The organism is Laspinema sp. D2d, assembly GCF_025370755.1.
In the GTDB taxonomy this organism is placed as follows: Bacteria; Cyanobacteriota; Cyanobacteriia; order Cyanobacteriales; family Laspinemataceae; genus Laspinema.
This window is the reverse complement of sequence record NZ_JAMXFC010000009.1, coordinates 1-48740: the sequence shown is the minus strand read 5'-3', so window position 1 is coordinate 48740 and position 48740 is coordinate 1. Positions and strand designations below refer to the sequence as shown.

Genomic DNA, 48740 nt, shown 5'->3' with positions numbered 1-48740 from the left:
TTTAAAAAGGGGGACTTTGAGTTAGATTTCCGGGAAACACTGTGATTTTGATGCTACATTGGATCAGGTGACTTCTCCTAATTTGGCGGAGTCTGGATTGAGTTGGTTTGTAAGCTTCCCTGACTCTCTAATAATGTGACGATCGCATCAGCAATCCGTTGGGCGGAACCGATAAAAAAAGCCCGATCAATCTGAAGGGGAGTATCACTGGATTGATGGTAGTGCGGCGATCGCAAATTTCCTGTATCCGTCACTAAAACGGCCCCAATTCCATGATACCAAAAGGGAGCATGGTCACTTCGCAAAGTATCAGGAATCAATAACCCTTTAAAGGGAACCGGCAAGGTATAAACCGGCGGTAAATTAGCCGCAATTTCCATCTGGAACACTTCCAACAGGGGTAAATGTTCTGTATCCCCAATGACGGCTACAAAGTCACCGCGATCGCTCGGCGGTTGTATAGGAAGTTGACTCGGATAATCCTGACATCCCGCTTGATAACAAGCAAATCCCACCATATCCACTACAATTGCACCGCGCAAGTCCGCCACTAAGTTGGGATCGCTGGCAAAGGCAAAACTGCCATGTAATCCGATTTCCTCTAAATCAAAAAAGGCTAACTCTAGCGATCGCTCAGTTTGCCGGTCCTGCAACAGTCGCGCCACTTCCAACAACACCGCTACCCCACTGCCATTATCACTCGCACCGGCAGAACCGGGAACGGTATCATAATGTGCGCCGAGGAGGATACTTCCCGATTCGGGATTCTTACCCGGTTTTTTGGCAAGCAGGTTGATTCCGTCTGCAAAAGGTTGAGATTGCGGCGTCCATCCCGCTGCTAGGAGGCGACTGCGGATATACTCTCGGGACTGCGATCGGCTATCGGGGGTTGAGCGATCAAAGGCTAATGCTTCTAAATCTGCCATCAGGCGATCGGGGACGACTGCCGGAGCCCGCCTGAGCTTCATGCTGAGGGGACTCGGTTTGGGAAGGGTGGGGACTGGATCTGCGGGTTGCTGTGAGAGAGGTACATCCGGTGGATTATCAAATGATACCGGGGATTGATGGCGAGCAAGACTCACTAAGATAATGGCGATCGCACTCACCAAGCAAAGCAGAATCCAGATTTTTTGTCTCATGGTTACGGGTTAATCCTATCAAATCAGGCAGGCACCGGCACCGCCGGTTGTGGTATAAATCTTATTATGAATGATAGGAGTACGAGCTTATAAAAGGAGTGGGAGCCTCTTGCGGGCTACTGAATGTTAGTGAGCAAGATTCTCCCACTCCTTGAACGCTGAAATGGGCTAATTGTAGGGCGATCGGAACCGATTTTAGGGGTTATTACAAACTGTTACCTTTGTTTATCCCAGCTTGTTTTCCATTACTACGAACTGTTGCCTTTCTCTATAGAGTTTTAACGTAGGAAAGCCAACTTTGGACGGGACGGAAGCCCATTGCGTCATACAATCGCGGTGCACCTGTGGCACTATCGGCATCGACCCCAAGCTTGATGCTGGTTGCACCGGCGCGGTAGAGTCGTTGCATGGCAGCGATGAGGATGGAACGCCCTAAACCCATCCGGCGGAAGCCCCGACGAGTTCCTAACCAGCTAATCCAGCCGGTTTTGCTGGAGTGGGGTAAAGCGGTTTGGAGGGAACTTTGGCAAAGGGCGGCAAAGGTGCCATCGGGGGCGACTGCCACTAAATCAAATTCCGGTTGATAGTTTGGATCCTGTTGCCAATCCTGATAACTACTGAGGGTTAAATCGTGGTGATCCCAGTGGTCAATAAAAGATTCGTTATATAAGTCTACCCAGGCTTGATCATCTCTTGGGGCCTCTACCGATCGCAGGGTAAATCCTGGGGGAAACTCTGGGGGGGGTAGGGTTTCCAGGTCAGATTTAACCAGGGTCAAAAAGGTTCGTTCTAGGCTAAAATTATGCCGTTCTAGGCTGGAAATTCTAATTAAGGCTTCGGCGCGAGTTTTGGTGTGTAAGTGGATACTCAGTCCACTCTTGTTACCGATCTCGCGTAGGCGATTTTCTGCCCAATCTAAAATCTCAGTTTCTAAAGGAATAATCCCCTCGGTAAAGCTGTTTTGGAGGGCATCTTTGGGGTCAACATAAAACCACAAATATCCATCCAGTCGTTCCTCGGGTTCAGGGATCCAAAGTTGTCCAAACCCGCGTAGGTGACCATTTGAGTCTTTCCATAAACGCCGGGACCTGACCGATGAGGTGGTGACGATCCATTTGAGATCGGCGATTGATTTATCTTCGTCTAGTAACCCATCGACTTCACAGGTTTTAACTAGATCAGCAATCTGTTGTAAGTCTGTTTCGCCCGCTACGGGGCATCTACTGATGATACTCATAAAAAAAATCAAAAAATGGGAAAAAAGGACAGGACAAACGCCACTGCGTTTGTCTATAAGTTGTAAGGCAAACTGGAGATCCATGCGGTATAGTTCTGAGTCCGTCGGGACAGAGTTGCGAAACTAAGTTTTAAAGACCCAAGCTCTGCAACGTCATCGCCCTCTGGAGGGAATAAAAGTCAGTATGCATCAAGAAAACAGTCGGACTGTAGATCCGGTAATCGGACCTTTTGAGCCTATTCCCTCAATTTTTTGTATAAAAATCAAGCTAGAACAGCGATCGCTAGTCCGCCACAGGTCATCACAACCGCCCGATCCCCCAGGGCGATCGCTTCAGCGATTTGTTTCAGTGATGCTTTTTTAAGACTCAAACGCTAAGTATGAGGCAGTCTCATACAAGTTCCATCCTTTATATGACTGGGTTATATTGCGCCAGCAAGCTCGATCCAAGTCGAACCTTTCTGTTCGCTTGCATCCGTAGAGTGACCGAGTTTCCTGTTTTTGACTTATCGATTTGTTATGGTTTGGTTATATCCAATTTAAAGTTATTCACCCCCAGCTTTAGGTTCGTAAGTCTATTTTGATTATACACCACAACCCAGGCAATCTGGGGAGAAATTTATAAAAGTGGGGGGAATAGAAAGGCTGAAACTGGCTTCGGAAATAGATAAAACCGCCTTTTGAAAATTGCCAACGTTCAAACTTGAATCCCTAAAAATTTCTGAGTTATTAATTCTTTATTCTTTATTTTATATCCGTTATAGGGAAGAGAATACAGCGGGATACCCCCATCTATCCCCCTCCCGAGCATAGAGATTGCCAGCTAAATAAGATAAGATAACGAAGCTAAAGGAAGGGCGAGGGGAAACTCCGGTGAAAATCCGAGGCTGTGCGGCAACTGTCAGCGATTGGGGGTCTGGAGTCCCCTATTCTCAGCCCGGGGACTCAGACGCGATCGCAAGCCAGAACGCCCTCGCCCGTTATTTGCTCAATCGATTTCCTGCCTCGCACGGGACAAGGAGCCTGAAAATTAATGCCTAACGTCAAAACATCCGATCTCATCGAAATTACATCCGAAACTTCCGAGTTAGAGTCTGTAGAATTGCCTCCATTACCGATCCAACGTCCTTTATTATTGGTTGGGCATGGCACCCGAGACGAACGGGGACGGCAAAGCTTTCTGGATTTTGCAGCCGCCTATACAGCCTTAGACTCGTCGCGTTTGGTTGTGCCTTGTTTCCTAGAACTGACGGGCCCGACGATTCAGGAGGGGGTAGATCGGTGTGTGGACCTGGGATATTCTGAATTTTCCGTGTTGCCCGTCCTACTGTTTGCCGCGCGCCACAATAAGTTTGATATTACCAATGAATTAGACCGCGCCAGGGAAAGGCATCCCCATCTCAAGTTTTATTACGGACGGCATTTCGGGATTGCGCCGGGAATTGTGGAGTTATGGCGATCGCGACTGGCACAACTAGACCAACCGGAACATAACCCCCATCAAATTGAGCGATCGGACACGGTATTACTCTTCGTCGGACGCGGTTCTAGTGATCCGGATGCCAATAGCGATGTCTACAAAATTGCCCGAATTTTGTGGGAAGGTAGCGGTTATAAAACCGTGGAAGTTTGTTTTATTGGCATTACCCATCCGCGCTTAGAAGAAGGATTTGACCGTGCCCGACTCTTCCAACCGAAACGGATTATAGTGGTTCCTTATTTTCTGTTTACCGGCGTTTTAGTACAGAAAATTTTCGATATCACTGCCGCGCAACAAGAACAATGGACAGACCTTTCCATTACCGCACTGCCGGAAATGGGAATTACTCGGGAATTGCTCACCCTCCTGCGCGATCGCGAGATTGAAACCCATCTAGGGCAGGTGCAAATGAACTGTGAAATGTGCAAGTTCCGTTTAATGGCAAAGTCAGAAGGTCACGGTCATAACCCCGATCACGGCCATGCTCACGGCCATGCTCACGGCCATGCTCACGGTCATGATCACGACCACGGCCACGCCCACGGTCACAGTCACGATAATCCCGACCCCTATGCTAATGTGGATGCCTACCATCAACGGATTTGGCAAACACCCTAATCTTAATTCTTAAAAGCCCCCCAGTAAGTAAACAGTTATTCCTCTGGCCTCCCCCTTTTTAAGGGGGACGGGAGGGGGATCTCAGGGGGGTTGGGGGGATCAATCCCTTTCTGTTTAAGATTTCACCGCTTTAACTAACAACTTGGTCAAGACCGTAAGCTGTTTTTTATCAAAGGTTTCGATCAGTTTCTGCGCGGCTGCTTGTGGCTCTGCTTTAATGATAAACTCCTTATCTTTGAGCTTGATACCTGCGGGCGGGGGTGACTGACCGGCTAATTCCAATAATAATGAACTGGGGGGCATCGTATCCGGTTTGCCCACGGCGATAAAATCGCTGGCATATTTGAGTTCTTTAATCGTCACAGGGGCGATTAGGTCATAGCTGTTTTGGGGATTGGCGATCGCCCCCGCAGCAGTTTTAACCAAACTTTGCCAATTCTGCATCTGAGGACTCATTTCAGCCAGTTGATTGCACAAGGTCCCGATCCGTTTGCGGTTTTCTGCATCGGGCTTTTGCTTGAATAGCATCAACATTTGTCTCAACAGATTGATCACTTCGTTAGCAATCTCTAAGCCCACGTCACGGCTGGTTTGCTGTGCCTCCGCTTCAGCCCCTCCTTGAACAAGGGCATCCAGATATTTTTTCAGTTCTTCAAACACCGGCTGGGACTCTTGGACAATGGCGGCCCCATCTTCTTCTCTTAAGCCAAAAGGTCCTTGGAGGCGTTCCAGTAATTTTTGCAGGGTATCATACCCTTTTAAAAATAAGGTTTCTAGTTTTTGGTCAACAGGAACTGGCTCCTCTTTGAGAATCTTAAAGCAATCCTCTAAGCTGTGGGCTGTCTTTTGAATACTCCCAAAGCCCAACATCGCTGCACCCCCTTTGACTGAGTGGGCAGCCCGAAACAGTTCGTTCAATTGTTCCTGATCGTTCATGGTGGACTGTAACTCTAACAGTCCTTTTTCGATGGTTTCGAGGTGTTCCCGAGCTTCCTCGATGAAATACCCCATGATCTGTTGTTGCTTCTCCGGATCCACAGCAGACTCCCTCTAACTAACGATTCTCTCCTTCTCAGTTTTAACTGAGATCTGGCACCCATTGCATGAACTGCCGACGGTTGATCACCGATAGTCACGCCAGACTGGTTTGAAACCCTCCTATCCACAGGTTTTAAGGGCGATCGCATCCCCAATCCCAGATAGGATTTATTGCCCAGGGGCCAATCTCCCCTCCCCACCTGACGAGAGTTGATATGTTTTCACCTCCGGTACTTCCTGGAGGACCACATCAATCGGGACAAGCCGTCCCACAGTGGTGTAACAACCGCCTCCTCTAATGGGAGTCGTGGTTGACTTGGACGGAAACCGTTCTAGGTGGTTCAGAAACCAATCCCGGGTCTGAGGCATCGGCAGCAAGTACAATAGGCCAATTTCTACAAAATAATAGCATAACCAATCTGCTTCGGTGTAGAGAAAGCAACCCGGGGTATTTTTCTCTTGATTGGTTTGGGTTTCAAAAAAGAAATTGCCAGTTTTATGATAGCGATCGCCTTTAATTTCTAGTTTAGATTCCCCCCGGTCCGTCGTTACCAGTAAATCTACATCAATGGCGCGATAGTGCGGGTCATTTTCAACGTTTTGAACAGAAATAGTCCGGGGAGAATTTTGCAACCACTGGGTAATATCCGCCGTTGCCCGATCTGTAACCTCGGTACTTTCTTGCATGGTGTAGGTCCGACGTGGGACCGGATTAGCCACCCTAGGCGTAGAGGGTTTTGGCATCGGTTTCGGTAAGGGGGCTTTGGGGGCGATGGTGTCCGATGGGGGAATTGTATAATTGGCAACAGCCTCGGCGATCGCCGCAACTTGTTGGGCTGTGAGGCAGGGTTCTGACCCCTTTAACAAGTCAAGTAAGGCATTGACGCGATGCAAAATCGGGACGCTACATTGAGTTGTTCCCACCCAATCGGCGATGGGAAAAACCACAGGTGCTGTGACAAAATTAGCCGGTAAATCAGAGAAAATGGTCCGAATCCAATCCTCGAACATTTGCTGATGATAGGCACTTTGGGAACTGGGACTTTGGTTTATGGGAACCCATCGCTTTCCTTCCCGGCGTTTCCATTGATCTTGGTAGGCTCTAAATGACCCTTTCCAGGTTTTGAGTTCGACCAGAAAAACCCCATTTTTACCAATAATTAAATGGTCAATTTCCGTTAGAATCCCCGGTTTTCTAGTGGGAATCAAGGCATTGTTGAACAAAACGTCAGAATCTGGTAACCATTGCAGGAGGAAGGACACGACGCTTTCTCCCAGACTGCCTTTGACTTGCTTACTAACGCGGTTAATTTCCCCATAAAAAAAGCGAAATTGACCGAATAAACTCGTTCCCAACAGGTCTTGCTGGGTCTCTCGTTGCCCTTGAATTTTGGATTCAATTTGATTTTTCCATGCGACTCTCAAGGTGGAAGACTGGGATAAAATCTTCATAGTCCTGCCTCGTTCGTGAGTAGTAGCGATCGCATCCTCAACCGGCTAAATTTTACACCCCAGCTTAAACACTCGCCCCGGATGCCCTCTCAATCCTGACTGCGATCGCTTCTACTTTACACCAAAAGGGGCGCTTAAAATTCCGTTGGGTTCTCAACATTTGCGCCCTAACTAAGGGATTTCCCTAAAAAATGGGGGATTTCCCCAATCCGATTTTATTTTTTGGAGTCCCCTAAAATAAAGAGAGGAGAAAAAGCGATCGCTTCTTCTCCTCTCTTTTGCACACCCATGCATCACCCAATCATTACATCAATAGACAGTGTTTTAACTGCTAAAAATCACCCAGAATTTTATCGGAACTTAACAAGCTGCTAGTTGTTGCCCTAGGAATTTTGAGACCGTTGTGAAAGATGAGCTGCTCTCTTGCATAACTTGCAAGCGATCGCATTTCACCCGAGCCGCTAACTGCAAACCAGAATTCTGCGCCTTGTAAATTTCTAAATGGGCTGTAGAAAGAGCTTCAAAAAAAAGCCGTTGTCCCGGAAATACAACACGCTCAAAATCCCAACTTTCTCGACATTCACTCTTGATTACCTGAATCTCACTGGTAGAATTCAAATAATAACAAAGAACTTCATCAGAGCAGGGGAAAGAGAGAGAATTCATCGATTGAGGCATAGCCGTCTCGTTTGTTTCACTGTTCTCTAGTATCTTTTTCCCATAACCCAACAGGCGATGACCTCTATCTAAAGGAATAGTTTAATTTTGCATAATTTATTTTTATCGCCCTAACCTTGACTTCCCCTGCCTCAAGGTCGAGGTCATAAGACCCCTAGCCTACTCCAAAAATCAGCAAGACAGGAATATTTCAAAGAATCCCAGGATTCATGCCCAGGATTAAACCCGAAATGCCCTCAATTCTAAATATAAATTTAACTTATAAAATACCTCATAGGGTTCAGGTCCCTCTCACAGATCGAAGACATTTTGACCCGTTTCCTTGTAGAGTAAAGGATGCAGACTCCATTTAGGGAACTCTATTGTGTCAAATCTTAGCACCCTTGCTCCCGTGGATACCTTGCACTTGTTGGGGCGAGTTGGGTTATCCTTGTTCGTCGGGGCCGTGATTGGATTCAATCGGGAAAGAGAACATAAACCAGCCGGTTTAAGAACCTATATGCTGGTTACTTTTGGAACAACTCTTTTAACTTTGTTGCCTGTGCAAGTCGGTGTCGCATTAGAAAGTACCGATGCCTTTAGTCGAATCATTCAAGGCATTGTGACGGGGATCAGTTTTTTGGGAGGGGGAACGATTTTGCGCGATCGCGATCGGGTTCGGGGATTGACCTCCGCAGCCGCAATTTGGGTCGCGGCTGCCCTCGGATTGTTAATTGGTTGCGGGTTGTGGCAACTGGGATTAGCCAGTGTCTTAATCTGTTGGGTGATTTTGCGAGTAGTCAAACAAATCGAACCGCTGTAATTTAGGTCTTGATTGTTGATAACATAACCTGAGTTTTTAAATCCATAAGATTCATTCAAATAACGCGGGTTCCTCATAGTTTTGATGCACGGGCAACTCAATCATTAACTCCGTCCCTTTTCCCACTTCCGAGGAACAAGTTAACTTGCCTTTATGTTGTTCCACAATAATTTGATAACTAATTGATAATCCCAATCCCGTACCCATTCCCACAGGTTTGGTCGTGAAAAATGGATCAAACATTCGTTGTTGAATCTCTGGGGTCATCCCCGGACCATTATCGATAATTCGGATGATAACCCAGTCAGGGCTGGGTTGTTCTGCGGAACTTTGCTCACGGATAACGGCTTCAGTCTGAATGATGATTTGGCGGGGAGGGTCTTCGGTTTTGAGAACATCGATCGCATTGGTGATGATATTCAAAAACACTTGATTGAGTTCGCTGGGGTAACAATCAACCTGGGGCAAATCGCCATACTCTTTAATCACCGTAATTCCGGTATTTGAGTTTGGATTCGGGCTTTCATCTTTGAGATGGTGTTGTAAAATTAACAGGGTGCTATCAATCCCTTCATGAATATTCACCTGTTTATTTTCCGCTTCGTCTAAGCGGGAAAAATTACGCAGCGATCGCACAATTTCCCGAATTCGTTCCGCCCCCACTTTCATGGATCGCAACAACCGAGGCAAATCTTCAAATAAAAACTCTAAATCAATTTCCTCAATCTCTTCTAAAATTTCTGGATCCGGTTCGGGATAATGCTGTTGGTAGAGGTTCACTAAATTAACCAAATCATCAATATAAGAAGTGGCATGAACAATATTTCCATAAATAAAACCCACGGGATTGTTCACTTCATGGGCAATTCCCGCTACCATCTGTCCCAACCCAGACATCCGTTCCGTTTGAATCAGTTGAGTTTGAGTGCGTTGCAGTTCATAGAGGGTTTCTTCTAACTCCTGTGCCCGTAATTCTAATTGAGCTTCCGACTTCATTAAAGCTTGCTGGGCTAAATGGCGATCGGTAATATCTAAAAGACTTCCCAACACCTTAACCACTTCCCCCGCTTCATTAAAAATCGGTTCTCCATTGGCCGAAATATAGCGGATTGAACCATCAGATTGAACAATCCGCTGTTCTACCTGATAGGATTCTCCCGCCTCAATGGCGCGTTCGATAAGTTGTGCAGCCGTTTCTCGGTCTTCCGGGTGAATTTTTTGCAAATATTCGGGATAGGTTGGGGAGGCTTCATGCAAATCTAAACCTAACATTCGATAAACTTCATCGGAACAAATAATTCGGTTTGTGGCAATTTCAAATTCCCAACATCCCACATGAGCCAATTTTTCGGCTTCCGACAACAAAGAAGCCATTGCCCGAGTTTTGGCTTCACTTTTTTGTAATGACGCAATTAACCGAGCATTTTCGGCTTCAGCTAGTTTGCATTCGGTCATATTTTGAGTCATAACCATGCCCCCTAAAACTTTTCCGGCTTCATTTTTGATGGGCAGAATTTGGGCTAAATAAATGCGACTGCCAAAGGTGAGTTCAGTTACTCGGGTTTCTCCGGCGAGTACCTCCCGATACAAGGGTTCTAGGGTTTGGCAAATGTCCGAAGGAAATGCCTCTTGAAGTGTCTTTCCTTCTACGGTTGTTTTAGTCAAATCAATCGCTTCTAAATCCCTGCCTTCTGCTAAGGTATGATGCAAGTCTCGGTCAAATAACAAAATTACGCCATTGGGAAAGTTTTTGACAAAGGTCCGATAGAGATTTTCCCGCTGACGTAAGGAATTTAAAACTTGTTTGCGGGAAGTAATATCACTTAAAAAGACTAATATCCCCGAGTCATACGGATGAGCGCGCACCTCTAACCAAGTCTCTTTATAGGGATAACAGGCTTCTACAGGTTGAGGATTTTGACCCGATAAAGCACTTTTCAAATCTGCAAAAAATTGGGCCAATTCGGGAGAGAGTTCGAGAGCTTCCTGGGGTTGACAAAGGGTCTGCTGGGTGGTGTGTAATAACTTTTCGGCTTGGGGGTTGATATAAATGACTTGACTTTGGGAATTTAAGTTTAAAAAGCCTTCATTAATTTGTTCTAAAATGGTCAATTTTGGGGCAATTTTGGGGTTGAATTCGAGGATATTTTCCTCAAGAGGGCGAGAGAAACTCTCACCCAAGGGAGAAATAGTTCCATCTAATCCACAAATATTTCCCTGGCGATCGCAGATGCCTTGACCGATTTCACGGACCCAAACCATCGTCCCATCGGCTTTGAGCAGTCGGTAGTCTAACGTATAAGGCTGTTGTGATAATAAAGCCGCTTCCACCCTCTGTTGAGCCATCCCCTGATCCTCGGGATGAACCAGAGTTTTAAATCTAAGAATGGAATGGTGGAGAAAATGGGAGATTGGATATCCAGAAATTTGTTCAATTCCTTTGCTGATAAAGGCAATTTTCCAGTTTCCTTGATAGGTGCATCGATAAATGGCACCGGGAATATTATTAATAATACTGTGCAACAGCGCTTCGTTCTCCGCTGGGGGATGATCCGAGGATGGGGACCCCTCAAACCCGGGAGTTTTAAACGGTTTCATCGGTAAATTGGATGAGGTAACGTGCATGGGTTAATAACGTCCTAAGTTTTCCACGGGTTCTATCGATTTAAAGACCTTCAATCCCTGAATCCCTACTGAATAGAGTAAGGCGATCGCCCTATTTTGCAACCTGAATTCCCCAATTCCCCTCCGTATAGCTAACATGAACAAGGAGGAAAAGTAGTATCTGTAACAGACATTACTGTAACAGACACTGCGGATCCCCTTTCTCAACGTAACCGTTTACCAGCTTACCTAATTCGATACCTATGCAGCGTCAATCGCAGCTTTTACCACAGCATCTCGTTCGGGGCATCTCCCCAACTCGGTCCTGTTTCAGCCTACTCGTGAGCTTAATCACCCTGGCATTAGCGACTTCTGTCGCCGATGCCACACCCCCTCGCGCCCCAGATCAAGAAGTCGCTTGTGAAATGTTAGTCGCCGGGGGTGGATTAGCAGGTGCTGCCAGCGCCTATGAGTCCCTATTGGCGGGTCGGACGGTTTGCATCACGGATATTACCGACTGGATAGGGGGTCAAATTTCCTCCCAAGGCACTTCCGCCCTGGATGAACGACCCACCCAACGACAACAGTTATTGTATCCCCGAGGATACTTGGAATTTCGCGAGAGTATCCAGCGCAAGTATGGACGCCTCAACCCGGGTCAATGTTGGGTGAGTGAATCCTGTTTTATGCCGTATGACGGCCATAAATTGCTATTTGAGCAATTGGAAAGAGCAGCCAAACGGGGGAAAGGAACTCTCAAATGGTATCCCAACACGGTGATCAAAGAGTTGGATATTTCCCCAGGGACCGAAGGGGGCGAACAAATTCAAAGTGCGATCGCCATCCAAATCAAACCGGCCCCAGGTCAGCCCCCAGTGAATGCGGAACCCCTCTCGCAAATCCTGGAAGATGCCTATCGCTACGAAAATTCCGCCCGGTTTAATAAAAACATTGTGCGGTTTGTGCCCATGACGCGCGATCGCAATTCCCGCAATGGGAACAATGTCGCACAACCGGCCCAATGGTATGTAATTGATGCGACAGAAACTGGCGAACTGATTGGGTTAGCGGATGTACCCTACCGCCTCGGGGTTGATCCGCGATCGCCCCTGGAACCCTCCGCTTCTAGCGCCGAGGGCAATCCCTACTGTACTCAAGGGTTTACTTATACGTTCGCCATGCAGGCCACGAAAGAACCCCAGCAGCACGTTAAACCGGCATTTTACGACCGTTACGCGCCTTATTACAGTTACGAACTGGAACGGTTGGCGAATTTTAATTTAGTTTATACCTACCGCCGGATCTGGAGCGAAAAATATCAGAAAACTCTCCCTTCCAACCCCCGAGAATATCCCATTAATCCCGGGGATATTTCCATGCAAAACTGGACTTGGGGGAATGATTATCGACCAGGAACGGCTCAAGATAATTTAATCTATACCCGTCAGCAGTTAGAATCCACCGGGCAACTGGAACCGGGGGGATGGATGGGAGGATTAAGAACCGAAACCCTGCAAGCAGGAGAAGAACACGCGACTGGCTTTTTCTATTGGTTAGTCCAGGGAACAACTGATTCTCAGTTAGGAGATGGGGTGAAACAGCCTAACCCGAATCATCGGTATCTTTCCGGACTCGATTCGCCAATGGGAACCGCCAATGGATTATCGAAATATCCTTATATGCGCGAGGGACGGCGGATTATTGGGCGGCCCGGTTGGGGTCATCCCGAGGGGTTTATGGTTTGGGAAATCGATATTTCTCGGGCGGATTATTCTAACGAGTTTTATCGGACAAATTTGCTACCCGAAGATTATCGCCGGTTGTGGGAATCCCTATCGGGATTAGGAACCTTAGAGGCGATCGGACAAAGGCCGAATTTGGAGGGACGACCCTCGCGATCGCGCTCTACAATTTTCCCTGATTCTGTGGGAATTGCCCACTATGCGATCGACTTTCATCCTTGCATGACCCTCTCGCCTCCGGAAGCCCCCGGAAACACCGAACTAGAGGGAGAACGTCGGGGGGCAGGCACTGCTTATCCCTTCCAAATTCCCCTCCGGGCCTTAATTCCCCAACGGATTGACAACCTATTAATTGCTGGGAAAAGTATCGCTACAAGCCATATTGCTGCCGCTGCCTATCGAGTACATTCCTTTGAATGGTCCTCTGGAGTTGCAGCCGGGAAAACTGCCAACTTTTCCCTAGAAAAAGGCATCCTCCCCTATCAATTAGTAGACAATCTCCCCCAACGAGAACCCCAGTTAGAAGAGTTACAAACTCGTCTAGTTGATAGCGGCAATCCCGTTGCCTTTCCCAATACCTCCATCTTTAATAATACCTGGGAAGATTGGAAATAGTTAGGCGGCTATTCTAGGATTAGTTTGAAAAAAAAAGAAACCGGGTTTCTTCCATGAATGGTTTGCTAATGTACAGACCGTTTAAAAAGAAACCCGGTTTCTAAATCCTTCTATATCTTAGCTGGAACGATGGGCTTGAATCATTAACATGACAGGGGCTTGCTCACTATTGGAGTGAAGAAACAACGGGTATTTAAGGCAAAATTCAGGAAATGCAAAAAATAAGAGTTTTGTCAAGAGGCGTATTTGATAAGAATTGTCACAAATTTAATTACTGAAATGAACAAACGATAACTTTGTTCTGGGGTAGCATGACAAGGCGTAAAAAGAGGGTTATAGTAAACGTAAGCATTAGGGTAGCCTTCTGCGAATTCTCTCCGATTTAACGGATTTAACTCTTTGTAAACCCCGACCAAAAAACATTATGAAGCGCGTAATCATTGTAACCGCCTCCATTGTAGCCACAGTCTTACTGAATTCCAGCATCGGGATTTCTCAACCCAGTGAAACGGGAGGACGAGAACCCGGATTTTGGCAACCGGAAACCGATGTAAATGTCAACCTTCCGATCAACATTACCCTGCTGAATAATGCAGGAATCTCTTTGGAATATAGCCTTCAAGATGGCGGATTTCGACAAATAGGGGCGGGAACCCGAGTCGGGTTAGGCAATTTCCTGCTCAATCCCACTTCCCAGACTGATTTGTATCGAAACTTGAATGTTTTTATCAATTCCCCAGTGGGTGCGAGTGAGGTTCCTTTACATTTTGATATTAATTCCGTCGGAAATGATGTCACCATCACGATTCGCCCTGCCATGACGGGAGAACGAATTGACCGAGGATTCTATACCGATGAAAAAGGCCGAATTTATGCCTTTTAATTGGAACCATTAATTCAGAGACCTGTTGTTAAGGTAAAAAGGGGAAAGCCGGGATGATTAGGCTTTTCCTTTTTTATTAAAATAATAAAAATTAATTTTTATTATTTAAAATAATAAGATTTTAGTAAAAAAATTAAAGAAAATCTAGGTCTTTTAATACCCAAAATCTGGCGTAGTTTTATCAAAAAAAGTTGCCTAATTCTTTAATATTTGCCGTTTCATTCTGCTAGAATCAGGTTCAAAAATTCAGATTACTAGCGCGAAGAATGACTCTAAGTTTTGATTAAGGGCCTACAAAAAAAACGGAAATGTGAAGGAAACTCGATAACCGTCCTAATGATTCAATCCTGGACTGACCCCCTGAGATTATAGTAAAGTTGCATGATTATGCTGGGTTGACAAGCCTTGATCAGTTCTGTCACAATTGAAGCAGTTTGCTAACAACGCAATTCCCCAGCCATTTTCCTCCTTTTCACTGCCCTAGAGATCTTTAGTTAGGGCAGCCCCCTCATTCAGTTGCTAGACTTGTTCTTCCAAAACCCGAGGAAGAACAGGTCCCTCCATATCCCGTCTTGGAATCATGAACCCCATGAATCAAACTGTGAGCACCCATTCTAAATCTGACTCTAATAAAACCTTTCCCGCCTCTGTTTTATCCGTCAGTCGAGATGAGTTTGGTTATCCAGAAGATAACCCCAATGCCCAATCTCCGCCGTTAACCCTCAAAGAAAAAGATGGGAAACCTCTACCCACTGATTTGCAGGGTCATGCCTTTATTATTGGGGCAACGGGTTCGATTAACTCTTACCGACCGGATGTTACCAGCAATACCGTTTGGCCTTCCCATGACGGAACTACCCCGTTGTACAATGGCGATGGCATGGTTTACCGCATTGATTTTGAACCCTTGACCGAAGGGGCGAAATTATCCGCTAGACAAATCAAAGCTCCGTGCTACTACGCTGATATTGCCACAAATCATTGCCAAAAATATCAGGGTTCTGAGGGAAATCCCAAATTAACAGATTTAAGATTTAAAAATCTGGGTATTACCCGAGTTTCTGGCCCTTTAGGAACCCGCAATCAACTCAATACAGCTTTTCTTCCCCTGAAATTTTCTGAGGCCGAACATGAACGGTTACTGGTGACTTGGGATGTGGGTCGTCCCTACGAAATCGACCCCAAAACCCTGGAAATTGTTACGCCAGTGGGGAAAAATTCTGAGTGGGAAGAAGTTAACGAAGTGGAAAAACTCTTTTTTAAACCGACCACTCCCTTTAAAACGATTCAAAGTTCAGCCCATCCCGTTTTCGACCCTTATACCCATGAAATGTTTACGGTGAATGTGGGGCGATCGCTCTCTAACGTCTTGTCTCAATTCATTCCCTTAGTCTATTTGGGTAAAGAGTTCCTAGACTGGATCAAAAAACAATTCCACAAATTATACTGTAAAAAAGTAGAAAAACCCGCAGAAGAATTATTGCAGGTTGGTTACTTCCCCCCCCCCCGAAAAAACACCTCAAAAATTTGTTTTAAATGTCTTAGAACCCTTTAAAATAACGGGTAAAAGTCTTTTACAATTTTTGAGAGCTTGCATTGGGATATTTACTGATAATTTTCTATATTTAGTCCGGTGGGATGGTTCAGGAGACCTGGAAAAATGGCAAGTTCTCTACCAGGGTTCTCCACTCAAAATTAAGCAAAGCACTCACCAGATGGGACTGACTAAAGATTATCTGGTGTTAATCGATACCGCTTTTAAAATTTCCGTTGAGGAAATTCTACCAACTAGGGCGAACAAAAGGTCTGACCAGCTTGAAAAATGGTTGAGAAACGTATTTGATCATCCACAATTAAACGACAATACAGTTTATATCATCGCGCGCAATAAACTGGACAAAGAGAATCAGTCAGTAGAGGCTAAAAAAGTTACAATTCCCCGAGAGGCAGCACATTTTCTCGTGGATTATCAGAATCCGGATGATCAGATTACCTTGCACTTAGCTCATGTTTGTGCATGGGATGCCGCAGAATGGGTGACCAAGTTTGATGATGCCGGTCCGGTGGACGGGTCAGGAACATCCCCTCTCTATGGGGCGATCGCCGGACCGATGGATATCAGCAAATTGGGATGTCACGTCATTAACGGCAAAACCGGACAATTCATCCGCAAAAATCAAGATATCTTGATGCATAAAGATTATACCTGGGGGGCGGCCATCTACGCCTACCGTGAGCGTCCTTTTCCAGACCGTTTAGAAAATATTTACTGGAGTTGTATGGGATGTTGGGCTGATCTAAAAACCCCCCATATTGAACATCTGTATAAACATTATCCCTATCGAGAAGTGGGATTGGAGGAATTAGATGAGATCACGACTCAAGGCAAACCTTCCACCTTATTCCGACTTCACATTGCACCCTTAGATCAGGTTGCTGACGATGAAAATCGGTTGAGCATTGCTGATGGATATCAATTTCCCGAGGGTCATTGGGTCGTTTCACCCCAATTTATTCCTCGACCTGGAACTGAAGGATCTACCGATGGTTACATCCTTTGTGTGGTTCATTATGACGAGAGTGCAGAACCCCAAAAAACTAACGGGAATGAACTGTGGATTTTTGATGCGGCTGATTTAAAAAGCGGTCCCCAATACAAACTGTGGCATGAGCAATTTAATGTCGGGTTTACGATTCATACAGCTTGGTTGCCCCAGATTAAAAAACGAAATGCCAGTTATTGTATCGAAATGCGCGATGATTACGCGGATATTTTAAACCAGCAGTCTCCGAAAAACAAAGCCTTGATCCAGGATTTATTTGAAAATTGGGTTTATCCGAAAAAAGAAGCCGCAATTGACCAGGAAAGTGAAATCAACTGAGATTTCCATTAGCCTTGATTATCACAGTTTTTTGTGAATTAGGGCTTTTCTATCCCCTTAGAATAACTAGGCCGAAAGCTAATCGCCTCATTTTCTGAAACCGGGCGATTAGCATTTTAGCTAGAAAGAATAGTCAAAAAATTAACCTATTTGGATCTTCCAATTTTACCCTTTATTTAGGCCATTCAAACTTATGTTAAAAATTCCCGGTTACTGCAATCTTTCGGCAATTTATGAAAGTGAAAATACCGTTGTTTACCGAGCAATACAAGAATCAGATAACCAATCAGTTATTTTGAAATTTCTTAAATCCGAGTATCCCAGTTTAGAGCAAATTGCCCGCTACAAGCTAGAATATGAAATTAATAAAAAATTGCTCCCGGTGGAAGGGGTAGTCCAATATTACAATTTGGAAAATTATCAAAATCATTGGCTGATTATTTCTGAAGACTTTGGGGGAGAAAGTTTAAAATCATGCAGTGAAGAAATTTCCAGAAATTTAAAGCTATTTCTATCCATTGCTCTTCAGGTTACCCAAACTTTAGGAGAAATTCATCACGCTAATATTATTCATAAAGACCTGAATCCTTTGAATATCGTTTATAATCGGCAAACTGAGCAAGCTAAAATTATTGATTTTGGCATTTCTACCCTGTTTTCCCGAGAAAATCCCACATTTAAAAATCCCAATGTTATCGAAGGGACCTTAGCCTATATGTCTCCCGAACAAACCGGGAGAATGAATCGTGCCCTCGATTATCGCACGGATTTTTATTCTCTAGGGGTAACGTTTTATGAATTACTGACTCAACAGCTTCCTTTTCCGACTCAGGATGCCTTGGAGTTAGTGTATTGTCATATTGCCAAGCAGTCAGTTTCTCCACGGGAGATTAATCCAAAAATTCCCGAAGCCGTCTCTGCTTTGGTAATGAAACTTTTAGCTAAAACCGCAGAGGACCGATATCAAAGTGCCTGGGGACTTGCATCTGATTTGCAAAATTGTTTGAATCAACTGGAAGAAACGGGAAGCATTCAACCCTTTACCCTGGGGGAAAATGATAGTTCTAGCCGGTTTCAAATTCCCCAAAAACTTTATGGCAGAGAGGCAGAAATTACGGTACTGCTAGAAGCCAGCGATCGACTGAATGACCCGGAGTTGAATGGGGGAAAGGAAATGATGCTAATTTCCGGTTATTCGGGAATTGGCAAATCGGCTTTAGTGCGGGAAATTTATAAACCCTTAACTCAAAAGCGCGGATACTTTATTTCAGGTAAATTTGACCAACTCCAACGAAATATCCCTTATGGGGCGATCGCCCAGGCTTTTGCAACTTTAATTCGACAGTTATTAACGGAAACTCCTGAACAGATCGAACAGTGGCGATCGCAATTAATCGAGGCGTTAGGGGTTAACGCGCAGATTATGGTAGATTTGATTGGGGAATTAGAACTGATTATCGGCCCACAGCCCCCAGTTAGCCCCTTGCCTCCAGGAGAATCTCAAAATCGATTTAACCTCGTTTTTCAAAACTTCATCAAGGTTTTTACCCAAAAAGAACATCCCCTCATCATTTTTTTAGATGATTTACAATGGGCAGATGCCGCTTCGTTAAAAATCATTCACCAACTGATGACGCGAGCAGATAGCCAACATTTTCTATTGATTGGCTGCTACCGCGATAATGAAGTTAGCACCACGGATCCTCTGATGTTAACTTTATCAGAAATTCGGGATAGTGGAGCATCGATAAATCATATTTCTCTGAGTCCTTTGGGGTTACCCGATATTAGTCAGTTAATTGCCGATGCGATAAAAACTGAAGCCCCAGAAATTTTATCTTTAGCGGAGTTGGTATTACAAAAAACTAATGGCAACCCATTTTTTATCAATGCGTTTCTGGAAAAACTTTATACTGAGCATCTCCTGAGCTTTGAAGTAAACGCTCGCCGCTGGCAATGGGACCTCAACGAAATTAAATCGGCCCAAATCACCGATAATGTAGTGGAATTGATGGTGCTTAAAATTCAATCTCTGCCGGAAGCGGCTCAGAAATTTGTTAAATTAGCGGCTTGTATTGGTAATCAATTTGATTTGTTAACCCTCTCCCTCCTGGATGAAAGTACCCCTCCAACTATTGCCCGTCACTTATTTGATGCCGTAGAATTAGGGCTTATTTTTACCCGAAGCGATGATTCAAAATGGATTAACTCCGGGACAGAGGTGAACCCTTTATCCAATTCCTATAGCTTTGTTCACGATCGCATCCAGCAAGCCGCTTATACTTTATTAGAATCCGAAGCCCAACGGGCTATCCATGTCAAAATAGGCCGAGTTTTACTTCAAAATACTCCGGAAGCTGAACGGGGAGCAAATCTGTTTGAAATCATTGATCATTTGAATCTGGGTGAAGGCTTGATCACAGAACCGGAGGAACGGATTAAGTTAGCTGAGTTAAATTTATCAGCCGGAAGAAAAGCCAAAGAATCAACAGCTTATGCAGCCGCTTGGGAATATTTGCAATTTGGCATCAGCTATTTACCAGAAACCTGTTGGACGGAACACTATGATTTATCCTTGGCCCTGCATAAGCAATGGGCAGAGGTGGAGTATCTCAAGGGAAATTTTGAGGCGGCTGAGGAATTAATTACCCTGGTCCTGGCGCGATCGCATACGGATTTGGAAAAAGCTAAAATCTACAACCTGGCGATCGTCCAGTACACCCTCCAGTTCAAATATGCTGAAGGAATTGCAGCGGGGCGAAAGGCATTGCAACTATTGGGAATTGACTTACCCCAGAGCGACTTTCAATCTGCCTTAATGCTGGAAATTGGAAGTATTGAAAAGGAATTGGGCGATCGGGAAATTTCCTCTTTGATTGCCCACCCCCAAATGATTGATCCAGAGCAAATCATTGCCATACAATTACTGGTTAATCTTTTAGCAGTCAGTTATATTATCAATTTAGAGCTATATTCGATTATTGTTGCTAAAATTGTTCAAACCTCCTTGAAATATGGTCATTCCCGAGAGTCAGCTCAGGGATACTCTACCTATGGATTTTTGATGTGCTGCTTTGGTAATTATCGCTTGGGCAATGAGTTTGGAACTCTAGCTGCGGAACTTTCTGAACAGTTTAATGACCCGGCATTAAAATGCAAGAATTACACCGTGGTGGGCGGCTTAATTTATCCCTGGGTTAAACCCTTAAAAGCCTCAGATTCTTTGTTAAGTGAGGGATATAAAGCTGGATGGCTATCGGGAGAGTTTCAATACATTGGCTATATTCTTCAGTTCCAAGCGATTCGGTTATATTGTCGAGGGACTCATCTCCCCGATGCTTGGACGGAACTCAGTAATTTTTTGGCAGTGACTCAAGAAACCCAAAACCAATGGGCGACGGATAATATTTTAGGGTTCAAAATCGGTGTCGCTAACCTCTTGGGACATACAACCAATGAATTGACTTTTGAGGGGGATGAAATTTCCGAATCAGCCTACTTATCAAGTTCTCAAGCCCATCAAAGCTGGCAGGGAATTTGTTATTATAAAATTTTTAAGTTTGCTATTTTGTATTTATATGGCTCATTTGCTGAAGCTTTAAATTTAGCCCCGGATATTGTCCTACTCATTCCAACAATTACCGGGAATATCATTGTAGCCGACTATAATTTTTATCACTCCCTCACCTTAGCGGCCCTCTATCCTACCGCATCCAGTTCAGACTCAGCCCTCTATTTGCAGCAACTGGAAGCTAACCAAACCCAGATGAAAATCTGGGCTGAAAATTGTCCCGAAACTTTCCAGCATAAGTTCCTTTTAGTCGCAGCAGAAATCGCTCGAATTTTGGGACAAGATTTAGAGGCAATGGACCTCTACGATCGCGCGATCGCCCAGGCGAGTGAACAGGAATTTATTCACCATGAAGCGATTGCTCATGAACTTGCAGGTAAATTTTGGTGGAACAAAGGAAAAGAAGACTTTGCCGCTGTTTACCTTAAGAAGTCTCACTATAAATATCAGCTTTGGGGGGCCAAGCGGAAAGTGGAACAGTTGGTGCAACAGTATCCGGCTATTTTGGCGCAGCGATCGCGCAAGGCATCAGGGGAACTGCAAACCACAGTCACTCTAAGCACCACCGATAACCAAACGGGGGAAGTCCTAGATTTTGCTACCATCATGAAAGCTTCTCAGGCGATCGCCAGCGAAATTCATCTCGATAAACTCCTGACTCAATTAATTCAAATTACCCTAGAAAATGCCGGAGCGCAACAAGGATTTTTGATTTTATCTGATCATCAGCAACTCAGGATAGAAGGGTCAGGGACGATGGATAGCGAAATTCAAGTCTTGCAATCCATCCCTGTACATCAAAGCCAACAACTCCCCCAGTCTATCATTCAGTATGTAGCCCGCACTCAAAAATCTGTGGTTTTAAGTGATGCCACAACCTCCGAAATGTTTGCTACCGATGCCTATATTATAGAACAGCAACCCAAATCCGTTTTATGTAGCCCGATTGTGAATCGTGGTACCTTAGTCGGCATTCTTTACCTAGAAAATAATCTCACGCCTGAAGCCTTTACCCCCGATCGCTTAGAACTTTTAAACGTTGTTTCTGCACAAGCTGCCATCTCGATTGAAAATGCTCAACTCTATCAAAACTTAGAAACTAAAGTTAAGGAACGCACCGCCCAACTCGCCGAAGCCAATCAGGAAATTACCCTACTAAACGAACGGCTGAAAGCAGAAAATCTTCGCATGAGTGCGGAACTGGATGTGACCCGTAAGCTGCAAAAAATGGTCTTACCCAAAGAGCGGGAATTGCAGCAAATTCCCGATTTAGAAATTGCCGGTTTTATGGAACCTGCGGATGAAGTTGGGGGGGATTATTATGATGTACTCCCTCACGAAGGCGGCGTAAAATTTGCCATTGGCGATGTTACGGGACATGGATTAGAAAGTGGGATGTTGATGATTATGGCACAGATGGCGGTCCGCACCTTATTGGAAAGTGAAGAAAATGACCCAATTCGGTTTTTAGAAATTATTAACCGTGCCATTTACAAGAATATAGAGCGGATGAATATTGATAAAAACATGACCTTAGCCATTCTGGATTACCACCAGGGAGACTTGAAAATTAGTGGGCAACATGAAGAGGCGATCATTGTTAGAAATGGGGGCAAAATTGAACGAATTGATACTCTTGATTTAGGCTTATATGTGGGGCTTGAACCGGATATTGCAGAGTTTTTGAATTATACTGATATTCGGTTGAATCCTGGAGATGGGGTTGTACTTTATACCGATGGGATTACGGAAGCAGAAGATATCAATGGGGTTCAGTATGGATTAGAACGCCTGTGTGAAGTGGTGAGCACTTCCTGGAATTTCAGTGCTCATGAAATGCGAGAAAGAATTATTGATGATGTCATGAGCTATATTGGCAGTCAAAAAGTCTATGATGATATCACCCTATTAGTGATCAAACAGAAATAATGTTTTCGGTCTTTGATTCTACCTTAAACCGAATTCAGAACCAATAAAAACAGCAAGGAAACAGGCTTACTCCCTCTCGAAAAAGGCAAGGCTATTTCATTCCCAACAATTCCTTAATTAGTTTAAGGCCAAGTCCCGCCAAACGTTGGGTTTGCGCCATATTATCAAATCCATAATCACGGTATATGTTCCGTGCAAAATTTCGAGCGATCGCCCAAATTTGAACCAAGGGTTTTGTTCTTATACGAGAAGCCTCTTCACCTTGAGTTACATCCCGCACATAATGCATCTTGTTTTCAACGCCCCAATAACCTCGAATCCGCTTAGAAAATTCTTTAGCTATTTCACTCAAAGAAGAAACGTAAAAACGAATTTCAACACTGGGTTCAATAATATTTGTTCGATGGACTTCGCAGTATGACGCAACGCGAATCACGGTTTTAAGTCCAGGAAATTTCGGAATATTATCTAACTGATTACTAATACTGACCCTGCGTTTTTCAACGCAACCGTGACCAACATTGTGAGATTCATGAGTCTGAATAGCTTTAAAATTGGCTTGGACTGCTTCAACTAGACCTGATTGGTTGCCTTTGAGCGCTCCAATATACTCATTCCCACTGTCTACGATGACTTGAGCAGTTTTTTTTGGGTACTGATTGCATCAAAAGCAAACACCAGGCAATTGAGGGCCATTTCTTTAATAAATGCGGGTAAGGCAGTGACTTCATTAGTTATTGAATCCACTTCGTAGGGGTCAAGAATTAGCCCTCGTTCTACGATGTAGGTACTTACTAATATAATGGCCCTCTAAGAATCTACATTAGCGTTATCATTAATGGCTTCATAAGACCCTCATAAAACTTTGCTGTCCACTGCAATAGTTTCGCTTTATCTAACGATTCTGGCAGCGGTTTGGGATGGGTAATTTCTGAAAGACTCCCTAGAGCAGTTTTATGGAAGTTGGAGACGCGACATTGAAATAAATTCAACAATGTCTCAATATCGAGAAAGAATATCGGGCGATCGCCTCTTGTTCTGTTAGGCGATCGCACCCTGATAATTTGTGCCAGGTGGGTCACCCCACCCAACCCTCCAATCTACGCGCCTACCGATTCTTTCGCGGCATACATCACTTCCAAAGAAATCTGACTGAACCCACGTTCCCGCGCAAATTTCTCCGTATTCCGCTTCACTTTACCCCGCACAAAACCAGGAACCTTGTTCAATTCTCCTTGTGCTTCCTTGGTCCAGTTCAAATCAGAATCTGCAGAAATCGTTTTCTGAATTACCTCTTTCGTATCATGTCCACCAAAGATTTCCAGCAGGTGGTCTTCCATTCCCAAAGTAAACGAATTATAAACCAAATCCGTGACTTGATTGGTTCCTTCATACCCCAGGAACGGTTTATATCCAATCGGGAAGTTTTGGATATGAATGGGTGCCGCAATCACACCACAAGGAATATTTAAACGCTTGCCAACGTGCCGTTCCATTTGCGTACCAAAGATGGCTGAGGGTTCAATGCGGGCGATCGCATCTCCAATTTCCCCATTATCTTCACTAATCAGCACCTCATCACAATATTCGCTCACCTGTTCCCGGAACCAGTCTGCATCATATTTGCAGTAAGTCCCCGCCAAAACTACATGAATTCCCATTTCCCGCGCCAGCACCTTTGTCATTGCTGCGGCATGGGTATTATCCCCAAACACCACCGCCTTTTTACCCGTCAAATTCTGGCAGTCAATGGAGCGAGAAAACCAGGCTGCTTGGGAAACAAACATGGTTTGATGATTGATATACTCTTCATAATCCACATTTGCCCCTTGCTCATTAATCACCTGCTGAATCTTGCGAATACAGCGGGCAGTTTCAACCACTCCCATCGGTGTGATATCCACATAAGGCATTCCAAATTCTTCGGCGAGATACTGGGCGCTCATCATCCCAATTTCCCGATAAGGAACCAGATTAAACCAAGCGCGAGGCAGGTTTTTTAAATCATTAACCGAGGCACCCTCCGGGATAATGGCATTAATTTCAATGCCCAAATCAGCCATTAATTTCTTCAGTTCAATGCAATCATGCTGATTGTGGAAACCGAGGGTCGTCGTGCCGATGATATTTACCGAAGGTTTTTCCGTTTTACCTTCTGCAATTTCCCCTTTTTTGCGACCTTTGGCGATATAGAATTGTAGAATTTGGAGAAGGGTTCTGTCTGCCGCTTGCAGTTCATTCACCCGGTAGTGATTGACATCTGCCAGCATGACATCGCCTTTTGACTCCATCTGGGCCCGATCTACAAAGTTTTGTAAATCTTCTTGGAGAATGCTAGAGGTACAGGTGGGGGTGAGTACAATCAAGTCGGGGGTTTCTTCTTGGTCCTTGCGAACGATATTATCGATGACTTTTTCTTGGGAACCCCGGGCGAGAACGTTGCGATCGACGATACTCGTTGTTACTGGGGTATAATTCCGCTCCCGCTCCAGCATAGACCGCATCACGTTAAAATAGTCATCCCCAAGGGGCGCGTGCATGATGGCATGGACATTTTTGAAAGAACTTGCAATGCGGAGGGTGCCAATATGGGCGGGACCTGCATACATCCAGTAAGCCAATTTCATTTGAGTGTTCTCCGTTGTTCGGTTTAAATACAGCGTTTTGAGCGACTGCGATAAGCTGTTGTTGATTATCTCAAAATTCCAGGGGTTCTGAGAGGTGACTTTTTCAGGTATAAATTCCTAGGAAACGTCGAAAGAACCTAGGCGACTGCGATCCAGGTTAATATTAAAACAATATTTTTGTTGTTTTTGTAAAAAATATTAATATTTTGATAACTTCCGTAATTTTGGGCGGGGTTGGGGATTTTGAGGAGGGGGGAGAAGAAAAACCACAGATTACACAGATTTTCACGGATTCAAGTCTGTGAAAATTTGTGTAATCTGTGGTTACCAGATTGACAAGCCATAGGAGTAGAGTTCTATCCCACATTCCGCAGGTAAAATTAGGAGAGTATGGAATAGAAATCTCCAAAAATTACAGGCTCTGCTATAAGAGGAGCAATTTTAATTTTTTGCATTGCTATGAGCCTAGTTCTAAAAACCTGAGTGCCTCATTTTTCGGACAGAAAAGGTCATGGGCAATTTGGGTCAAATTTTTATCAGTTTAGGGCTAAACTTTAGACTTTCTCACTAAATTTAATTATTTTTTAGTATTTTGGAAATTTAGGATATTCAATTTGGTAAAATTTAGAGTTAGGGATTTCCATAAAAAAACTTCTAATGCAGAATTAGAAAAGCCGATTGGCGTTCTTAAAAGGGGTTGGGGGGATCTCTGATAGAAGATTTTATTTTGTGGAGTTCCCTTAGAAGCCTAGATATATATAATCTTCAGCTTCCAATCTCGCGAATAAGTATAAAATAGATTAGAAAAAACTATTCCTAGAAAGTCTGAAGAATCGAGTCGATTGAGTTTGAAATCGCTATAAGCTATTGTTTATTCGCTCGGACAAAGAGCTGAATTAGAGTTTGCATAACAGGGATTCATATCCTGGGGGTATCTTACTCCTTTTCTTGCAGCAGTGCGTCATAGAAAATGCCAGCAAGACATGATGACTCTTATGGTAACCGGGAAATTCAGCTATACTGGGGAAGAGAATGCCTTGGGCGATCGGCCCTGTACTTTAACCCCAGATTACCCAAGCGCCAACCTTGGCAAGACCCTCAGAGGCATTTCCAAATCGTTCAGGAGAAAACCGTTATGACTCCCGCAATTCAATCACTGACTGAGATTACCCTAGAAGACTTCTTGCAGTTACCCGAAACCCAACCTGCCAGTGACTATATCAATGGAGTAATTTATCGAAAACTAATGCCACAAGGAGAACATAGCCGATTACAAGCTCGTCTTTTATCCTTAATTAATCAACTTGGTGAACCTCAGAACTTAGTTTCTGCTTTTCCCGAGTTACGCTGTACATTTGGTGGCTCTGCAATCGTGCCAGATATTTCTGTATTTGAATCCCACAGGATTCCCCGAAAACCGAATGGCAGAGTGGAAAATCGATTTACAATTGCACCGGATTGGACGATTGAAATTTTGTCTCCCGACCAATCCGCAACTCGGGTAATTCAGAAAATTATCCTATGCCTCAATCATGGAACAAAGTTGGGATGGTTAGTCGATCCAGAGGATGAATCGGTGTTAATTTTTAAACCCAATCAAAACCCAGAATTAAAAACTGGAGAGGATGCGTTACCCGGTTTAAGTGTATTAACCGATTGGCAATTATCAGCCCAAGATTTATTTGGATGGCTGTATTCTTAGTAAACATAGGAGGACCCAAGGATGATAATTTTATCACAATCTCCACCAATCCAGTCTCTGGATGATTTTTTAGACTTACCCGAAACTGAACCTGCCTGCGAATATATTGACGGCCAAATCTATCAGAAACCAATGCCCCAGGGAAAACATAGCAAACTGCAAGCTGAGTTAGTATCGGCGATTAATCATCAAGGGAAGCCCTCAAAGTTAGCCTATGCCTTTCCAGAATTAAGAGTAACATTTGGGGGGCGTTCTCTCGTGCCTGATATTTCGGTGTTTGAGTGGTCCCGCATTCCTTTGGATGAAAAGGGAGAAGTTGAGAATCAGATTAAAATTGCCCCGGATTGGGTGATTGAAATCTTATCTCCTGGACAAAATCAGACTCGGGTGATGGATAAAATTATTTTTTGCCTGAAGCAGGGGACGGAACTGGGTTGGTTTATAGATCCGCAAGACCGATTAATGATGGTGTTTAGTGGCGATCGCCTCCCCAGCGTTAAAGCAGAATCGGATATTCTGCCTGTTTTAAGCAGTTTTCCAGATTGGGAACTATCAGTGAATCAAGTTTTTGATTTATTAAGTTTTTAAAGCTATAAAATCATGTTCAAAAGAGGGAAGTTTGCCAAAAACTGACCCGCAAAACATCACACCGGGTCTCGAATTGGAATTAGCGACGGTTGAATCGCTGACGGATGAGACGATAGAGGATTAACAAAATAAACCCAATCAAAGCAAAGGGAAAGGCGACAATAAAAAGGGGAAAGGCGACAAAACCACCGATAAAACACACTACCAGATGAAAATTACCACGTTGCGCGAATTTAGCAATTCTTTTCATCCAATTGGGAATCGGGTAAGCGTCCAGAGATAAATTCAATTCTTGATAAATTAACATCCCCTGCTGTGAGGCTGCACAACCTTCTCGAATCCTGCCTATTTTTTGATACAAACCACCTAAACCGATTAAAGAATTGGCTTCCCCCCGTCTGTCGCCGATTTGCCGTTGGATTTCCAGAGATTGTTTGTAAACCGTGATCGCTTCGGTGTCGCGTCCTAGGGAATTGTAAGCGGCACCTAAACCCATTAAAGAAGCGGCTTTTCCCCGTTTGTGGCCGATTTCCCGAAAAATTTCCAGAGATTGTTTGTAAACCGTGATCGCTTCGGTGTAGCGTCCCAGAGAATTGTAAGAGGAACCTAAATTGTTCAAAGAAGCGGCTTCCCCCCCTCTGTGGCCGATTTCCCTTGCAATTTCCAGAGATTGTTTGTAAACCGTGATCGCTTCGGTGTAGCGTCCCAGAGAATTGTAAGGGGAACCTAAACCGTTTAAAGAATTCGCTTCCCCCTCTCTGTCCCCAATTTGCCGGTAAATTTCCAGAGATGGTTTGTAAACCGTGATCGCTTCGATGTAGCGTCCCAGAGAATTGTAAGGGGAACCTAAACAATTTAAAGAATTCGCTTCCCCCTGTCTGTCCCCAATTTGCAGATAAATTTTCAGAGATTGTTCGTGAAAGCTGATCGCTTCTGTGTAGCGTCCCAGGGAATGGTAAGTGGAACCTAAACCGTTTAAAGAAGTGGCTTCCCCCCGTCTATCGCCGATTTGCCGGTAAATTTTCAGAGATTGTTCGTAAAAGCCGAGCGTTTCTGTGTAGCGTCCCAGGGAATTGTAAGGAGTACCTAAACCGTTTAAAGAAGTGGCTTCCCCCCGTCTATCGCCGATTTGCCGGTAAATTTTCAGAGATTGTTCGTGAAAGCTGATCGCTTCTGTGTAGCGTCCCAGGGAATAGTCAGTGGAACCTAAGTTGTTTAAAGCAATAGCTTCCCCCCGTCTATCGCCGATTTGTCGGTAAATTTTCAGAGATTGTTCGTAAAAGCCGATCGCTTCTGTGTAGCGTCCCAGGGAATGGTAAACGGAACCTAAATTGTTTAAAGAACTGGCTTCTCCCTGTATATCACCGATTTGCCGGTCAATTTCCAGAGATTGTTCGTAAAAGCCGATCGCTTCTGTGTAGCCTCCGAGGGAATGGTAAGTGTTACCTAAATTGCCTAAAGAACTGGCTTCTCCCTGTATATCACCGATTTGCCGAAAAATTTCCAGAGATTGTTCGTAAAAGCTAATCGCTTCTGTGTAGCCTCCGAGGGAATGGTAAGTGTTACCTAAATTGCCTAAAGAACTGGCTTCCCCCTGTCTATCACCGATTTGCCGGTAAATTTTCAGAGATTGTTCGTGAAAGGTAATGGCTTCTGTGTAGAGTCCAAGAGAATGGTAAGCCGAACCCAAATTGTTTAAAGAAGTGGCTTCCCCTCCTCTATGGCCGATTTGCCGTTGAATTTCCAGAGATTGTTCGTGAAAGGTAATCGCTTTTGTGTAGCGTCGGAGGGAATGATAAGCATTACCTAAATTGTTTAAAGAAATAGCTTCCCCCCGTCTATCGCCGATTTGTCGAAAAATTTCCAGAGCTTGTTTGTTAGAGTAGATCGCTTCTGTGTAGCGTCCGAGGGCATGGTAAGCCGAACCTAACGATGTTAAAGAGGCAAGATATCGCAAATCTTGCCGATTGGGGAGATGGTTTCTTAATTGCTGGTAGAGTTCGGCAAGGAGTTGGTTATTACCGCGTAAAGCCAGAAACCTATCAACACAATTATCGCTATAACTTCCATCCCGAATGACATAAAACGCCGCCTCATACTCGCCCAACTCACACCGATGATAAAACACCTCCAAATATTCCCGCACATCCTCCACCGTCTGCCACTCGGGACGGGACTTGAACCGACTTTGATAAAACTCGATCGCCCGTAAATGCCCCTCCGGCAAATCTCCCACTCTAAACTTGAGATAGTCCAAAATCAAAGGTTGGAACGTATAACCCCCCGCCTCTGCAACCAAAAAACCCCGTTTTGCCAACCCCCGCAACTCCTTCTCCGCCACCGCTTCCCCAACCATCGCGCTGGCTACCTCAGCATTGAAGGCTTGACGGAACACCACCAGAGACAGCAACACCTTCCGCCAAGTCTCGGGCAACCGATTAAAACTGGCATCCAACACCGCCACCAACTGCACCAACTCCCGACGGTGGTAGCCTTGCAAACGCGACATCAACGCCCCGACATCAGCGCTTCCCAACTCCGTCAAGTCCGCAAGGGTCGCCCCGTCGCCGAACTCCCCATACAACAACCCCGCCACCAACCGCAGGGTCAGGGGATGTCCGTTCACCTGGTCAACAAAACCCTCCAGTTCTTCCGCAGTCCCCCCAAGGCCCAAATCCCGCAGCAGTCGTGCCCCTTCCTCTGCCGATAGTCCGGGTAGGGGCAATTCTGTCGGTTTATCCTGCACCAAATTCGGCGGAATTTGAGTCGTCACCAGAATTTCCGTGTGATGACAGTCCCCCACCCACCGCTGCAAAAAGTCTTTATATCCCTCATCCTGCAACACCGACTCCAAGTTATCCAACACCAGCAAAAACCGCCGCCGTTGCAGGCAATGAACCAACCCATCAGTCAGGCGAGTTTCTTCGATTTGTTCCAATTGCTGGGGTGAGAGTTTCCCCAACTGCTGCAATATCCCCCTCGCTACAATGGAATAAAGCGGACGCCGCCCCAAGTCCAGCCACAGTTTATCCTCAAAATCCGTCCGTTCCCAAAACACCTTCGCCGCTAGGGTGGATTTTCCCATTCCTCCTATCCCGACGATGACACCGAGTTTAGTATTCTCATCATCCAGCCAACGGTTAACGGTGGTCAATTCCGCCTCCCGTCCCTGCCAATTCGTCACCTTTGGGGGGTTGGTATCCAAGCTGAAGGAAATTGCTTGCAGGTCCGGTTTTTTCCCAGTGAAATAATCGCTAAGTCTTTTATGGGTTTCTCTGATGGCTTCTGCTAAACTCCATAATTCCTTCTGCAACTCACTTCGCATCTCGGCAATTTCCACCCGAGTGACTCCTAACTCCTGCAATACTGCCTCGAACCCAGATTTAATCTGTCTCCCCAACACTTGAAACCGTTGGGAATTTTCCTCTAACTCCTGTTGCAGTTGCGTCACCACCGCCAATTTTGCGGTTAAATCTTCTGCCTGCGCGTGGGAACTTTCCTCCCGCAACTTCTGCAAAATGCCGCGCATTTCCCCCAGTAGGGAGAGGGTTAACCCGGCGAAAGCTTTTCCCCCGTTTTCAAAGTCGGCTTTCAACACCTCCCGCAAGGCTAAGGCAAATTTATTCCGCAACTCGGTTGCCAGTTTTGGCACGACACCATCTGGTAATTTGACGTTAGCCCCCGGACATAGCCAACTGTTTAACAAGTCTTGCCAATCTTCCTTTTCCAACACCGTTTGACCGACATAATCCGTCGTTCCCCCTTGAAATAGCGCGGTAATGCTGGTTTCTTGGAGGGGGGCCAAATGGGGATCTTTTACCTGTTTTAGGTTGTCGGCGACCTGCTGCCACGCTTCGAGGGTATATTTGGCAAGAGTTTCTAATTTTTTAGTTGAGTTAGGATAGGTTCCGGCTTCCGCGAGGCTTTTGATAATTAAAGCAATGGCGAACCCTGTGGCTTCGGTTAAGTCATGATTTGCTAACTTTTCCCCACTGCCACGCAGGCGGACGGCAATATGGTTGAGGTGTTGGGGAACGATATCGTTGGCAACAATACCCGCAGCAACTGAGGCGGCAATGGTACCTAACGGACCCCCGCACACTGTCCCACCCACCACTAAAGCACCAGCGGTCAACAATCGTGTTTGACGCTCTGTGAGAAGATCCATCGCCGTCCCCTGGTCAATTGGAGTTTTTCAGCCTTATTCTAAATGATTAGAGCGCTCCTTGGGCAGAGTTAGCTTATCTAAATTCCCCTTGACGAAGGAACGCCTCAGCGAAACGATCCAACGCCTGTTCTCCCCAACCGCTAACTCCTCCCAACTGCCTCGGCAATATTTCCCAATCCATTCTCCTCTAACTTCTGCACTAATCCTGCTAAAATTCGCCGGACCATCCAGGGTCCTTCGTAAATTAAACCCGTGTAAATTTCTAACAAACAAGCACCTGCCTTTATCTTTTCCCAGGCATCTTCAGCAGTGAAAATTCCCCCGGTGCCGATGATTGGCATTTGTCCTTGGGTTTGTTGATGAATATAGCGGATAATTTCAGTCGATCGCCCTTTTAACGGTGCACCACTCAATCCTCCCGCTTCTTCCGTAACCGGGTTTCCCGTTAACTTAATCGTTTGAGTTTTTAATCCATCCCGGCGAATGGTCGTATTTGTGGCAATCATCCCCGCCAGTTGATAGGTTTGAGCCACCGTTATCGCCTCAGAAATCGCTTCCCATTCCAAATCTGGGGCAATTTTAACTAATATCGGTTTAACCCCTTGATTCTCCTGTTGCAAGGCGTCTAAAATCTCCGCCAGTTGTTTCCCTTCTTGCAGCGATCGCAATCCTGGGGTATTCGGTGAAGACACATTCACCACAAAATAATCTCCGAACTCTTTCAACAGCCGAAAACTGCCTAAATAATCCCCTGGTGCTTCTTCTAATGGCGTAATTTTGGACTTGCCTAAATTAATCCCAATAATCGGTTTTTCTGAAGTAACTTGTCCTTTATCTTTATCCGCACTCAGGCGTTGTGCTAAAGCTTCTGCACCATTATTATTAAACCCCATGCGATTGATAGCCGCTAAATCCTCCGGTAAGCGAAACATTCGGGGACGAGGATTACCCGGTTGAGCATGAAACGTCACCGTCCCGAGTTCAGCAAACCCAAACCCTAAATTAGACCAACTTCCCCCTACTGAACCATTCTTATCAAAACCCGCAGCTAATCCAATGGGATTGGGAAATTTGATGTTCCAGAGGGTTTGTTCTAATCGGTTATCAACAACCGTAGAACTGCGATTTAATTGGGACAAAATCGTGCTAATGGTGGCGCGATCGCGATTCCGATTCAACCACTCCATCGCCACCATCGTTTGATGATGCCACCACTCCGGATCCGGTTGCACTCCTGAAAAAATTAAAGGACGTAGTAGAGTTTTGTAGATATCCAAGGTTACAGATTTTAGGTAATTTTAAAAGAGTTTTAGGTGTGTTTCCGTCAACATTGGGACCCCCCCTAGCCCCCCCTTGCTAAGGGGGGGGACCGGAATTCCTCTTGTTCCCTCGCTTTAGCAAGGAGATGAACTGGAATTTTAGCTACCTCTTGTCCCCTCCCCTTGGCAAGGGGAGGGTTAGGGTGGGGTTCTTCTTACCAGGAGGGGACTAGAATACGGTTTCTTGATAAACCTTCCGCTTTACCGTTCCGCCACAGCAGCTTGCGCTTGTTGCATTTGCGGCTGGAATTGGAACAACGAATAGACCACATTCCGACGAATCGCCGTCATCATGTCCAGGAACAACTCATACCCTTCACTCTTATACTCCAACAACGGATCTTTTTGACCGTAACTCCGCAACCCAACAGATTCCCGTAAGGCATCCATTTGTTGCAAATGTTCCCGCCAAAGGGTATCAATTTGTTGCAGAATAAAGAACCGTTCCGCTTGCCGCATCAATCCGGGTTGAATGCGATCGACTTGCGCTTCTTTCAAATCGTAAGCAATCCGGATTTGTTCATGAAGGAAGGTTTTAATTTCATCAATGGATAAGTCTTCCAGTTGAGACGGTTCCAAATCTGCTAACAGATAGACAAACTCTTTAACTTTATCTACCATTTGATCCAGTTGCCATTCTTCCGAGGGTAAATCGGGGTTGACATACGCTTCCACGATATCATCCATCGTTTGTTCCGCGTACTTAATCACCTGTTCTTTCAGGTCTAATCCTTCCAAAACTCGGCGACGTTCGGCATAGATGGCGCGCCGTTGGTTGTTCATCACCTCGTCATACTCAAACACCTGTTTTCGGATGTCGTAGTAGTAGGTTTCCACCTTTTTTTGTGCGCCTTCTAGGGAACGAGTCAGCATTTTAGACTCGATCGGCATATCTTCTTCCACCCGGAACATATTCATCATGGATTCGACACGCTGACCGCCGAAAATCCGCAATAAGTTATCCTGTAAACTGAGGAAAAACTTCGTAGAACCGGGGTCACCTTGACGTCCAGCACGTCCGCGTAATTGGTTATCAATCCGGCGGGATTCGTGTCGTTCTGTGCCGATGACGTGCAATCCACCGAGTTGAATCACTTCTTGATGTTCACTGCTGGTAAACGCTTCGTATTCTTCGCGAATTCGGTTGTAGATATCCCGGAGTTTTTGAATCGCCGGGTCATCAGTGGGGGCTTTTTCCGAGGCGATCGCAACTTTATCTTCCGCTTCTAATTCCGCCAGCTTCCGTTCCCCATATTGTTGCACGGCAAATTCTACCGCTTCCTTGAGTTGCTGTTCCGTTTCCCGAGAAAGTTGGGTGGGGAAAATTTGCGGGGAGACTTTCCAAGTTTTGACTTTTTTATCAGAAGTTCCCGCAAACCCTTCAGGTTTATTATTGCGGGAATCTGTCCCCGCAACTTTCATCGGGTTCATTTCTCCTTCTTCCTCCGGTCGCACAATGCGAGGTAACAGGTATTCTCGCACTTTCAGACGGGCCATATATTCGGCATTACCCCCGAGAATGATATCAGTTCCGCGACCCGCCATGTTGGTGGCGATCGTCACAGCACCCTTGCGACCCGCTTGAGCGACAATTTCCGACTCCCGTTCCACGTTTTCCGGTTTAGCATTCAGCAGGTTGTGAGGAATCTCCAGTTGATTCAGCAGTCTGCTGAGAACCTCGGATTTTTCAACGCTGGTTGTACCCACCAACACGGGACGTCCCGCTTGGTGCATTTCCGCACATTCTTGGGCGATCGATTTCCATTTCCCTTCCTCACTTTTATATACAACGTCGGACATATCTCGACGCTGGAGGGAGCGATTCGTAGGAATCACGGTCACTTGAAGGTTATAAATCCGCTCAAATTCTGCCTCTTCCGTCTTGGCAGTTCCGGTCATCCCGGCTAACTTAGGATACAACAGGAAGAAGTTTTGATAGGTAATCGTCGCCAAGGTTTGAGTTTCCGGTTGAATTTCTACTCGTTCCTTTGCCTCGATCGCCTGGTGCAATCCATCACTCCAGCGCCGTCCGGGCATCACCCGTCCGGTAAACTCATCCACAATCACCACTTCATCCTGACGGACAATATAGTTCACATCCTTGATAAACAGTTCCTTGGCTTTAATCGCATTAAAAATATAATGCGCCCAAGGATCCGCCGGGTCATAAAGGTCCGTCACCCCCAACAATTCCTCAGCTTGGGCAAACCCTTCATCTGTCAGCAGGATATTTCGGGCTTTTTCATCTACTTCATAATGCTCTTCAGCATTCAACGCCATTGCAATCTCAGTGGCGCGGGTATATTTCTCAGTGGGGCGTTCAATCTGTCCAGAAATAATCAAGGGGGTCCGCGCTTCGTCAACCAGCACCGAATCCACTTCGTCGATGATGCAGTAGTTGAAGGGACGCTGCACCACCTCTGCCATCGAAGTTGCCATGTTATCCCGTAGATAATCAAACCCCAGTTCGGAGTTCGTGCAGTAGGTGATATCGCAGGCGTAGTTTTTCTTGCGTTCCGTCGGGGACATTCCCTGTTGAATCAGTCCCACCGATAACCCGAGGAACCGATGGACTTGTCCCATCCATTCCGCATCCCGTCGCGCGAGATAGTCGTTAACGGTAACAGCATGGACGCCTTTGCCATTTAATGCGTTTAAGTAGGCAGGTAAGGTGGAAACGAGAGTTTTTCCTTCCCCGGTTTTCATTTCGGCAATCTGTCCCTCGTGCAGGATGGTCCCCCCAAGCAACTGCACATCAAAATGTCTCATCCCCAAAACCCGTCTAGCGGCTTCTCGGACCACCGCAAAGGCTTCGGGGAGGATGTCATCCAGGATTTCTTTTTCTTGAGTGATGGTTTTGGCTTTAGAGAGCTTTTCTTTGAATTCTGCTGTCTTAGCCGTTAATTGTTCATCGTCGAGGGCCTGGATTTCTTCTTCAAGGAGGTTGATATCAACGACGATGGGTTGATATTTTTTTAACTTGCGTGCGTTGGGGTCGCCTAGCAGATTTTTAAGCATATCAGGACAGTAGCGCTACTTTTAAGAGGGTTTGATTCAGCCAGTTTTATGTCCCGTATTGTACAGAGGTTGGCTGACGGGAGTTTGAACTGATATGAATTTTATCATTTCTACCGAACGGATGAGTGGATTGGGGAGATGGGGAGGATGGGGGAGATGGGGGGGATGGGGGAGATGGGGAGGATGGGGAGGATGGGGGAGATTAGAGTGGCTCTGGTGTCATGGCTCTGCCGTGACATGGGCAGTTTGCGGCTCTGCCGCCTGATAAGGGACTGGAGGCAGAGCCTCCAAGGGGGCATGACTTGGCAGAACGAGCCAAGTCACGAGGAACCTCTCCCCAATCCTCCCCATCTCCCCCATCCTCCCCATCCCCCCCATCCTCCCCATCCTCCCCATCCTCCCCATCCCCCCCATCTCCCCCATCCTCCCCATCTCCCCCATCCTCCCCATCGCAACAATCACTCAGCATTCTCCCACTCAGGGGCTAGGGTGCGAAAATTGTATTGCTCACTCCCGGGATGGCATTGGATGCAAGTTTTTAGGGTGAGGGAATCGGGTAGTTCGACTCGCGGATGAAGGGCTTTGAAATAGTTGGAGTCGCGGATGCGATAAGGGATGGGGGTATCAGGAGTTTGGAGGCGGGAGAAGATTCTCAGGTAATTCCAGATGACGAGGCGTCCCGGATCGACAAGCGGGGGGATTTGGATGCCGTAGTGGTTGCTGTCTTGGATGATGTCTCGCCAGGTTTCTGTTGGGAAGATAGCTGGAGGGACGCCAATATGACAACTGGTGCAGGTATCGAGGTAGAGTTCTTGTCCGAGTTGCAAGGCTTCGGGGACGGGATCTACGGTGGGGATGGAGGGCGGCTCGATCGCCTCGGCGAGTTGCCAGGAGATGATAACACTCCAAAATAAAAGCAATAGAAACAGGACGAAGGGCGATCGCACCCCCTGCCGTCGGAAGATTTTTGTTCTTATAAACCTTAATATCATGTTCATCATGGAGCGTAAATTGATACCTCAAGCTAGAGGGAGGGATGTTGGAAGCTAACTCAATAGCTTCTGGTACTCAATACTCCATCCCTCCCCTTTACCCGTTAAGGAATGGAAACCGATCGCAAGAGTTGCTCCACAATGGTTTTAGCACGACGTCCCCCCGAAGGAATCAGGCGGTGGCAGAGGACATGAGGCGTTAAAAATTTGACATCATCAGGAACAGCATAATCGCGACCCTCCAGAAAAGCCAGCGCTTGGGTAGCGCGTTGCAAGGCGACTGCACCCCGGGGACTGACTCCGAGGGTAATATCCTCTGATTCTCGGGTAGCGCGGACTAGATTAACGATGTATTGCTGCAAGGAGCGATCGACCCGCACCTGAGAACAAAGGCGTTGCAGTTCGAGGATTTCTTCCAGTCCCAGACAGGGTTGCAAATCTCGGAAGTTGGAGCCTTTGTTTTCTAGGCGTTCCAACATTTGCAGTTCTTCGGCTTCACTAGGATACCCAATGGAAAAAGATAGGGTAAAGCGGTCCATTTGGGCTTCTGGTAAGGGAAAAGTGCCTTGATACTCAATGGGGTTCTGAGTGGCAATCACAAAAAAGGGATGGGAAACAGTCCTAGCAACGCCATCGACGGTGACTTGTTGTTCTTCCATCACCTCTAACAAGGCAGACTGGGTGCGGGGGGTCGCCCGGTTGATTTCATCCGCCAGCAGGATATTGGTAAAAACGGGACCGGGGAGAAATTGAAACTCGCCGCTATTGGGATTCCAGATATTGGTCCCGGTGATATCGGTAGGTAAGAGGTCGGGGGTACATTGGATCCGTTTAAAGTCTCCAGCAATGGAACGCGCCAGAGATTTAGCAATCAAGGTTTTGCCGACGCCGGGGACATCTTCGAGCAAGGCATGGCCCCCACTCAAGAGGGCCACGAGTACGAGGCGAATGGCATCGGTTTTGCCGACAATGGTTTGACTGAGGTTGTGGGTTAGTTTTTCTACACGGTCTCTCATAATTGGCTCAATATCACCCAGAGTTATCTTGGTAAGCGGGATTGATTTCGGACTCGCCGATCGCACCTGGAGAACAGATCCCTGTTACCAGCTTACGGTTAAACTGGGCGATAGGAAATTTCGTACTCATCGCTCTATAAAAACCCAATATGAATAGCCCGCGCAGGCGTGCTTTGTCTGTATAGCCCCACCTTTGAGGGTGTGGGTATTTCTGGATTACTCTATGGCGTTTAAAAGGGTTCGGGCGCTGTCGCAGTCGGTTTGGATTTGTGCTGTGAGTTGGTCTAGGGAGTCAAATTTTTGTTGGGGGCGCAAAAAGTGTTCTAGGTGCAATGTCAAGGTTTTCCCATATAAATCCCCGGACCAGTCTAATAGATGCACTTCGACGGTGGGGGTAGCGATCTCATCGACGGTGGGACGAGTCCCGATATTCAAGGCACCGATCGCCCCTTTCTGTTCACAGCGGCTGGATGCACCATAAACCCGCACGGCATAAACCCCGTGGCGGGGTAGAAATTTTTCTGGGGGAAGTTGCAGATTAGCGGTGGGAAATCCCAGGGTTCGGCCAATCTGCTTTCCTTGCACCACTTCTCCCATGAGGCTGTAGGGTCGTCCCAGAATGGAGTTAGCTTGAGGAAGGTTGCCTTCGAGGAGGGCTGCACGAATGGCCGAACTACTAATCCGATCGCCGTTGGTGGTTTGCAAGGGAACGAGGTGAACTTTGACCCCGTAACGAGCAGCGATCGCCTTAAGTTCGGTAACAGTGCCTGAACGTTGCCGCCCAAAACAAAAATCTTGCCCTACACTAATCTGTTGAGCGTTGAGCTGTCCTACCAGAATCTCTTCTACAAAAGCTTCCGGCGTCATATTGGCTAAATCCTGGTCAAAGGGCAGCAAAATAAGCTGTTGAACCCCGATCGCTTCTAAATATTTGACCTTTTCACTCAGGGGGGTTAACAGAGTCCGTCGTTGCCCAGAAAAAAATTCTTGAGGATGGGGATTAAAGGTAACGACAGTGGGGTAGGGTTCTAAACTTGTTTCCTCGGCATCATCCAGGGATGTCTTGGGGTTGGGGGGGGAATTTTCCCCATAGCTGTCTCCCGTCAGAGGAGGGACAGAAAGCGGCTGACGGCGCAAGGACGGACTTAAAATAGGCTGCATGACCTGTCTGTGTCCCTGATGAATGCCATCAAAATTTCCCAGGGCAACAGAGGCGGGAGTCAAAGCCGTTGTTAGAGAAGAGGTAATCCACACAGTTTACATTTTTACACATAAATGGGAACTCCCCAAACTCTAGCCAAAATTTTTTCAGTAAAATTGCGCTCACCCCAAAATCTCCGGGGGCGATCGCCCTTAAGCTAGGGTGATGCTTCAGCAGCAACTGGACAATTCAACCTCTACCTCAGTGGTGTTGAAGCCTCACCCGTTCTAGTTTTAGACCGACTGGTGTTGATTAGACGGAGGCTTTTGCCTGTTGCGGTTCGTGAACCGCTGGTTCTTCCCCGGGGGTGATTAACTGGACGGAGAGTCCCTCCCGTGCCATGAGTGAATTCGGAAATAGTTGAGCCGCTTGCTCTCCGATCCGATCTAAGAAATCATCATTATGCAGGGGGTCATGATGGAAAATGACTAATCGTTTCACATTGGCTGCCTTGGCAACTTTGACCGCTTCCTGCCAGGTGGAATGTCCCCATCCGACTTTGCTGGAGGTGGGGGAGTTGTACTCATCATCGGTATAGGTCGCATCGTAAATCATGACATCAGCATCGCGAGCTAACCATAGGACATTTTCATCGAGGCGATCGGGAAAATGTTCCGTATCCGTGATGTAAGCGGCGACATACCCGCGCCAGCTTACCCGATAGCCGACTGCCTCTCCGGGATGATTGAGCAGGGCATTTTCAACCTTGACCTCTCCAATTTGCACCACTTCGCCGATTTGGATATCGTGAAATTCCAGTTGAGCACCCATAATCTGCAACGGCACCGGAAAATTGGGGTGCAACATTTGATCATTGAGGCGTTGCTCGATCGTGGCTCCATTCGGTGCGATCGCCCCATGAATGTGGAAGCGATTGTTTTTAATAAAAGCCGGTACAAAAAAAGGAAACCCCTGGATATGATCCCAGTGGGAGTGCGTGAAGAACATCGAAGCTTTAACGGGCATCTGTGATAGCAGGGATAGTCCTAGAACCCTTAAGCCCGTCCCTCCATCAAAAATTAGGCGCTCACCACCCACTCGCATCTCAATGCAGGGTGTATTACCACCGTACCGAACGGTTTCGGACCCGGGACAGGCTATGCTCCCTCGCACGCCCCAGAAGTGAACTGTGAATTGGTTTTGCATCTCTTGCATGGGTGTATTTCGCTTGTAGTCGCAATGGGGTCTATCAGTCAGGTTGTACGTTTCGGCTCAATCTCTAAGAAGGAGAAAATAGAGATAACTATATTCAAAGTTAACCAGGTTTTAGAAACATAGGGCAGCATTCTCCTGTTATACCCGAAAAAGTGGAAATTCGGATGAATGTTACAAACTTCTTTAACAATTTCAAACTCCTTGGGTTTTAAGGATTGACAGGGGTGGGGTTCTTTTTCTTGGGCTTGTGGGATTCCGTTGTCAATCCGTGGAAACCCGGATTGCGGTAGCTCATGCGATCGCAATTTGCCTTCAGTTGAAGGGTCTTGCTGCGGCAATCCTGAATCGGTGGGTGATTGACTGCCGGGGTAATCAGTTCAATCCCGGATCACTCTTGGCGCATCACGCAGAACCGATGACGGCCCGTTTTGAGGTCCGATTTCCCACTTACCCTATTTACCCTGAATGCCTTGAATAGTCCCCCTTACTCAGGATTTTGGTCCGGAACCCTTGCGTTACGCTGATGCTGCCCTCCCTATTCCTTGAAGGGTCCAAAGAGGCCAAAACTCTGCTCTAGCTGGGGTCAAACTGGGCCAATTTCAGGAACCCCCGATCCCCTGGGAGAGATGACTTCCGGTGGGAATGGGTCAGTTGTCCCCTTTTCATGATGAGAATTAAGGGCGAGGGTGTACCTGATGCCCAAGGGCGTCTAAGGCGATCCCTGTATTTTGCTTTTCCCTACTTCTACTCTTATTCTACTCTAACAAGATTGATAGACCCAGGCTGAGATTCATTGTAAATATTTTAGGGTTTGAATGGGTGTACCCTTGGGTTGATTGCCTTAAACCCCTAGGGCGGTTTCAGCTTTTTTAGGTCAGGAAGTGGCAGCACTTGTTAATAAAAATTGGTGAGTCTGCTTTGACTCCATCCTGGGTTGCCTTTTTCAGTTAGGCTTTTCCAGAACAACAGCCTCAGTTTACCCCCACTGATCATCCCATCTTGCCCCCGCATTCAATTGATCCCATGACCGGGCTGAGTCAGCTTTCCTGGCGAAACCCTTGAGTTCCCTAGTCTTGAACGGGATTACACCTCTTGCCAAGTTCCGGACCGCTCCCCCTCCCGTCGCCTTTTTTAAGGGGGAAGCCAGAGGAATAAATGTTGGATTCACAGGGGGCTTAAGATAATTCTGCAATAGGTCTATTATATAGCAGGCTGAGTTCAGACTGGGGTCGAGGGTAATGTTTAATTACCGGGGGAGTACCCACTAAATTAAAGGAAGATTGTCCGGATTTTTATAAAATTTTGCGATTAAATTAGCTTGAAAATAAGATATTATAAAAATAGCCAGCCTGATTTCTACGGTTCTACGTTTCTACCTTCGGTGATTGGCGATGAACGAGATTGCAGAATCGGTTAAGGCTCAAACCTGAGAACCAACTGCGATCGCCTCGAAGGACGGGTTAATCAGTTTGAATCTGTAGAATCGGCTCAGAATCCCAGAGAGCTAGAACGGTCAGCCCGGAGTCCGGCGAAGCCCTGGCAATTTGACCTCATCTGGCTCAATTCAGCCTAAACTCTCCCCTTAATCTTCAGACAACTTTTAACTTAAAAGTCAACTGAATCATTTCCCTGGGATAGGGCTGCCCTTTGTGCAGTTTACCGAACCCGTACTCATAGGGAATCCGGTAATGATAGGTCTATAGAACCCCACACCCGTCAAGGGTGGGGAGGAAAGCGGACGAAGCCCGCGCAGGTGGGGTCTTAGAGAAACCCTACTTTTTCCAACGGGATTGGGTATCATCCCCCATTTTAACAAGGCAGGGATAAAGATATTGCCGGTTAATCCCAACTTCTAGCTAGTTGGGCATGATTCCCTCGATCCAGAGAGTTATCGGACTCAATGATGAGCGCGATCGCTCTAGGGGCATCCCTGGAAATTGCCCTACCTTGAAGGTTGACTCGCAAAATCGGTCTAAGTCCTGCCCTTGTTCCAAAAAACCACACTCAAGAGCGCTACAGGGTCTTGGGAAAATGAGAAAATAGCAACAAAAGTTAAAACTTCGGACATTTTCACTGCATCGTGATTCCATGACAGCCCTCCCTCCCTCCGATCTGTTACGTCCTGGGCAAGCCCCTCCTGCCCCTTCTAAGTCCTCCCTCACGAGTTTTCTGAACCGATTGCAACCCACCCCAGAAACGGTTGTGCTTCTGCTGGCGGTCTTCATTGGCAGTAGTACCGGGATGGGAATCGTCACCTTTCATTACCTGATTCACCTGATCCATACCCTGATGCTGGAGGATGTCATGGGCATCATTTCCCCCGCAGGCCCTTGGACCTTGGCTTGTATTCCGGCCCTGGGGGGCGCAGTGGTGGGATTGATGCGCTGGCATCGGCCCGATTTTGGTCCAGGCATCTCGGCTTTAATTGCGGCAACCCAGGGCCTGCGGGAACTCCTGCCCCTGAGACCTGTGACGAAAATGGTGGCGGCGTCAGTTTCCTTGGGGACTGGGGCCTCTTTAGGCCCGGAAGGTCCCAGCGTGGAAATTGGGGCGAATTTTGGAATGCTGTTGGGGGAAGTGCTGCAAGTGTCGCGAGAACGCCAACGCTTACTCTTGGGTGCTGGTGCAGCCGCCGGGTTAGCGGCGGGATTTAATGCCCCGATCGCAGGGGTGTTTTTTGCCCTGGAGGTGGTCCTGGGGACTACCTTTGCCACATCAGCAGTCAGTGTAGTCTTACTCGCAGCGGTGGTGGCGGCGTTAATTGCTCAAATTGGCTTGGGTTCTCAACCTGCTTTTACCTTGCCGATGTATGACGTCCGTTCTCCCTTGGAACTCCCCCTGTATTTGGGTTTGGGTTTATTGGCAGCCGGAGTCTCGATCGCCTTTACGGAAACCATTCAATTCGCCCGTCGCTGCTTTCGGGGAGAGGTAGCACTCGTGAGATGCTTGGGTAAAATTCCCCGCCCCATTCATCCGGCGATCGGCGGAATCTGCGTGGGATTAGTGGCGCTGCAATGGCCCCAAATCTTGGGAATTGGCTATGAAACCGTAGAGGCGATGCTTCAGGATGTGGAGTTTTCCCTGCCGTTGTTAGTAGCCCTGCTGGTGGTTAAGTTGGGGATAACGGCGTTCTGTCAAGGGAGTGGTTTGGTGGGAGGGGTATTTGCTCCTGCCATGTTCCTGGGGGCTTCCTTGGGTTCAGCCTATGGAAAAGTTTTAGCCGCTACTTTACCGGCGATCGCCCATCATATTGCTGCCCCTCCTGCCTATGCAATGGTGGGCATGGCTGCCGTACTGGCGGGAACGGCTAAAGCGCCTCTCACGGCTATTTTATTGCTGTTTGAACTCACAAGGGATTATCGGATTGTCTTACCTTTGATGGCAGCCGTGGGTTTGGCTGCTTGGTTAGTGGAAGGGTCTAAGGTTCGCAATGATTCGGAGTTGAATCCAGAACAGATGGGGTTTAATGTGGCTCCCGATCGCAATGTAGAGATTTTACAACAAATGTCCGTGGCGGCGGCGATGCATAAGTCTTTTCTGATCTTGAAGGATACTCAGTCGGTGTTGGAGGCCGGGTTAGCGTTGACTCAGGGAAGGTATTACAGTGCTTTGGTCTTTGATCGCAGCGATCGCCTGATTGGAATTATCAGTTTACAGGATATTGAGCGGGCGATCGCCCTGGGAAAACGACCGGGAAGTACCTTGACCGAACCGGACTTAGGGGAAGTCTGTTGGAGTGAACAGGCGATCGCCGAGATTTGTACCCTAGAAGTGTTGTATGCCTATCCCGATGAGTTACTCAGTGAGGCATTAGACCGTATGGCGGCCCGAGGATTGCGGCAATTACCTGTAGTAGACCCGGCTGATCCACATCGGGTTTTAGGGTTGCTTGATCGCGAGGGGATTTCTTTAGCTTGCAATGTTGCTGCGGTTTCTGAAGCATTGAAACCTTATGTATTGTTGCCCAATGCGGCACCGTCTCTGGAGTTATCCGAAGGCGATCGGGCGGCTTAGGAAACTCTCTATCATCCAATCTTGGATAGCGCAGTGTGGTGATCTAGGGTCGGGAAGTGCGATCGCCTGGGATTTGCCTTGTTGGGGGTTGGGTCATTGATTTTTAATAGCGGTTGTAGGGCGATTAACGGTGTCTAAATTTTGCCCAGAGTTTCCGTTGAGGGGGTGGTGGCGAGGACAGATTGTTAGGGGTTGTGACCCATCGGAAGAGTCTTTCAATGGTCCGGAACGCGCGATCGCACTCAAGCATCAATTTTCATCAACCCTTTTGTTGAAGGCGATCGATATATGTCAGGTATCGATCGCGACAGGTGCGCAGACTGGCAATCAGGATTGAGAGGAAGAGGGGTTCTAAATCGTCATTAAATCCCCCTCTAGGGGAATAGACAGTTAGGGTTGGAAGGGTAGTATTTAGGATTGGGACTACAGCATCTGCTGGAGGGTAGAGGGGAGAGAATAGGTCGATGCAATCAGCAGGGGAGCGATCGCTTGATTTGACTTAATGGGCAAGGGAGAATGTTAATCCCGCCTTTATCCCAGTTGGGTAACGGAACTCCTGGTATTTTTTTAGAAAATGTAATAGTTTTTGAGGGGTTTATCCGGGTTTCATCGGATCCTTTGCCTGAGATTGGAGGATAGAGCGATGGAACGAAGCGGGTTAAAAATTGATAACTAGAGTTGAGGGAGTGGTCTGGGTTAGGATGAGATGCGATCGCCAAATCTGGGCTTTTTTACCCGGGCGATCGGCAAGCTGACCTGTTCATCTCCCCGCCAACGGATGACCCGGGAACTGATAGATTAACCGCTTCTGTGTTACCCACCCGAACACTGCTGTTCTAGGGGGTGAGGCGATTGAAAGGGAGGGTGCGGTTACCGCAGGACTCCAAGCCAAATTAGAGCAGTGAATCCACTGAGATTCCTGCCCACAGAACTGAGGATATTGAATTAGTTTGTCCTTGACTTCAGGAGGCATTAACAGCACCGGGCTGAACTCGTTAGAACTAGATGCGGCAAGGATTTTGGCACTTGCCGCCGCGATTGACCAAGCGTCAGAATTACTCAAAAGACTAGGTAAGGGTTGGGATACAACCCTCTTTGTCCTCTCCCCAATGAGTCAGCTTTCTGTCGCTTGTTTAACTGCGGCGACCTGACTGGCATGAGCCGTTACAGAATCGCCGTCTGGAACTCATTCGTCGTCAGAATCTTTATCGATTTGACGCAGGTGAATGTGTTTGCGTCCTAGGGAAATTTCAAATTCATCTCCCGGATTGAGATCCATTTGCTTCGTGTAAGCCGATCCAATCAGTAAGTTGCCATTTGACTGGACGCTAATCCGATAACTGGCACTACGTCCGCCACGACCTTGACCATTTTGCTTGCCATCGAGTTCAATACCCTCAGCATCAATCAGGGCATTGAGGAATTTCATCATATTGACGCGCTCTACTCCATTTTTTGTAACGGTGTAGTAGCCGCACTCTCTGGCTTTTTCTTCTTTGCTGAGATTCTCTAGATCTTTGACTTTCTGGAGAAGATCTTCACCAACTAGGGGTTCCATCTTTTTCTTTTTACTCATTGACTTACAACGACCGCCATGAACAATAGGTCTAACGAGTTCTATTTTAGCCGAGTGTTGCTAAAAATTAGAACTTTTTTTTTCGGGCAGTCAGGTTATTAAACTATATTACACGAATCAGATGGGATAGTCACTAGATTTTCAGCCCATCTGTGGCATCAGGAATGGTAAAGGCTTTACTGGAATTGGCAAAGGTGAGTGATAACTAGGGGGGGAGTGATAAGAGGTACTACCCAGTACCCGTCGAATTGACCCTAACCTATCTGAGGATAGGCAGGGCTCAGGAGTGAATGGTAGTCTAAAGATTGAGAGGATAAACGAGAGGATCTGCCTCGAAGGAATGTAATGGTCTCGAATGGAGTTATTCAAGGGCAGATGAAAGAAGCTCGATGGATTGAAAAAGGGGTTAACATGAGTCAGTTATCCCGGAAATAGCCACTCTGCTAAATGAGTGGTGAGTCGAAGCGTTCCCTAGAGAATGAGCGAGTAAGGATAGAGTTAGAGGGGCATCAGGCGCAGTTGAAGGGTTAGGTTTGAAGAGTTGAGTTGAGTTTCAGTGGGGTTAGGAACTGACTTTTGGATCAGGCTTATGTCATCTTATGTCAATCAGAATCAATTTAGAAAGGGTTGGGTTAACCGGAGGGAGATTTTGTTGGTAAAGGTTCCTTCTCTTCCAGAAAAAGTAGGGAACCCTCCCTCATTAGAGTCTTGACGTCATCGCTTTTTTACTATATAGACCCAATAGAAGGCAATGGCTATCAATGCCGGAGGGACAAGGGTCACCGGGTACGGGGACGGGATAAATTGGGTCAGTTCGGTCCTATAAAACCGGCGATAAAGGGCCGGTATCTAATTCAGGCAGAGAAGATTCAACTCAAGGAAGGGTGGATACTCCATTGCAGACGCGATCGCATTGCACCTTTAAATTTTTGAGGGGTAGATGGGAGAAAAGCAGCGGATGAAGGGTGCAGAATATTTTCAATAGAAATCCCGCTTCCGGTTGAAAAGCGTTATAACCAAGTTTTGATGCACTATCAGATTCTATTCAAGGGATGAAGCTAACAACCCGAGGACACTATAGCGTTAAGGCGCTGCTTGATTTGAGTTTACAGCCACAGTTTGGCCCAACTTCTGTAAAAGCGATCGCCGATCGCCAGGAATTACCTGCCCCTTATCTTGAAAAATTATTGCTCGAAATGTGTCACGCGGGTTTAGTCAAATCTGTTCGCGGTACCACCGAAGGTTATCAACTCGCCCGACATCCAGCACAAATCTCCCTGGGTCAAATTTTAGAAGCAGTTGGAGAAACGATTGATCCATTACCCCGATCCTCCCGGGATAGCGAACAAGCAGAGGACTGGGTAACCGATCGCTTATGGAATCAATTGCACCAAAAGTTGAAGGAATCTCTCTATACCATTTCCCTCGAAGATTTCTACTTTGATGCTAGAAGTTGGCAAGCGTACCAAGAAGAAGAAACCAATTTTGTGGTATAGCAACGGGCAGTTTGATTTCCCTAATCCGGACCGAAAATGAGTTTTTAGACTCAGCTTGAAGCTAAAAACACCGATCGCTAATAATATAGATGAGTTAATGTTGTCCCCGATGAGGTTAGCTGTACCGATTGTGCAACCTACGGAATTTGCACTAGGCGTTCTAGCGATCGCCGCTTATCTGGATTTTTTAATTGGCGACCCCTGGGGTTGGCCCCATCCAGTTCAGGGGATGGGTTGGGTGATTTCTATCTATAGTCAAGGGGTGTTAAAGCGCTGGAAAACTCCCATTGTCCGCAGAATTGCAGGTATTATTCTGGCGATCGGTGCGATCGCTTCCACTGGATTAATCGGATGGGGAATCGCCCAGGGGTTCTATTCTTTGCATCCGCTATTGGGATTGGCGATCGAAAGTATCCTCTTAGCGAGTTGTTTCGCGGGTCGGAGTTTAAGAACTGCGGCTGAAACCGTATTAGCACCCCTAAACGACTCCGATTTAGAAACAGCGCGTCAAAAATTAAGCCTATATGTAGGCCGAGATACAGACAATCTCAGCGAATCTGAGGTGATGCGGGCAGTCTTAGAAACCGTTACAGAAAATGCTGTGGATGGAGTCATGGCACCCTTATTTTATGCGATCGTCGGGGCTATGATTTTTCATCTTGGGGCCTTACCCTTAGCCTTTGCCTATAAAGCTGCCAGTACCCTTGATTCAATGGTCGGTTATCGGGATGAACCCTATACTGACTTAGGATGGTGTAGCGCCAAACTCGAAGACATTCTGACTTGGTTTCCCTGTCGCTTAACTGTGATTACATTAGGATTCTTAACCAACTGTCTCCCAGAGATTTGGCGGATTTGTCAACGAGATGCCACCCAAGACCCTAGTCCCAATTCCGGTTGGAGTGAATGCACCTATGCTGTTATTCTGGGTGTCCAACTCGGCGGCATCAATTATTATCGCGGCATCCCTAAACCCAAACCTCTCTTAAATACTCCCCTCAATCCCATCACCTCAGACCGAATTTACCACGCTATGTTACTCACAAGATGGTGCTTTTTAACTTGGTTAAGCCTTACCCTCAGTTGCTGGTTCCTGTCTACTCGGTTTGGAGGGTGATCGAGGGGAGATGGGGGAGATGGGGAGGATGGGGGAGATGGGGAGGATGGGGGAGATGGGGAGGATGGGGAGGATGGGGAG

At 46.5% G+C, this 48740-nt stretch carries 29 protein-coding genes, 1 pseudogene and 1 riboswitch; of the genes and pseudogenes, 14 read left to right on the top strand and 16 right to left on the bottom strand.

Annotated elements, in window-relative coordinates; genetic code table 11:
- Positions 1-77 precede the first annotated feature (77 nt).
- Positions 78-1139 carry a M28 family peptidase gene (locus NG796_RS08655; protein WP_261205505.1) on the bottom strand — a complete coding sequence of 354 codons (1062 nt, stop codon included), beginning with the start codon at positions 1137-1139 and terminating at the stop codon, positions 78-80.
- A 268-nt stretch (positions 1140-1407) separates the two neighbouring features.
- Positions 1408-2376, bottom strand: a complete 969-nt coding sequence (locus tag NG796_RS08650; RefSeq protein WP_261205504.1) for a GNAT family N-acetyltransferase — start codon at positions 2374-2376, stop codon at positions 1408-1410.
- Between the two features lie 184 nt (positions 2377-2560).
- Here NG796_RS08650 and NG796_RS08645 point away from each other — a divergent pair, with 184 nt between their 5' ends.
- Together NG796_RS08645 and NG796_RS08640 are read left to right on the top strand one after the other, a co-directional pair.
- Positions 2561-2740, top strand: a complete 180-nt coding sequence (locus tag NG796_RS08645) for a hypothetical protein (protein WP_261205503.1) — start codon at positions 2561-2563, stop codon at positions 2738-2740.
- A gap of 459 nt (positions 2741-3199) precedes the next feature.
- A riboswitch (cobalamin riboswitch) is annotated at positions 3200-3370 on the top strand.
- A 39-nt stretch (positions 3371-3409) separates the two neighbouring features.
- Entirely contained in the window at positions 3410-4474 is a 1065-nt protein-coding gene (locus NG796_RS08640) for a sirohydrochlorin chelatase (RefSeq protein WP_261205502.1), read from the top strand.
- Between the two features lie 114 nt (positions 4475-4588).
- On the opposite strand, the gene NG796_RS08635 is transcribed toward NG796_RS08640, so the two are convergent.
- The 3 genes from NG796_RS08635 to NG796_RS08625 form a co-directional block, all read right to left on the bottom strand.
- The gene (locus NG796_RS08635; RefSeq protein WP_261205501.1) at positions 4589-5512 is read right to left on the bottom strand and encodes an Hpt domain-containing protein; all 924 of its coding nucleotides are present in this window, start codon (positions 5510-5512) and stop codon (positions 4589-4591) included.
- A gap of 168 nt (positions 5513-5680) precedes the next feature.
- A complete protein-coding gene (locus tag NG796_RS08630; RefSeq protein ID WP_261205500.1) occupies positions 5681-6964 on the bottom strand; it encodes a nuclease-related domain-containing protein in 1284 nt (427 codons plus the stop codon).
- A gap of 360 nt (positions 6965-7324) precedes the next feature.
- Positions 7325-7582, bottom strand: a complete 258-nt coding sequence (locus tag NG796_RS08625; protein ID WP_261205499.1) for a DUF1830 domain-containing protein — start codon at positions 7580-7582, stop codon at positions 7325-7327.
- 424 nt (positions 7583-8006) lie between these two features.
- On the opposite strand from NG796_RS08625, the gene NG796_RS08620 reads away from it, so the two are divergent.
- Positions 8007-8444, top strand: a complete 438-nt coding sequence (locus NG796_RS08620; RefSeq protein WP_261205498.1) for an MgtC/SapB family protein — start codon at positions 8007-8009, stop codon at positions 8442-8444.
- Between the two features lie 51 nt (positions 8445-8495).
- On the opposite strand, the gene NG796_RS08615 is transcribed toward NG796_RS08620, so the two are convergent.
- Positions 8496-11069, bottom strand: coding sequence for a PAS domain-containing protein (locus NG796_RS08615; protein ID WP_261205497.1), 2574 nt, complete (start codon positions 11067-11069; stop codon positions 8496-8498).
- Positions 11070-11311: 242 nt separating this feature from the next.
- Between NG796_RS08615 and NG796_RS08610 the strand changes: the two genes are divergently transcribed.
- The 5 genes from NG796_RS08610 (at position 11312) to NG796_RS08590 (ending at position 22670) form a co-directional block, all read left to right on the top strand.
- Complete coding sequence (locus tag NG796_RS08610; protein ID WP_261205496.1) at positions 11312-13405, top strand: FAD-dependent oxidoreductase; 2094 nt, start codon at positions 11312-11314, stop codon at positions 13403-13405.
- 424 nt (positions 13406-13829) lie between these two features.
- Positions 13830-14288, top strand: a complete 459-nt coding sequence (locus NG796_RS08605; protein WP_261205495.1) for a hypothetical protein — start codon at positions 13830-13832, stop codon at positions 14286-14288.
- A gap of 589 nt (positions 14289-14877) precedes the next feature.
- On the top strand, positions 14878-15843 hold the full coding sequence (locus tag NG796_RS08600) for a carotenoid oxygenase family protein (RefSeq protein WP_261205494.1): 966 nt from the start codon (positions 14878-14880) through the stop codon (positions 15841-15843).
- Positions 15844-16003: 160 nt separating this feature from the next.
- A complete protein-coding gene (locus NG796_RS08595; protein WP_261205493.1) occupies positions 16004-17170 on the top strand; it encodes a carotenoid oxygenase family protein in 1167 nt (388 codons plus the stop codon).
- Positions 17171-17363: 193 nt separating this feature from the next.
- Positions 17364-22670 (top strand): AAA family ATPase, encoded by a 5307-nt coding sequence (locus NG796_RS08590; protein WP_261205492.1) that lies wholly within the window; start codon positions 17364-17366, stop codon positions 22668-22670.
- A gap of 91 nt (positions 22671-22761) precedes the next feature.
- Here the strand turns inward: NG796_RS08590 and NG796_RS08585 are convergent.
- Positions 22762-23307: pseudogene (locus tag NG796_RS08585) on the bottom strand (ISAs1 family transposase); the annotation flags it as partial.
- Between the two features lie 463 nt (positions 23308-23770).
- On the bottom strand, positions 23771-25297 hold the full coding sequence (gene bchB, locus NG796_RS08580; RefSeq protein WP_261205491.1) for a ferredoxin:protochlorophyllide reductase (ATP-dependent) subunit B: 1527 nt from the start codon (positions 25295-25297) through the stop codon (positions 23771-23773).
- A gap of 970 nt (positions 25298-26267) precedes the next feature.
- Here bchB and NG796_RS08575 point away from each other — a divergent pair.
- Entirely contained in the window at positions 26268-26999 is a 732-nt protein-coding gene (locus NG796_RS08575) for a Uma2 family endonuclease (protein ID WP_317619288.1), read from the top strand.
- A gap of 21 nt (positions 27000-27020) precedes the next feature.
- Positions 27021-27587 carry a Uma2 family endonuclease gene (locus tag NG796_RS08570; RefSeq protein ID WP_261205490.1) on the top strand — a complete coding sequence of 189 codons (567 nt, stop codon included), beginning with the start codon at positions 27021-27023 and terminating at the stop codon, positions 27585-27587.
- Between the two features lie 79 nt (positions 27588-27666).
- On the opposite strand, the gene NG796_RS08565 is transcribed toward NG796_RS08570, so the two are convergent.
- The 7 genes from NG796_RS08565 to NG796_RS08535 form a co-directional block, all read right to left on the bottom strand.
- On the bottom strand, positions 27667-31755 hold the full coding sequence (locus tag NG796_RS08565; protein ID WP_261205489.1) for a tetratricopeptide repeat protein: 4089 nt from the start codon (positions 31753-31755) through the stop codon (positions 27667-27669).
- 140 nt (positions 31756-31895) lie between these two features.
- On the bottom strand, positions 31896-33032 hold the full coding sequence (locus tag NG796_RS08560) for a quinone-dependent dihydroorotate dehydrogenase (protein WP_261205487.1): 1137 nt from the start codon (positions 33030-33032) through the stop codon (positions 31896-31898).
- A 243-nt stretch (positions 33033-33275) separates the two neighbouring features.
- Positions 33276-36092: a preprotein translocase subunit SecA gene (secA, locus tag NG796_RS08555; protein WP_261205486.1), complete on the bottom strand. Its 2817-nt coding sequence runs from the start codon at positions 36090-36092 to the stop codon at positions 33276-33278.
- Positions 36093-36550: 458 nt separating this feature from the next.
- Entirely contained in the window at positions 36551-37093 is a 543-nt protein-coding gene (locus NG796_RS08550; protein WP_261205485.1) for a diheme cytochrome c, read from the bottom strand.
- 95 nt (positions 37094-37188) lie between these two features.
- Positions 37189-38100, bottom strand: coding sequence for an AAA family ATPase (locus tag NG796_RS08545; RefSeq protein WP_261205484.1), 912 nt, complete (start codon positions 38098-38100; stop codon positions 37189-37191).
- Positions 38101-38316: 216 nt separating this feature from the next.
- Positions 38317-39354 carry a bifunctional riboflavin kinase/FAD synthetase gene (locus tag NG796_RS08540; protein ID WP_261205483.1) on the bottom strand — a complete coding sequence of 346 codons (1038 nt, stop codon included), beginning with the start codon at positions 39352-39354 and terminating at the stop codon, positions 38317-38319.
- Positions 39355-39553: 199 nt separating this feature from the next.
- A complete protein-coding gene (locus NG796_RS08535; RefSeq protein WP_261205482.1) occupies positions 39554-40456 on the bottom strand; it encodes an MBL fold metallo-hydrolase in 903 nt (300 codons plus the stop codon).
- Between the two features lie 2088 nt (positions 40457-42544).
- Between NG796_RS08535 and NG796_RS08530 the strand changes: the two genes are divergently transcribed.
- Together NG796_RS08530 and NG796_RS08525 are read left to right on the top strand one after the other, a co-directional pair.
- Positions 42545-44470, top strand: a complete 1926-nt coding sequence (locus NG796_RS08530; protein WP_261205481.1) for a chloride channel protein — start codon at positions 42545-42547, stop codon at positions 44468-44470.
- A gap of 950 nt (positions 44471-45420) precedes the next feature.
- Positions 45421-45621 carry a hypothetical protein gene (locus NG796_RS08525; protein WP_261205480.1) on the top strand — a complete coding sequence of 67 codons (201 nt, stop codon included), beginning with the start codon at positions 45421-45423 and terminating at the stop codon, positions 45619-45621.
- 35 nt (positions 45622-45656) lie between these two features.
- On the opposite strand, the gene NG796_RS08520 is transcribed toward NG796_RS08525, so the two are convergent.
- Positions 45657-46046, bottom strand: coding sequence for an AbrB family transcriptional regulator (locus NG796_RS08520; RefSeq protein ID WP_015150561.1), 390 nt, complete (start codon positions 46044-46046; stop codon positions 45657-45659).
- 1052 nt (positions 46047-47098) lie between these two features.
- Here NG796_RS08520 and NG796_RS08515 point away from each other — a divergent pair.
- Both NG796_RS08515 and cbiB read left to right on the top strand, forming a co-directional pair.
- A complete protein-coding gene (locus NG796_RS08515; protein WP_261205479.1) occupies positions 47099-47542 on the top strand; it encodes an Rrf2 family transcriptional regulator in 444 nt (147 codons plus the stop codon).
- 97 nt (positions 47543-47639) lie between these two features.
- Positions 47640-48659 (top strand): adenosylcobinamide-phosphate synthase CbiB, encoded by a 1020-nt coding sequence (gene cbiB, locus NG796_RS08510; protein WP_261205751.1) that lies wholly within the window; start codon positions 47640-47642, stop codon positions 48657-48659.
- Positions 48660-48740: the final 81 nt, after the last annotated feature.

Bases quoted from the DNA above. Each gene is read 5' to 3' on its own strand.
- NG796_RS08645 (WP_261205503.1), top strand. From the start codon at position 2,561: ATGCATCAAGAAAACAGTCGGACTGTAGATCCGGTAATCGGACCTTTT.
- NG796_RS08590 (WP_261205492.1), top strand. From the start codon at position 17,364: ATGTTAAAAATTCCCGGTTACTGCAATCTTTCGGCAATTTATGAAAGT.
- NG796_RS08615 (WP_261205497.1), bottom strand. From the start codon at position 11,069: ATGCACGTTACCTCATCCAATTTACCGATGAAACCGTTTAAAACTCCC.
- NG796_RS08605 (WP_261205495.1), top strand. From the start codon at position 13,830: ATGAAGCGCGTAATCATTGTAACCGCCTCCATTGTAGCCACAGTCTTA.
- NG796_RS08550 (WP_261205485.1), bottom strand. From the start codon at position 37,093: ATGATGAACATGATATTAAGGTTTATAAGAACAAAAATCTTCCGACGG.
- NG796_RS08535 (WP_261205482.1), bottom strand. From the start codon at position 40,456: ATGCAAGAGATGCAAAACCAATTCACAGTTCACTTCTGGGGCGTGCGA.
- NG796_RS08520 (WP_015150561.1), bottom strand. From the start codon at position 46,046: ATGAGTAAAAAGAAAAAGATGGAACCCCTAGTTGGTGAAGATCTTCTC.
- NG796_RS08575 (WP_317619288.1), top strand. From the start codon at position 26,268: ATGCCAGCAAGACATGATGACTCTTATGGTAACCGGGAAATTCAGCTA.
- NG796_RS08530 (WP_261205481.1), top strand. From the start codon at position 42,545: ATGACAGCCCTCCCTCCCTCCGATCTGTTACGTCCTGGGCAAGCCCCT.
- secA (WP_261205486.1), bottom strand. From the start codon at position 36,092: ATGCTTAAAAATCTGCTAGGCGACCCCAACGCACGCAAGTTAAAAAAA.
- NG796_RS08570 (WP_261205490.1), top strand. From the start codon at position 27,021: ATGATAATTTTATCACAATCTCCACCAATCCAGTCTCTGGATGATTTT.
- NG796_RS08655 (WP_261205505.1), bottom strand. From the start codon at position 1,139: ATGAGACAAAAAATCTGGATTCTGCTTTGCTTGGTGAGTGCGATCGCC.
- bchB (WP_261205491.1), bottom strand. From the start codon at position 25,297: ATGAAATTGGCTTACTGGATGTATGCAGGTCCCGCCCATATTGGCACC.
- NG796_RS08600 (WP_261205494.1), top strand. From the start codon at position 14,878: ATGAATCAAACTGTGAGCACCCATTCTAAATCTGACTCTAATAAAACC.
- NG796_RS08650 (WP_261205504.1), bottom strand. From the start codon at position 2,376: ATGAGTATCATCAGTAGATGCCCCGTAGCGGGCGAAACAGACTTACAA.
- cbiB (WP_261205751.1), top strand. From the start codon at position 47,640: ATGTTGTCCCCGATGAGGTTAGCTGTACCGATTGTGCAACCTACGGAA.
- NG796_RS08545 (WP_261205484.1), bottom strand. From the start codon at position 38,100: ATGAGAGACCGTGTAGAAAAACTAACCCACAACCTCAGTCAAACCATT.
- NG796_RS08640 (WP_261205502.1), top strand. From the start codon at position 3,410: ATGCCTAACGTCAAAACATCCGATCTCATCGAAATTACATCCGAAACT.
- NG796_RS08610 (WP_261205496.1), top strand. From the start codon at position 11,312: ATGCAGCGTCAATCGCAGCTTTTACCACAGCATCTCGTTCGGGGCATC.
- NG796_RS08630 (WP_261205500.1), bottom strand. From the start codon at position 6,964: ATGAAGATTTTATCCCAGTCTTCCACCTTGAGAGTCGCATGGAAAAAT.
- NG796_RS08565 (WP_261205489.1), bottom strand. From the start codon at position 31,755: ATGGATCTTCTCACAGAGCGTCAAACACGATTGTTGACCGCTGGTGCT.
- NG796_RS08515 (WP_261205479.1), top strand. From the start codon at position 47,099: ATGAAGCTAACAACCCGAGGACACTATAGCGTTAAGGCGCTGCTTGAT.
- NG796_RS08595 (WP_261205493.1), top strand. From the start codon at position 16,004: ATGGGACTGACTAAAGATTATCTGGTGTTAATCGATACCGCTTTTAAA.